Raw genomic sequence first — 57671 nt, 5'->3', positions numbered from 1 at the left:
GGGTTCAGCCCGGCTCGATGACCTCGGGCGTTGGCAGAGCGGCGGGACGCCAAGTAGATCTGTGCCGGCTTACTTCTCGGGTACTATCCCCTGGTATAGCTCGGGCGAACTCGGAGAGAGGCGGCTAGGGGCCTCTGCCGAGCGAATCAACCAAGCCGCCCTAAGTAACTCGTCTGCAAAGATGATCCCGCCGGGCGCCCTGCTTTTGGGGATGTACGACACGGCTGCCCTCAAGTCCGGTATAACTTCTGTTCCTAGCGCCTGCAACCAAGCCATCGCGTTTTCGAAGCTAAACGACCGCGTTGTGACCGACTACGTTTACTACGCCATACAAATCGGAAGAAGCCACTTCATGCGGCTCCAACGCGGAGTACGTCAGAAGAACTTGAATCTTTCAATGATCAGAGCCCTCCGGGTTCCTCTTCCTCCTATCGAACTGCAGCAGGCCTTCGCAACCCGCGTTGCTGCCGTCGAACGTTTGAAGGAAACCCACCGCAAGCATCTGGCGGAACTGGACGCGCTCTTCGCGTCGCTCCAAAGCCGCGCATTCAAGGGCGAACTCTAAGCATTAACTCAGCTCGAAAGAGACCTGTCGCCGTACGGCAACAACTGCTAAAGTCGGCGTACGGCGACATAAGTGGAAGTTGCCGTACGGCGACAGGAGACTCTAGTGCGCACAGTCCGCGAGGCCGGGCCGCTTGTACGTGAATTGCGTGAAGAACGCGCATGGTCGCAGGCAGAGTTGGCCCGGCGAGCCAGCGTCTCACGCACTTTCGTCATCGATCTTGAATCCGGTAAAGCGTCGGTGGAAACGTCCAAGTTCATGGATGTCTTTCAAGCCCTCGGTTTCGAAATCGCCATACGCGACAGCGAAACGGGCGCGGTCCGGTGGTGAGTTCCCGCGCTCTCGATGTTTTTATGGACGGTACGCTGTGCGGCCGCGTTGAACAGTCGCCGTCGGGAAATCTGACCTTCCGCTACGACCCCGAATACCAGGCAGCCCCGAATGGGACACCGTTGTCCTTATCCATGCCGCTGGCCGCCACCCTGCACAAGAAGCGCAGTGTGCTCCCCTTTCTGCAAGGACTCCTCCCAGATAGCGAAGGTGCCCTGCAGACGATTGCCCGACGGTTCCGGGTTTCCCCGTCCAACCCTTTCGCCATCCTCGAACACATCGGTGCCGACGTCGCGGGTGCGCTTCAATTCATGGCGCCCGGCACAGGTTCTTCAGATGGCACTCTTCCCAGAACGGCCGTGAAGGCCGTTTCGGACGCAGAGGTGTCGGAGATGCTGGATCATGTGGTGACTGAATACAAGGACGGCACACCCTACGACGACGCAGCAGGACGTTTCAGCCTAGCTGGGGCACAGCCGAAGATTGCCCTGTATCAACTTCCAAACGGCAAGTGGGCAGTTCCGGAAGACGCGACTCCCACAACGCACATCCTAAAACCCGCGGCAGGCAACTTCAGCCGCCTGGATGTTGTGGAGCAGCTGACCATGAGGGCGGCAGCTTTTCTTGGGCTCGAAGTGGCCAAATCCGAACTGACCCGCATCGGCGACTGGGACGTTTTTGTAACACGCCGTTATGACCGCCAGGAAGTAAATGGAACCTGGCGTCGCCTCCACCAAGAAGACTTTTGCCAGGCGTTAGGTGTTTCTCCAGCCAAGAAATACCAGCACCGTGACGGCGGGCCGGGCGCGAGCGATTTAGCCGCTCTTGTACGATCACTTCCTTTTGAAGCAGACCGCCGTGCAGCAGGAGAAGGGCTGTACCGGGCCTTCGTTTTCAACACCGTGGCGGGTTGCACCGATGCGCATGCCAAAAACTACTCCCTACTCCTCAACGGCAATCGGGCACAGCTATCGCCGCTCTACGACCTCGCCACCTACGCGCCGTATTGGGATGGGGACTCTAGCATCGACTTGGCCATGAGCGTGAAAGGCGAGTACAGGCTCCAGAGAATCAGCAAGCAGATGCTGGCCTCGACAAGCGTCCAATTTGGCGTTGGTGCAGACGCTGCCCGGGACATAATCGAACACTATTGTGGCGGCTTTGTGGAAGCATTCGAAGCTGCCCGCGAAGAGCTGAAATCCCAGCTGGGCTCCCTGCCGAAAATCGCCGATGACACTATTGCAAAAGTACAACGGTTGCCATTGGTCGGGGCCACCGGTCTGAAATGAAGACTAAACAGTCGCAGTGTCGTGATTGACTACTTCCAGGACAACGGAGCAACGGATCGGAGACGGCTGCATGGGGGCAGTTACCAGCAACTTTGGGTTCATGCTGGGCGAGTGGCCCGAGTTGGCCAAACAAGCACGCCGGGCCGAACAATTCGCCCGGGTCGATCCTCGCGCATCCGTGTTCTACGCCCGCTACACCATCGAACGCATAGTTGAGTGGCTTTACCAAGTAGAGCCAGGTTTGGTTACCCCCTACAAAGATGACCTCAATGCCTTACTGAACGAGCCCACGTTCAAGAATCTTGTGGGCGCTCCAATTGCCAACAAGCTCACGATCATCCGCAAAGCCGGCAACAATGCGGTCCATAACTCCGTTGGCCCCACCATCCAAGGTGCTGAGCTCGTGCTTCGCGAACTGCACCACGTTTGCTATTGGCTCGCCAGGAACTACGCCAAAACCGGTAACCAGCTGCCGCCGTCGTTGGTTTTCGACGCCTCGGCCCTGACCCCGAAACCTAAGACTCCGGTCCAGCAGCAGTCGCCCGAAGAACTCCAAGCACTCGAAAGTCAGCTCAAAGCAAAGGACGAGGCGCTCGCACAGGCAGCTGCCGACTCTGCTGACCTCAAGGCCCAGCTGGAGATTCTGCAGGCCGAAGTTGCCGAGGCCAAGAAGCAGAACCAGACGGTCCCCGACCACCATGACTATGACGAGGCCCTGACCCGCAGGCACCTCATCGACCTGGAACTCCACGAGGCGGGCTGGCCGCTCAGCAACACAGAAGACCGCGAATTCAAGGTCGACACCATGCCCACGGCAAGCGGCACGCTCAGTGGCGTCGGCTACGTGGATTACGTGCTGTGGGGCGCTGACGGACTGCCTCTGGCGGTGGTCGAAGCGAAGCGGACCACCAAAGATCCCCATGTTGGAAAGCACCAGGCCAAGCTGTACGCCGACTGCCTGGAGCGTCGATACGGCCGGCGCCCCATCATCTACTACACCTCCGGTTACGAGACTTGGATGTGGGACGACACCATGTACCCGGAACGCGCGGTGCAGGGATTCCACACGAGAGATCAACTGCAACTACTGGTCAACCGCCGACAGAGCCGAAAGCCCCTGGCTGAACAGGCAATCGACAACTCGATCGTCGAACGCCCCTACCAGCACAACGCCATCCGGGCCGTCACGGAAGCTTACGAGAAGGACTTCGAGCGCAAGGCGCTTGTAGTAATGGCGACAGGCACGGGCAAGACGCGCACCGTCGTCGCACTCGCCAAGCTCCTGCAGGAAGCCAACTGGGCCAAACGCGTTCTATTCCTCGCCGACCGGGTTGCCTTGGTCAAGCAAGCGGCAAATGCGTTCAAGGCCCACCTGCCCGGTTCCAGTCCCGTCATTCTCGGCTCGGGCGAAGAAGCAGACAGCCGCATCCACGTGGCGACATATCCGACCATGATGAACCTCATCAACAGGACCGAGGGAAAGCTCGGACAGCGGACCTTTGGCATTGGCCACTACGACCTCATCATCGTCGATGAAGCCCACCGGTCCGTCTACCAAAAGTACAGGACAATTTTCCAGTACTTCGATTCGCTCCTCATCGGGCTGACGGCCACGCCACAGTCAGAGGTGGACCGCAACACCTACAGCCTCTTCGGCATCGAGGACAACGTTCCGACGTTTGCCTATGAACTCAGCGAAGCCATCGAGGCCGGATATCTCGTGCCGCCGCGAGTCGTTCCGGTTCCGCTGAAGTTTCCCGATCAAGGTATTTCGTACGAGGACCTTTCTGAGGCTGCCAAAGAAGAGTGGGACGAGCTCGAGTGGGATGAAGACGGCGAAATCCCGGATTCCGTGGACGCCACCGCGATCAACACTTGGCTCTTCAACGCCGACACAGTGGATAAGGCGTTGGAAGTCCTTATGACCCGCGGCCACAAGGTTGCCGGCGGGGATCGCTTGGGCAAAACCATTATCTTCGCAAAGAACAACAGGCACGCGGAGTACATTGCTGAACGCTTTGACAAGAACTACCCGGCTTACAAGGGCCAGTTTGCTCGCGTCATCACCTATCAGGTGAACTACGCCCAGAATCTCATCGACGAATTCTCGACCACCGAGAGCAACCCCCACATCGCCATTTCAGTAGACATGCTGGACACCGGCGTTGACGTGCCGGACGTCGTCAACCTTGTCTTCTTCAAGATGGTCAGGTCCAAGACCAAGTTCTGGCAAATGGTGGGCCGCGGTACGCGCTTGCGCCCGGAACTGTACGGGCCGGGCGAGGACAAGAAGGACTTCTTCATCTTCGACCTCTGCCGCAATGCCGAATTTTTCAATGCAGGCATGCCCAGCAACGAAGGGTCGCTGGGCAAATCACTTGCGGAGACAACGTTTGCTGCACGCGTCCGGCTCCTCCAAACATTTGCTGACCTTCAATGGGATCCTCAAGCGCCAGTCGTTACCGACCTTCGACAAACCCTGAAACACACAGTTGACCGGCTTCCGCTGGACAACTTCCTCGTCAAGCCAGCGCGCAAATGGGTGGACAGGTTCACCGAGGAAACGGCGTGGACTTCCTTGGCGGCCGAGGACTTCCAGGCTTTGCAAACCGAGATCGCCAAGCTCGCTTCCATTGGCGCGCCCGCGGACACTGAAGAGGCCAAGCGCTTTGACTATCTGATGCTCCAGACAGAATTGGCGTCCCTGCAACAATCGGCGGTTGGGCCGTTCCGGATAAAGATCCAAGCAATAGCCTCCGCCCTGCAAGACCAGCAGAGCATCCCGGCCATCGCCGCCCAACTGCCATTGCTGGAAACAATCCTCCACGACGAAGAATGGGAATCTGTTTCCTTGGAGTGGCTGGAGGAAATCCGTCGGCGGCTCCGGGGATTGGTCCATCTCATCGAAAAGCGGAAACGCAAGGTGGTCTACACAAACTTCCAGGACGAGCTCGGCGTGCTTGAGGAAGTTGAACTGGTGGGTGCAACGAACGGCTTCGTGGACCTCCCCCGTTACAAAGAGAAAATGCGTTCGTACTTGGCACAATACGAGGAGCACGCAACCATCCAACGGCTGCGACGCAACAAGCAACTCACCGAGTTGGACCTCGAAGAGCTAGAACGCATACTCCTGGAAAGCGGCTTGGGTTCGCTCGAAGACTTGAATCGCGCCGCCCACGATGGGCTCGGCCTTTTTGTCCGTTCCCTGGTTGGTTTGGACCGCGAAGCGGTCGAGGAAGCGTTGTCTGAGTTTGTAGCCGGTACAACGCTCACGGCCCAACAGCTGAACTTCCTCAACGTTCTGACCACTCATCTGATGGAAAACGGAAAAGTCAGCCCAAAAGCCTTGTTCAACTCTCCATACAACGAGCTGGCCCCGTCCGGCCCGGATGTGCTGTTCGGCGATGAGAAAATTGGGCAGCTGATCAGCATTCTTCGCTCCATCGAGAACCATGCGAAGGTGAGCTGAACGGCAGTGGCGATTGCCGCCGTCGTTCACCAAAGCGTGAAGCGGTTCTTTCAGCGTTGACAGTGCCTTGTGACCCGTGCCATATTCAAAGCGTGAACCTGTCAGACAGCCGGACAGCTGGACAACCCGAATTCCCGGGTAACGCCGCTGCGCACACCCCGATCTCCCGCATTTCCGCAGCTGAGGCGGTCTTCGCGGCCCTGAGGCGTGCCATCGAAGGCGGCCAGTTCGATATCGGCACCAAGCTGAGCTCCGAAGCGACGCTCGCCGCGCAGTACGGCGTGAGCCGCTCGGTCATCAGGGAGGCGTTGAGGTCCTGCAACACCTTGGGCCTCACCATGACCAAAACCGGCAAGGGCACGTTCATTGTGGCCAACAAGGTCGCCAACGACCTTACCTTGGGACAGTACAGCGCACGCGATCTTAACGAAGCACGTCCCCACATCGAGATCCCCGCCGCCGGGCTGGCGGCCCAACGAAGGACCGACGAGGAACTCGAGCACCTCAAGGACATCGTCCAGGAAATGCTCAACGAGAACGATCCCGAAGCCTGGGTCAACCTGGACGCCACTTTCCACTCCGCCGTCGCCCGTGCAAGCGGAAACCGTGTGTTCGCCAGCGTTGTTTCCGACATTCGCGAGGCCTTGGCCCACCAGTCCGAAACCCTCAACCTCGTGGCTGACCGGCAGCACCGCTCGGATGAGGAACATGTAGCCATCCTCAATGCCATTGAGGCCGGCGATGAAAAAGCCGCAACCAACGCTATGGCCGCCCACCTTCAGGCCGTCAGCGTTGCCCTGGACACGATCCTCAGCAAATGACACACCCAAAGGACACCATGACCGTCCCCGCAGCACCGGCCCACCGAGCCGACGCGCAGACCGCGCCCAACCACGTCCCCCTCGTCGAGGTAACCCGCGACGGGTTGGTGGAGAGCATCCACTACGGGTCTCTAATTGCCCTGAACAAGAACGGCACCACCGCAGTAGAGGCCGGCCAGCCGGACGCGCCGATGTACCCGCGTTCAAGCCTGAAGCCGCTCCAGGCAGTTGCGCTCCTGAAAGCCGGTTTGGATATCCCGGAGAAACTTCTCGCGCTCACCGCGGCAAGCCACTCCGGCGCGGAAATGCACCGCGATGGTGCAGTCGAAATCTTGAAGCTGCACGGCCTCACGGACGCGGCGTTGGCCAACAGCACCGACCTTCCCTACGGAGTCACAGAACGAGAAGAGTGGCTGCGTGCCGGCAACGGCCCCACCCAGATCGCGCAGAACTGCTCAGGCAAGCACGCTTCCATGACCGCCGTTTGCGTCATCAACGGCTGGCCTGTGGACGGGTACTTACACCCCGAGCACCCGTTGCAGGTACTGGTCCGCGACACCATTACCGAACTGACGGGCGAGGAAGCCGCAGCAGTCAGTACTGACGGCTGCGGAACTCCGCTTTTCGCCCACTCACTGCACGGGATGGCCCGGGCCTATGGCCGCCTGGCCGCTGCAGAGGTAAGCACCTACGAGGGCAAGGTGGCGCACGCCATGCGCCGTTACCCGGAGATGGTTGCCGGCGAAGGCCGCGACGTCACAGCCCTGATGCGCGCCGTTCCAGGCCTGCTTGCGAAGGACGGCTTCGAGGGCCTCCAACTGGTGGGCCTCCCCGACGGCACTGGCGTTGCCGTGAAAATTTCCGACGGCGGTGATCGCGCCCGCATGCCCGTCACCGTTGAGGTTCTCCGCCGGTTGGGTGTCGACGGCGGCAGCTTGGACTCTCTTCAAAGCCCACCTGTGCTGGGCGGCGGCCTTCCGGTCGGCGAACTCCGTGCAGCCCGAAATTTCAGCAACTAAACCAAGGACAGCTATGACCACCGTCGATCAGGCGATCCCCCTCCGTTCCGAACACGACCTTCTGGGTGACCGCGATGTTCCCGCGGACGCCTACTGGGGCGTCCACACCCTCCGCGCCATCGAGAACTTCCCCATTACCGGGCAGCCGCTCTCCACGAATAAGCACCTTGTCAGGGGCCTGGCCGCGGTGAAGCAGGCCGCAGCCCGCACCAACCACGAGCTCGGACTCCTGGATGCCGAACGCGCAGGGGCCATTGAGCAGGCCTGCCAGGACATCATGGACGGCATGTTGCAGGACCAGTTCATGGTGGACGTGATCCAGGGCGGCGCTGGCACCAGCTCCAACATGAATGCCAACGAGGTCATAGCCAACCGTGCGCTGGAAATCCTGGGCCACCCCAAGGGTGACTACTCCAAGCTGCACCCGAATGACCACGTCAACCTGAGCCAGTCCACCAACGATGTCTACCCAACAGCGGTGAACCTCGCCACGATCTTCTCGGTCAAGGAACTGCTGCTGGCCCTCGAGGAGCTCGAGGTGGCCTTCGCCGAAAAGGGCCGTGAGTTCCGGACCGTGGTGAAGATGGGACGCACCCAGCTTCAGGATGCGGTCCCCATGACGTTGGGCCAGGAGTTCGGCGGTTACGCCGTCACCATCGGCGAAGACCGGGCCCGCCTGGACGAGTCGCACATGCTCATCCACGAGATCAACCTGGGCGCCACCGCCATCGGCACAGGCTTGAACGCCCCGGCCGGCTACGCGGAGGCTGCATGCCGCCACCTGGCCGAGATTACCGGCCTTCCCCTGCTCACCGCCGCGGATCTGATCGAAGCCACCCAGGACGTGGGCGCGTTCGTCCACTTGTCCGGTGTGCTGAAGCGCGTGGCCGTGAAGCTCTCCAAGATTTGCAACGACCTCCGCCTGCTGTCCTCGGGACCGCGCGCGGGTTTGGGCGAGATCAACCTGCCGGCTGTGCAGTCCGGTTCGTCGATCATGCCCGGCAAGATCAATCCGGTGATCCCGGAAGTGGTCAGCCAGGTGGCGTACGAGGTCATCGGCAACGATGTCACCGTCACCATGGCCGCGGAGGCCGGCCAGCTTCAGCTGAACGCCTTCGAACCGATCATTGTGCACAGCCTGCACAAGAGCATCTCCCACCTGGAAGCAGCGTGCCGCACCCTTACGGCCCGCTGTGTCCGGGGAATCACCGCAAACACCGAACGGCTACGGCTTACCGTGGAGCAGTCGATCGGCCTAGTCACGGCATTGAACCCCCATATCGGTTACGCCTCCGCCACTGCTATTGCGCAGGAGGCACTGGCAACGGGCAAGGGCGTCGCAGAACTCGTTCTGGAACACGGTCTGCTGACCGCGTCCCAGCTTGAGGAACTGCTCAGCCCCGAACGTCTGGCGAACCTGAGCAAATAGGCCCAAACTGGCCAATAACCCCAGCGGCTTCCGCCAGCCGTTCAGCCCGGTGAGGCATACCCCCACGCGGCACTGTCCAGCGAGCCCGGATCCCCGACCGGACACTTCCATGGACACCCCAACAGGACACCCCTAAGGATTCCAATGACCAACCCCATCACGGACCACACGGTCCCGGCCCAAGCGCATGCCAGCGAGAAATCCCTCCACAAGGAGGACAGTGGCTATCACAAGGACCTCAAGCCGCGCCAGATCCAGATGATCGCGATCGGTGGCGCCATCGGCACCGGCCTGTTCCTGGGCGCCGGCGGCAGGCTCAACGCAGCTGGCCCGTCCCTCGTCATCGCCTACGCGGTCTGCGGCTTTTTCGCCTTCCTGATCCTTCGCGCACTCGGTGAGCTCGTTCTGCACCGCCCGTCGTCGGGATCCTTCGTTTCCTACGCCCGCGAATTCTATGGTGAGAAGGCAGCCTTCGTCTCTGGCTGGTTCTACTGGATCAACTGGGCCACCACCACCATTGTGGACATCACCGCGGCCGCGCTTTACATGAACTTCTTCGGCAAGTACATCCCCTGGATGGGCGCCGTTCCGCAGTGGGCGTGGGCTTTGATCGCGTTGGTCGTCGTCCTCAGCCTCAACCTGGTGTCGGTGAAGGTCTTCGGCGAAATGGAGTTCTGGTTCGCGCTGATCAAGGTGGCCGCGCTGGTGGCCTTCCTCCTGGTGGGCACGTACTTCGTCATCTTCGGTACCCCTGTTGATGGCCAGACGGTCGGTTTCAGCCTCATTTCCGATAACGGCGGCGTCTTCCCGAACGGTGTCCTGCCGATGATCATCCTTATGCAGGGTGTGCTGTTCGCGTACGCTTCCATCGAACTCGTGGGTACCGCGGCCGGTGAAACACCCAACCCGGAGAAGATCATGCCCAAGGCCATCAACTCCGTGGTCTTCCGCATCGCAGTCTTCTACGTTGGCTCCGTCATCCTCCTGGCACTGCTCCTCCCGTACACCTCGTACGAGAAGGGCGTCAGCCCCTTCGTGACGTTCTTCGGTTCCATCGGCGTTGAGGGCGTGGACGTCATCATGAACCTCGTGGTCCTCACGGCAGCCCTGTCGTCACTGAACGCCGGCCTCTACTCCACGGGCCGTATCCTTCGCTCCATGTCCGTGGCCGGTTCGGCCCCGAAGTTCGCGCAGCGCATGAATAAGGCAGGCGTCCCCTACGGCGGCATCGCCATCACCGCAGGCGTCTCGCTCCTTGGTGTTCCGCTGAACTACCTGGTCCCGTCCGACGCCTTTGAAATCGTCCTTAACGTCGCGTCCGTGGGCATCATCGTCACCTGGGCCACCATCGTCCTCTGCCAGATGCAACTGAAACGCTGGTCCGACAAGGGTTGGGTGAAGCGCCCGTCCTTCCGCCTATTCGGGGCTCCGTATACCGGTTGGCTGTCGCTGATCTTCCTCGCCGGCGTCCTGGTCATGGTGTTTATCGAGTCACCGCTCACCATGCTGGTCACCGCGATAGCCTGTGGACTCATGGTCTGGGGCTGGTTCCTGTGCCGCAAGCAGATCCACGAGCTTGCCGCCACCCGCGACGGCTACACCGGCAGCGCGCCCGTTATCGCCAATCGCCCCCTCCCGGGCGCCGATAAGTAACAGTCCCACTAAGTAACGCCCGACGGCGGCACCAGGGTTCCGTAACAGCGGAACCCTGGGGCCGCCGTCGTTGGTTAACGCCCCGGTTGGGTGAGCCCCGCGGCGGAAACAGACATCCGATCATTCGTAGCTACTATTGGTCCATGGCTGTCACAGATGAGGCGATCAGCAAGATCAAAGACATGCTGATCCGTGGGGAACTCAAAGCCGGCGATCGACTCCCGCCGGAAAAGGAACTGAGCGAAAGGCTTGGTCTTTCACGGAGTTCACTGCGCGAAGCGGTGAAGGCCCTCGAACTGATCCGCGTGCTGGACGTCCGCCGCGGCGATGGAACCTACGTGACCAGCCTCGACGCCAAACTCCTCAATGAAGCTGTCGCATTCGTGGTCGACCTGCATCAGGACCGTTCCGTTCTTGAACTCTTTGAAGTCCGACGAATCCTTGAACCCGCCACCGCACACTTGGCCGCAGGGAAAATCACCGCCGAAGATCTCAAGAGGCTGCGGGGCAGCATGAATGGCATCGACGAGTACACGGACGTCGAGGAACTCGTGGCCCATGACCTCGAATTCCACAGCATCATCACCGAAGCTGCGGGAAACGACTACCTCGGCAGCCTGCTGGAAGCCCTGTCCAGCAGCACAGTACGGGCGAGGATTTGGCGGGGGCTGACGCAGGAGAAAGCCGTCGCGCACACCCTGTCCGAGCATCGGGCCATTACGGCTGCATTGGAACGCGGCGACGCCGAACTGGTGCGGGCACTGGTTACCGTGCACATCAGCGGCGTGGAGAACTGGTTGCGCCAGGCCCTCTAACCGTCTGGCTCCGGAGTCACGGCCAGCCCGTACGTCCGGATCGCTGTCCCCTCCAGGACCTCGTCCTGTTCCGAAGGACTCAGCGTGGAAACAAGTTCCAGCAGGACATCCAGCGTCCGGCCGTAAGGAACCCCGGCCGTACTGACAGGCCAGTCACCGCCAATCATGAGGCGCCCAGGACCGAACGCCTGCACGGCTTCCTCGAACACGGGCCGCAGGGAATCGTCCGAGTACTCCAGGCCCGGCACGTGAAGGCCGGAGAGTTTGGCCACCGAGTTGGGACATGCTGCGAGCGCCCGGAAGTGGGCGCGCCACAATTCCATGGCTTCGGGATCGCCCAGCGGCGGCTTGCCCAGATGGTCCAACACCACGGTCAGGTCCGGCATGTCCCGGGCCAGCCGTACGGTTGCACCCAGATGCCGCGGGTAAGCGTCCGGGACGTCAAAAGCCAGCCCGCGCTGTGCCACCACGGCCAACGACTCCCGCACGCCGGGAAGGTCCAGGAAGTCAGTCCGTGGATCGTCATGCACCAGGTGCCGGACGCCCCTGAAGACAGGTTGAGCCGCGAACCGGGCCAACTGCTCTGCAGCCTCTGCCGGCGATTCGAGCCGGACCCAGCCCACCACGCCCAGCACCCACGGGTTGCGCGATGCGACCGACAGCATGCTCTCCGTGTCGGCAACGGTATCGTCGGCCTGGATCAGTACGGCACCCCTGACGCCGGCAGCCTCCAATGTCTCCCGCGCCTCGTCTTCGCCGAAACTCCGGAAGAGCGGACCGTGCTGCGGGCCGAGCCACGGGTAGTGGCGCTCACCGCCGGTGACGAAAGTGTCCAAGGTCCACAGATGCAGGTGCGAATCAATCACGGCCAACGGCCTCCAAGGCGCCCCAAAGCTCTTCGGGCACAGGCTCCTCCATCCGCGCGGCGTTCGCGGCCACCTGTTCAGGAGAAGTCGCCCCGGCTGTCACGTTCACCACGGCCGGATGGCGCAGCGGGAACTGGAGCGCCGCCGTCGGAAGTTCCACCCCGAAGTCACGGCAGGTTGCCGCCAGCCGCCGCGCCCGCTCCAGCACTGGCGGTGGCGCTTGATCGTAGTTGTAGTGCGCATCGTCCGGGACGTCGGATCGGGCCAGGAGGCCCGAGTTGTAGACGCCAACATTGACGACGCCGGTGCGGCGCTCCATGCAGCGCTCAAGCAGCGGAACTTTGGGCTGCTCCAGCAGGGTGAAGCGGCCGGCGAGCATGACGAGGTCCAGGTGGGCGGCTTCGACGCATTCGAGGGCCGCCTCGGCCGAGTTGAGGCCAACGCCGATGGCTTTGACTACGCCTTCGGACCTTAGCTTTTCCAATGCCGGCAGGCCCTGGTCGATCCCGGCCCGGAGGTCGTGGACGTCGGCATCGTGGAGGTAGGCGATGTCCATGTGGGTGAGGCCAAGCCGGTCCAGCGAATCCTCGATGCTGCGGCGAATGCCCGCCTCGGAAAAGTCCCACACGCGCCTGGTGGTGGCCGGAACGTCGAAGCCCTCTGGGTCCTGGCCCCCGGCGGCGTTCGGCTCAAGCAGCCGGCCCACCTTGGTGGAGATCACGAAGTCGTCCCTCGGCTTGTCCCGGAGGACCGCACCCAACCGTTGCTCAGAGAGGCCCAGGCCATAGTGCGGGGCGGTATCGAAGTACCGGATGCCGGCGTCCCAGGCAGCAAGAACGGTGGCGAGTGCTTCCCCGTCCGGGATGGCCCGGTACAGGTTACCGATTCCAGCTCCGCCGAAGCCAAGCTTGCCGAGGTTCAGTGGTGTCATGGCAACTCCCATACTTTGTGGATACCCGTATCCTCCCCCGGGTAATCGTCCGGGCGCGCTAAAAGTTCAGCTGTCCTTACCGGCCGTGCGCTAAGCGCGATCGCCCTGCTCAACGGGCGCGCCGGGCTTCAGGAAAAGTTCAAGCACCGGAACCGCGACATCGGGCCGCTGCACAGGGAGCTTGATTGTCAGCGTTCCCGGGGGCTGGCCACCAGGGGTCATGTTCATTGCCTGCTGCTGGGGATCGAGTTCACGGAGGAACACCTCGGAGGCGTCGTTCAGCAACTGCGCGTACTCAACCTTGCCGGCCAGGCCTGGGAGATGGACGTATTCGAACGGCCACGCGAACAGGTGCACGTACAGCCTGTCACCGCGCTGCGTGTAGCGGGCATCGGGCGGAGCCGTGAACTGTGAGGGCCCGGCGCCGTAAATGGCGCGTGAGTGCAGCTTCATCCACTCGCCAATTCCGTGCAGCGAAGCCAACGCCCGGGGGTCGATGTTACCCCTGCCTGTCGGGCCGACGTTCAGGAGCAGGTTGCCGCCCTTGGACACCCCGTCCACGAGCATCCGGATCAGCATGTCGACGGACTTGTAATCGAGGTTGTCGCGGTCGTACCCCCAGCTTCCGTTGAGGGTCTGGCAAGCCTCCCAGGTGACCGGTACGCCGTCGAGCATCATGGGGCCGGCGGGCTGGTACTGCTCCGGCGTGATGAAGTCTCCCGGGATATCTAGCCTGTCATTGACGATAATGCCGGGCTGCAGCTCCCGCACCATGGCGAGCAGGGCCTCGGAGTCCCAGTCCTTCCGGCCTTTGCCACCCCAGAACTCCTCCTGCCCGAGGCCCGCGTAGGAGAAGTCGAAGAACAGGTAATCGATGGTGCCGTAATTGCTCAAGAGCTCACGCACCTGGCCATGCAGGTACTCCCGGTAGCGGGCCATGTCCCGCCCGCTGTTCATGCTTTCGACGTCGGCCGCGTTACGTTGCGGGTGCACGCCGTCGATGGTGAAGTGGGGGTGATGCCAGTCGACGAGCGAGTGGTAGAAACCAACTTTCAGTCCCTCAGCCCTGAGTGCTTCCACGTAAGGTGTGATCAGGTCCCGGCCGGCGGGCGTGTTGGTGGCCTTGTACTCCGTCAGGGCCGAGTCCCACAAACAAAAGCCATCGTGGTGCTTGGTGGTGAGGACCACGTACTTCATTCCCGCGTAGCGGGCGGCACGGGCCCATTCACACGGATCGTAGAGATCGGGATCGAAGCGCCGGAAGTACTGCCCATAAGCTTCGACACTGAGTTCCTCCCGGTTCATCACCCACTCGTGCCGGGCAGGCAGTGCATAGAGCCCCCAATGCACGAACATCCCCAAACGGGCCTCTTCAAACCAAGGTGCGTGCTGGATCAACGGGTTTCCTTCCATACCGGGCGGTTCGGATGCTGCTCCATTCGACTCCTGAAGTAGGTCACGGTTCTTAATCGACCCTAAAGATCTGATGTCTTAGTTGTCAACGGGTCACATTTCCGTATCTTGAGTGCCGACACCACACTAGAGTTCGGATGTTGGTCCCGAACGCACGGAGGAAGCCATGACCTTGAAATTCGCCAGGCTGGGTACGGCCGGAAACGAACAACCGGCCGTCATCGCCCAGGACGCCGACGGCACCGAGAAGTACTTCAGCCTCACGGCCATGACCAACGACATCGACGGCGGTTTCCTCGCCTCAGACGGCATCGCACGCACCCGGGAAGCCCTGGACAAGGGCGAACTTCCCGAAATTTCGGCAGCTGGCCTGCGCGTCGGTGCACCCGTGGCCCGGCCCGGCGCCGTGGTGGCCATCGGCCTGAACTACACCGCCCACGCAGCCGAATCCGGGGCAACCCCGCCCGAGGTGCCCGTGGTGTTCCTCAAGCCGAGCAACACCATAGTCGGCCCTTTCGATGCTGCCCCGATCCCGCCGTCGTCGGAAAAGTACGACTACGAAGTGGAACTGGCGATCGTGATCGGCCGGGAAGCGTCATACCTTTCCTCCCTTGAGGAGGCGGAAAACTGCATCGCAGGCTACGCAGTGGCAAACGACCTCTCCGAGCGCGACTACCAAATCCCGGGCGCAGCCGGACAATGGACCAAGGGCAAATCCCTCCCGGCCTCCACTCCCCTGGGCCCGTGGCTGGTCCCCGCCGCCGACATCGACCCGGACAGCCTGCGCCTCCAGACTGTGGTCAACGGCGAATCCCGCCAGGACTCCAACACCTCGGACATGATCTTCGACCCCGCCACGATCGTCCACCACCTCAGCCAGTACATGGTCCTGGAACCCGGCGACGTCATCATCACGGGCACACCCGAAGGGGTGGCAATGTCTGGCCGGTTCCCCTTCATCCAGCCGGGTGACGTGGTTGAGGTGGAAATTGAGCGCCTGGGACGCCAGCGCCAGGAGTACTTCCGGGCCACCGCCGGCAGCACCCCGGGAGTGCAGTTGCATCCGGTTTCGTAACGCAACGGGCTCGCAACGTCCTGCGGCGACGGTTCGCCTATGCTCAACTCCAAGGCATCAACGGCGATCCACCGAGGAGTTACACGCATGACGAACTGGCGCATCAGGGACTTCCACTCGTCCGATTTGGACGGCATCCTGCACCTCTGGGAGTCGCTCAAGGCTGACGGAGTGGAGCCCGTGTACGCATTGTCGGAGGTCCTCGCCTCGTGCGAAAAGGACCATGCGGTGGTTGCGGTGCAGGGCGAGCAGGTGGTGGGCGCCGCCGTCGGACGTGCCGCGCACGATCAAGGCTGGATCGTTTTCCTCGCCACCCTGACCGAGTTCCGCGGTCGCGGCATCGGCACCTCCCTGCTGTCCGCCGTCGAAAACCGCATGGCCCCGCATGGGCTCAACAAGCTCTCCGCCCTGATGCCGGAAACGGAAACGCGGGTGGAGGCGTTCCTGGGCCGCGGCTTCGTCGTCAAGAAAAACCTGCGCTACTTCGAGCGGACCATCCCGGTGCAACGCCAGGAACTTGGCGCGTTGGGGCTGCTCGGCGGTCGCATCCTGGCCCGTGATCTCTGGGAAAACGTCGCGGGTATGCGGAGGGAAAAGGAACTGCTGGAACGCCGGCTGGTGCTGCCGCTGGCCGAAGCGGACCTCGCCGACGAATACGGCGTCGTACCGCCGCGCGCGGTGGTGCTCTTCGGTCCGCCGGGCACCGGCAAGACCACCTTCGCCAAGGCCATCGCATCGAGGTTGGAGTGGCCGTTCGTGGAGGTCTTCCCCTCCCGGTTGGCCTCCGATCCCAAGGGCCTGGCCGGAGCCTTGCGCGAGACGTTCCTGGAAATTGCCGAGCTCGAACACGCCGTCGTGTTCATCGACGAGGTCGAAGAGATCGCCTCGCAGCGTGCCGGTGATCCGCCGTCGCCGCTGCAGGGCGTCACCAACGAGCTCCTCAAAATCATCCCGGCCTTCCGCGAGCAACCCGGGCGACTCCTGGTGTGCGCCACCAACTTCATCCGCGCCCTGGACACTGCCTTCCTGCGCCACGGCCGCTTCGACTACGTCATTCCAATCGGCCTGCCGGACGTCCACGCCCGCGAAGCCATGTGGCAGCGCTTCATCCCAGCCACGGTGGTGGACTCGGTGGACATTCCATTGTTGGTTTCCCGGACTGAGGGATTCTCGCCCGCGGATATCGAGTTCGCGGCCCGCAGCGCCTCCCAGCGCGCCCTGGAGAAAGCAGTGTACGACGACGGTGCTGCTTCGGTCGGGGCGAACGGACGAAAGGGGCCCGTCACACAGGACTACCTCGACGCGATCGCTGACACCCGCACGACCGTCAGCGCCGAAGTCCACCAGGACTTCCTGGAAGACATCGACGCCCTGGGCCGCGTCTAGGTCCAGCTGCCGCCGAGTTCGTGGGAACGGTAATCTTTGAGCCATGTCCACAAACCCACTTCGCCATGCCCTGTCCAAAATGGGCGGCCGCGATCCCCACGAAAAGCACCGCACAGCCACACCGCTGGAGCTGTTTTTCGATCTGACCTTCGTTATCGCTTTCGGTGTTGCCGGTAACCAGTTCGCGCACGCCGTCGCCGAGGCGCATTTCGGCGCGGGCCTGCTGGGTTTCGGCTTTGCGATGTTCGCGGTGATTTGGGCCTGGATCAACTTCACGTGGTTCGCCAGCGCCTACGACACCGATGACTGGGTTTTCCGGGTGGTCACCATGGTCCAGATGGTGGGTGTCCTCATTCTCGCCATGGGCATCGAGCCGATGTTCCACTCCATCGTGGAGGGCGACCACGTAAACAACGTCGCCATCCTCATCGGCTACATCATCATGCGCGTCGCCTTGATCTTCCAGTGGTTGCGCGCCGCGCGACAGGACCCGGAACGACGGGAAACATGCTTGCGCTACGCCAAGTATCTTGCAGTTGTGCAGATCGGCTGGGTCCTTGCCCTGGTGATCGAAACGGATGTCCTCACCACGTTCCTAATGGCAGCTCCCCTCTTCGTGCTGGAGATGGCAACCCCGTACTTCGCCGAACGCAAGATCCGGACGCCGTGGCATGCGCACCACATCGCCGAAAGGTACGGGCTGTTGGCGATCATTGCCCTGGGGGAGTGCCTGATCGGTGCTATTGAAACGCTGCGGGCCATCGTCGCAACCCACGGATGGTCGGTGGATGCTGCCCTGGTGGGGTTCAGCGGCACGGGGTTGGCGTTCGCCATGTGGTGGATCTACTTCATCCTGCCCGCAGGCCCGGCGCTCCACGTCCAGCGGCATCGCTCATGGGTGTTCGGCTATGGGCACATGCCGGTCTTCGCTGCCATCGCGGCCACCGGCGCAGGACTCCATATTGCTGCCTACTTCATCGACCACGAAGCCCACGTCCCGGCGGCAGGTGCCGTGGCCTCGATCGCCATCCCGATCATCCTCTTCAAGGTTTCACTCACCACGCTGTACAGCATCATGCTCGGCCGTGACCGCGACCTCCTTGTGAGCACGGCCGTGGTGGTCCTCGCCTTGGCAGGAAGCATTGCAATGGCCGCGGCTGGCGCCTCTGTCCCTCTGTGCATGATGGAAATGATGGCGGTCCTGGGCCTGTCCATCGCGTTCGACGAACGACGCGGGCACAAGGGCCGGGCCGCTGCGCTTCGGCGGCTGGAAAACGCCGCGGGCTGACGCGTTGCGAGGCCCGCTCTGCACCCCAAATCGCCTTCATGGCGTGCATAGCGGGCCCCGCAACGGCAGGTCAGCCTATTCGGGAACGATCTCGTCCAGCTCCTGGAGCAGGTGCGGGTTGATCCGCTGCAGGATCAGCTCCACTTCCTCCCGGGGAACGGCCGTGTACAGGACCGGACGGGCATCGGCGTACCGCGTTGTGGGCGGCTTGTCAGGCCACTTTTCCGCGAGCGCCCTGACCCTTTCAGGCAGCGAGTTGTGTGCGTTGTCGGCGATTTTCACCAACGTGGCGTCGTGGTCCTCCGCTACGAAGCGTATGCCGGCGTCGTAATCGTCCGGATCGTCGTGGAAACGGCGCGTGACCCGTTCGATAATGTCCACGGCACGTTCGGAAACCCCCATGTCCAGCAGTGCTTGCCTGGTGATGGGCGTGTCCTCGGCGATGTCGTGAAGGTAGCCGGCGATCTGGATGTCCTCGTCAAAATCCGCGAGCGCGTCGCCAACGGCCAGGACATGCTCGCGATACGGGCGCTTGAGCTTGTCCTTCTGCCGGTTATGGGCCACCTCCGCCAGGACTTGGGCGGTCTCTACGGTGAAGCGTGGTTCGGTCATGTTGGCCTTCGGATGGGTGCGGCGCCGATGATGCTCGGTCCTGTCTTCAGGCTATCTGCTTCCCCGCAGGGACAACACCGGCGGGTCAGTCCTGGACAGCCCGCGCCGCGATGGCAACAGTGACAGCCCTGGGCAGGCGCTGCGCGAAACCGGCCGCGATGCGGTTGGCCCAGCCGGACACCACGCTGCCGGGTGTGCCCTTGCGGTCGAGTGCCTTGAGCGCGGTTCCGACAACCTGCCCGGAGGACTGCATGCGGCCTGCTGCTGCGGACTGGCTTCCCACGACGTCGAAGAATTCCGTGCGCGTTGCCCCGGGGCATAGGGCCAGGACGTTGAGCCCGGAATCCTTGGTCTCGTGGGCAACAGCTTCCGTGAAACTGAGAACGAATGCCTTGGTGGCTCCGTACACTGCCATTCCGGGGATGGGCTGGAACGCGGCAGTGCTGGCCACGTTGACCAGGGCTCCGGTTCCGGAGGTGAGCATACCGGGAAGGAAGGACCGGGTGATGCCGACCAAAGCGGCCACGTTGAGGGATATTTCGGAGGCAATGACATCCGGCACTTCCTCGACGAACGCCGAGTGGGTTCCGAAGCCGGCGTTATTGATCAGCGTGTCCACGGTGATTCCACGGCGGCTGACTTCCTCGAAGAGTTCCTGGCCCACGCCTGGGCGACCCAGGTCCATGGGAAGCACCGTGACCGTGACGCCGTGCTTGGAGCGGAGTTCCTTTGCAAGCTCTTCCATGCGGTCCGCACGCCGGGCGACCAGGACGAGGTTCGCACCCCGGGAAGCAAACTGCTGGGCGAACTCGGCACCGAGTCCTGAGCTGGCGCCTGTGATGAGCGCAGTGGTGCCTGAGTAGGTCATGGCCATGGTGAATCCAATCGGTTGAGGAGTAAGTGAAGTAGTCGCTGTCTACATGGTAGGCAGTGCCTACTTTGTTGTCAATGACTACTTTCATTTAGACTGGACTCATGACCCAGCAGCCCTACCATCACGGAAAGCTCCGCGAGGCCCTGCTGGCGCGCGCCATGGAGTCCATCGAGGAAGTCGGCGTGGATGGCTTGTCCCTGCGCCAGTTGGCGCGGGACGTGAACGTCAGCCACGGTGCCCCGGCCAAGCATTTCCGCGACAAACAGGCCCTGATCGATGCCTTGGCCCTGGCCGGCTTTGAGTTGATGAACAGCCTCATTCGTAACGCCTCGCAATCCAACCTTGAGCTGCGAAGCCGCTTCGTCGGCGTCGGGAAAGCGTACGTGGAGTTCGCCGTAGCCCATCCGGCCCTCCTGACCGTCATGTACTCCAGCAAGCACCATCCGGATTCCAGCGCTGAACTGCGAAGCACGGGCGAACAAGGAATCCATTTGGCCCAGGCCATGATCGTCGAAGGTCAGAAGGCCGGAGAGCTGGCCGAAGGCGACCCCGGGATATTGGCCACCGTGTGCTTCGTCAGCCTGCACGGAGCCGCCGTCCTTGCCGCAGGGAAACACTTGGACGGCACAACCGTGGACGACATCGTGAACGCCACCACGGACACACTGTGGGCCGGAATGGCCGCCGGTGTCCGCGCAGCGCAGTTCACGCCGTAGCTTTCCTACGCGGCGCATCCCTCGATCGCCTGGCGCACGGCTGAACTGAGCAGGAAGTTGCGGCAGCCCACTCCCCCAGGCTCGGCCTGCTGCGGCACGTATCCAAAGCCGAGTTCATACACAGGGTCCGCGAACCCCAAAGATGCGCTGGCGCCGTCGTGCCCGAACGCGAGGTAGCTGCCGAACGGCATCCGGCTGTGCGACTTCATGAAAACTGTGGCAAAGCAGCCGGTCTCCCCGAACACGCGGTCAATGCCGAACACCTGCTCAGCTGTCACTGTACGAATGGTTTCCTCCGTCAGGAGCGGTCCGACGGCGGGCTGGCCGCCACCCGCTGCGGCGTCACCGTCGCCGGCCAAACCAGTCAGCGCGGCAGCATAAATTCTGGCCATACCATCGGCGCTCGCGACACCCGCCGCGGAGCTCAGCCCCGCGGCCCGCACTTCCGGGATGTTCGGCAGGTCCAGAATGTCGCCCACTGCAGAATTCGCCGCCAGGCCGAAGTGGCTGGCAGGATCCACCCACGGCCATGACGGATCCGCGGCCCACCGGAAACGCGCAAACTTGGCGTCGTCGGTTTCCGGCAGACCCAAGTAGAAGTCCGCACCCGCAAGAGACCGGATTCGCTGCTCGAAGACCTGCTGCAGCTTGTAACCAGTGATTCGACGGCACAGCTCTTCCATGAAGATCCCGATGGTGAGCGCGTGGTAACCGAAGGCGGCCCCTGGCTTCCATAGCGGAGCAAGCGCTGCCAGCTTGGCCGCAGCGAGTTCAGAGTTGTTGACCTCCGCCAGAGTCAGTCCGCCTTCCACCCCCAGTAGCCCGGCCTGGTGGGACAGCAGCTGCGCGACGGTGATGGACTCCTTGCCTTGCGCACCAAACTCGGGCCAGTACTTGACCACCTCCGCGTCAAGATCCAGCACGCCATCCTGCACCAGCAACGCGATCACCAATCCAGCCATACCTTTTGAACAGGAGAAGACTCCGGTGACCGAATCAGGCCGGATGTGCGGACCGCCGCTGAGGTCCAGCACCTTAACGCCCCGATGGTAGGCCGCCACCTGCGCGGAATACTCGGGATCCTGGTCAAGAAAACGACCGAAGAGCTCGGCAACTGGTTCGAAACCCGGGGCGATCACTTGAGAGTGCATCCAGACAGCCTACTGGGACTGCGCTTCAGGCTGCGGGAGTTTTCCACACCCACGGCTCCCGGGGCAGCCGTGTGGGGTCGAAAAACGGGAGCGCACCCTGCAATGGACCTGCCGGCAGGCCGAGTGAATCGAGTATCAGGTCGCGAACACGTTCGGCAGGGATTCCGACGGCGGCGAGGTCGCCCAGCGTCACTGCGCCGTCGCGCTTGGCCAGCCTCACGCCGTCGTGGTTTACCACCAGGGGAACGTGGGCATATTCAGGCACCTGCAAACCAAGCAGCGTGGCCAGGTACGCCTGACGGGGGGTGGATGGGAGGAGGTCGTCTCCGCGCACCACTTGGTCGATTCCCTGATCGGCGTCGTCCACCACCACGGCCAGGTTGTAGGCCGTGACGCCATCGTTCCGGCGGAGGACGAAGTCGTCCACCATGCCCACGAATTTCCCGTTCAACTGGTCCTCAACAGCCCATTCCGCAACGTCCGAACGCAGGCGTATGGACGCCGGACGCGACGCCCTGCGGATCTCCCGTTCAGCGTGCGACAGCCGTCGGCACGTCCCCGGATACGCGCCCTGCGGAGCGTGCGGGGCCGAGGGAGCCTCCTGGATTTCCCGGCGCGTGCAGAAGCACTCGTAGGTGCGGCCCTCGGCCGTCAAGCGGGCGATCGCGTCGTCGTAGAGAGTGGTGCGCTCGGTCTGACGCACGACGGCGGCGTCCCACCCCACACCGACAGCCTGCAGATCGCGGAGCTGCTCAGCCTCCGCGCCAGACCGCGCACGGTCAAGGTCCTCGACGCGCAGCAGGAACGTCCGGGCGGTGGATTTCGCGAACAGCCAGGCAAGAACCGCCGTACGAAGGTTACCGACGTGCAGTTCGCCCGAAGGGCTCGGGGCGAAGCGTCCAGCGGAAGTCATGGTCCAAGCCTATGCGGCGGGGCGCGCGGGCCAGGCAACGCAAGAGCCCCTCAGCTACCGCAACGATCCGGTAGCTCAGGGGCTCTTACTTGCTGCCCGCACGAACGGGCGAGTGCAGAATGACAATGCTGTGAACAAGAGTCAATCAGCGGCTGCTTCTTTGCGGGAAGCCTGTACAGGGCTCCGGGTGGTGTTCCGGGTGCCTTGGCGCCGGGCCGGGATCAGCGGTAGCCTCTCCCTGCTTCGTTGCCACCATTTCAGCAGAAGGCATACAGTTGGAGCAACGGACAGTGACTTGATTGGTCGATTTGACCAGTCGGGCCAGGATAAGACGGCAGGAAGTGGTCACTTTGCAGGAACTGGATGCGACAGACCGTCGAATCCTCTCCGCGTTGGACGAAGACCCCCGGGTTCCCATCATGGTGCTTGCCCAAAAATTGCACCTTGCGCGCGGGACCGTTCAGTCCCGGCTGGAACGAATGACCGCATCCGGAGCCCTCCGCGCCAACAGCAGCCGTGTCCTGCCATCGGCCCTTGGCCGCGGGGTGGCGGCAGCGGTCAGTGCCGAACTCGACCAAAGCCATCTGAACGAAGCCATCGCCGCGCTGCGGAAGATCCCCGAAGTCCTGGAATGCCATGCTCCTGCAGGCGACACAGACCTCATCATCAGGGTTGTCGCCAAAAGCCCTGACGATCTCTACCGCGTATCCGAGGAAATCCGGCTATGTCCGGGGATCGTGCGCACCTCCACCAGCATGTTCCTCAGGGAAGTGATTCCGTACAGGACCACTGGCCTGTTGTCGGAGTAGTCACTAAACAGGCGGCCCGATGTTGGTCTTCAGGTTCTTCATGACCAGCGTCGACGTCAGCCGCTCCACCGCTGGCAGCGCTGCGAGTTCATCGTCGTAAAAGCGCTGGTAGGCAGGCAAGTCCGCTGCGATGACTTTCAGCAGATAGTCCGGAGAGCCGAAAAGCCGCTGCGCCTCCACAATGTTGGGGCTTGCTGTGACGCGCTCCTCGAACTCCGCCATGATGGTGCGCTCGACCTGGCGCAGGGTGACGAAGACGATGGCCTCAAATCCCAGGCCCAGAGCCGCGGGATCGATATCCGCACGGTACCCGCGAATCACTCCGGTGGTCTCCAGATCCCGCAACCGGCGATGGCACGGCGCCACGGTCAAGCCCACCTTCGAGGCGAGGGCCGTGGCAGTCATTCTGCCGTCTTCGCGAAGGTGCCGCAAAATACTTCTGTCTATTCCATCGATCACGCAATGATCTTACTCAAGTATCCGGATTTTGAGCGAAATAGGGGAACACTTATGGTCCTGTTTTGCCTAGAGTTTTCCTAGCTCAACAATCTTTGGAGAACCCCGTGAATCCGCAGCTCTTCCTCGCCTTCATCCTCGTGGCGGTCACCTTGGCCTGCACCCCAGGCGTCGACTGGGCGTACTCCATTTCCGCAGGGCTACGCCAGCGCAGCTTCGTCCCGGCAGTCGCCGGATTGTGCAGCGGCTACGTCATCCACACTCTGCTGATGGCGGCAGGTTTGGCAGCACTCTTGGCGGGTGTTCCCGGACTTCTGGGCTGGCTCACCGTCGCGGGGGCCGGTTACCTGTTGTGGCTCGGCGTCTCAACCATCCGCTCATGGCGAGGCGCCAGCTTCAGTGCGGAAGACGGCGTCGTGCATTCCGGCAACCAGCTCCGGACGTTCCTGCAAGGGATGGGCACCAGCGGCATCAACCCCAAAGGCCTGCTGTTCTTCGTGGCGCTGGTGCCGCAGTTCGTGAGCCCCGAAGCAGCGCTTCCCGTCCCCGTACAGTCCGGCTTGCTGGGCCTGACATTCGTGCTCCTTGCGGCAATGGTCTACACCGCTGTGGCTTTGACATCGCGGAAACTGCTGGCGTCACGGCCCGGCGCCGCCAGGGTGGTCACTCTGGTCAGCGGGATCATCATGATCGGACTGGGGGCAGTGCTGTTGTCCGAACAACTGCTTCCGTTGACGCAGGCCTGGGCAAACGCTCCAGCCTAGGCGGCAAGCAACTCGTCGAGCCGCTCATAGCCCTCGATCACGCCGTAGTTCATCCCGGTTGCCAGTGCCATGTCGCGCGCTTCCACCGAGGGGTAGACCTCGTGGGCCTGCATCCGGGTACGGCCGTCCACCTCTTCGAAAGTCGTGGTGCTGATAACCACCTGGTTCGGAGCGCCGTCAAACTCCGACGTCATGATGATCAGTGCGTCAGCTTCCACCGTGTGGAAGACGCCGCGGAAAGAAAACGGGTTGGTGACGTCGCCGTTTTCGTAGCGCCAGCTGCCACCGGTCACCGCGTTGTACTGGGTGATGTTCATGGACGTGCTGCGGGGGCCCAGCCATTTGGCCAGGAGATCCGGATCCACATGGGCCTTGAAAACCGCACTGATCGGTGCATCAAAGTCCCGGACCGTGTCGACGAACGGAACGCCGTCGCTTGCGGGGATGGTGGTTGGATTGCTCATTTCAGTTCCTCTTCCCTATTTCTCCGCGGCCCCCGCGGGACGGTTGTCAGCCAGGAGTTCGTCGAGTAGCCGAAAGCGACGCTCGGCGATCAACCGGTACTGGTCCAGCCAGGCCGTCAGCCGCTCAAGGGCAGCGGAGTCGAGGTGCACGGGGCGGCGCTGCGCGTCGCGTGAACGCGTCACCAACCCTGCCTGCTCGAGGACCTGGATGTGCTTGGAAACCGCTTGTTTAGTAATGGCGAAAGGTTCTGCGAGTTCATTGACTGTGGCGTCACTCCGGGAAAGACGGGCCACAATCGCCCGCCGCACGGGATCGGCCAAGGCCATGAAGGCCCTGTCCAACGCTTCAGGGCCCAGTTCTGCCGGGTCCATACCCCACTCAACCTTTCGTAATCAACCTTCGGCTTTATCAACCTCTAGGTTGAATACAACTTTACGCCTGTGTCCACAGGTACGCAATGGGCGTTACTCGCCGCCGAGCTGCCTAAAATCGTTCTCCCACAAGCGACGCATCTCCGCGTCCTTGCGGATGACTTCCAGCGTCTCCAGTTCCTCAGGAGGAGCAGGCCGTTTGGACCACGGCGTCAAGGTTCGACGCCCCTGGTCCAGCGCCAACAAAGCCCGATCAGTCAGGGCGTCATTCCGCAGCACCAGGCTGGTCTTACGGCGGCGAAGGACTTCCTTCAGGGCAGCCTGCGCGGAGTCCATATCACCCCGCGCGCGTTGCGACCGCGCCCGGATGAGGAGCAACGCTGCCGAGAGATCGTCCGTATTCAACAAACCCTCGGTCCACAACACCACGTCACGGTGGCGACCCAGCGAATAGGCCGCCGTGCAGCGCGCCAACGCAGAAGGCAACGACGGCGGCAAACCCACCACCGCTTCCAAGGCCGACTCCGTCATCCCCATCTCCCTGAGGCAATGGGACAACGACAGGAACACTGACTCCTCGCTGAACAAAACCGGCACCTCAATGCGTTCGGCAACCTCCACCCGGGTGACCACCTGCCCAAGGTAGATGGACGAGAACTGGCTCGCGTCGTCGTCGATCCTTGTTGTTAAGCCGCGCTGCAACAGTTCCGAAGCGCGCAGGTAACCGCCATGCTTGTAGGTCAACAGCCCAGCCATCACAAGGCACAACCCCGCCCACCCCGGATACATCCGGCCAAGGGCGAGGAGCCGCTCGGGCTCCGTGGACGTGAAAACGGCGTCATGCATGGCCTTGGCGGGCCTGGACGACAACACCCTCAGCCGGGGGACGTTTCCAATCACGGAAATCCTCGCCTGATCCCTTCCACTGAGCACCCCGGACAGCACTCCGCCCACGCCATCCGCGAGTCCCCGGACAGGGGTGCGGACATGGCCGTCGCGGAAAGGCGTGAAATCCCGGGTGTCGTGGAAGATCGTGTGCACGCGTCCATGGGGAGCTTGGCTCATAAAACCATGCTAACCGTCGCTGAACCGGGCCCATGCCCCCTGCTATCGGAGGCATTTCAGGAGTATTATGGCGGCGTCGGCAAGGTTTTGCCACACCCCTTGCCGCAGGTCGGCTCTCCATGAGAAGAGCCGGATAACCGCGTGAAAGGGAGGACTGATGACCACCGCTTCGCACCCCGCCGAACACCACCACATGATGGGGTTGACACTTCGCAACACCGCCATGGGCGTTGGCATTGTATTTCTGCTGGTTGGTGTCCTGGGCTTCATCCCGGGAATTACCACCAATTACGGCGCCATGACCTTTGCGGGACATGATTCCGGCGCCATGCTGCTTGGAGTCTTCCAAGTGTCCATACTCCACAACATCGTCCATCTGCTGTTTGGCGCGGCCGGCTTGGCCATGGCAAGGAACGCACGCATGGCCCGCCTGTTCCTCCTCGGCGGCGGCGCCGTGTACATCGTTCTTTGGATCTACGGCCTGGTCATCAACCAGGAAACAGGCGCCAACTTCGTCCCGTTCAACACTGCTGACAACTGGCTGCACCTGATCCTTGGCGTTGCCATGATCGGTTTGGGCGTTTGGCTCGGCCGGGATGCAATGGACGAGGCACCCTCTGCGCGAAGGAGCATGTAGGTCTTCCGCGCGCCATATTAATCAACGACGGCGGCTGCTCCCCCTTAGCGGGACGGCCGCCGTACCGTTGGGCTACCCCCCAACGCTCACTCACATCCCACCGGCTTCCCCCCAACGCTTACTCACATCCCACCGGCTTCCGCCCAACGCTCACTCACACCCACCTAGCGCGGGGCGCGCCCACCCAGGCGGGCAGTGACCTTGGCCGCCGCCCCGGCACACGCCTCCCCCAAGCTGGCCAGGACGTCTTGCGAGACCCGGAACTTGGGGGCAGGGATCAGTACGGAGGCCACAATGTCGCCGCGGTGATCGTAGACCGGGGAAGCCACGCCTACTTCCTCAATTGACGTCTCCCCAAAGTTCACTGACCACCCACGCTGCGCCGATTCCTCTAACCGGCCAAGGTAGGCCTCCATGGCGGCATCATCCAATCCAGGAAGAGTAATCGAACCACTACGCAGCAGTTGACGCACCCGGTCCTTGTTCTCCGCCGCCAGGAACACCTGGACCGAGGAGCTCAGTGCCTCGCTATAGCGCGCTCCCAGCGGGGCAAGGTGCTTGACCTGGTGCCGGCTGGGGATCTGCTCCACGCACATGGACTCGACGCCGTTCCACACCATCAGCGCACTGGTCTCACCTGTGCGTTCAGTCAGTTCGCGCAGAACGGGGTAGGCGACGCGGCGCTCTTCGAGTTCCGCCAGGAGGGGGCCTGCCATGGCGATCATCCCCAGCCCCAAGCGGAACCGGCGCGAATCGGCGTCGCGCTCCACCAGGTTCTCCTGCTCCAAAGTGGCCAGGATCCTTGACACGGTGCTCTTGTGCAGACCGACGCGGCCCGCGATTTCCGTAACCCCCAGAAGCGGTTCGTCGGCGGTAAAGCTCCGGAGCACGGCGATGGCGTTGACAATGACCGAGGTGCTTTTGCTGTCACCATTGCTGTTGCTGTTTTCAGGAGCGTCGCTGGATTCCGTGGGAGTCATGGGTTCACTATATTTCGCTGGTGAAGGGGCGAATGGCCGGTGGACACCACGCCGTGTCCACCGGCCTGGTCACTAGGCTCCGATGATGTTGTGTTCGGGACCGAACGGGAACTTGGTGATGTTCTCCGCGCCGCCCTCACCCACCACCAGGATGTCGTGCTCGCGGTAGCCACCGGCGCCCGGCTGTCCGTCCAGCACCGTGATCATCGGCTCCATGGAAACCACCATGCCCGGTTCCAGCACAGTGTCGATGTCCTCGCGGAGTTCAAGACCGGCTTCGCGTCCGTAGTAGTGGCTGAGCACACCGAACGAGTGGCCGTAGCCGAACGTCCTATTGGCCAGGAGTCCATGGCTGATGTAGATCTCGTTAAGCTCGGCGGCAATGTCCTTGCACACTGCGCCCGGCTTGATGAGTTCCAAACCACGCTTGTGGACTTCTACGTTGATGTTCCACAGCTCCAGTGAGCGGGCATCCGGTTCGCCGTAGAACAGGGTACGTTCCAGTGCGGTGTAGTAGCCGCTGGTCATGGGGAAGCAGTTCAAGGACAGGATGTCGTGTTCCTGGATCTTGCGGGTTGTTGCCCAGTTGTGGGCGCCGTCGGTGTTGATGCCGGACTGGAACCAAACCCACGTATCGCGGATTTCGGAGTCCGGGAAGGTGCGGGCGATCTCGTGGACCATGGCTTCGGTGCCGATCAAGGCAACCTCGTACTCGGTAATGCCGGCCGTGATGGCGTTGCGGACGGCTTCGCCACCGAGATCGCCGATCCGGGCTCCGTGCTTGATGACCGCGATTTCTTCGTCGGACTTGATCATGCGCTGGCGCATGGCAGCCTGGGCAACGTCCACCAGCGTCGTTCCGGAGAACGCGGCTTGGATTTTGTTGCGGTTATCCAGCGGCAGGGAGTCATCTTCAACGCCGATGCGGCGCGGGTTGATGCCGCGGGTCCGCAGGACCTCCTGGATGGCGTGGATGTAGTTGTCACGGCGCCAGTCCGTATACACGAGGTTGTCGCCGTAGCTGCGGCGCCAAGGCATACCGGCGTCGATGTTTGCCGTGATGGTGACGGTGTCATCCTTGGTGACCACCATGCCGTAGGAACGTCCGAAGTAGGTGAAGAGGAAATCGGAGTAGTACTTGATGGAGTGGTAGCTGGTGAGGATGACGGCGTCGAGGTCCTTCTCGGCCATGATTCCCCGGAGGCCGGCGAGGCGACGTTCGAACTCGGCGTCGGAGAAGGTCAGCGAAACTTTTTCGCCGTTGTTCAGGACCTTGGTGCGCTCTAGTTTGGCGACATCGTTGACGGACTCGTTCTGGGTGATGGTCATGATCTTTCCTTTCAATGGGTTGGTTGTTCTAGTCCTGGAGCAGGGGCTTCTTGGAGGACTCCGTGGCAAACAGGACCGCGATGAGGGAAACCAGGGCGGCAGCCACGAGGTACCAACCGGGAGCCAGTTGGTTGTGGGTCATGCCGATAAGAAGGGTGGCCATGAACGGCGCGGTGCCACCGAACAGGGCGTTGGAGAGGTTGAAGCTGACGGCAAATCCGGTGTAGCGGACTTTGGTGGGGAAAAGTTCGGCGAGGAAGCTCGGGAGCGTGCCGTCATTGAGCGTGAGCATTCCACCCAACAGGATCTGCACCAGCACGATCACCAGGAAGTTGCGGGTGTCCAGGAGCATGAACGCCGGCACCGTCAGCAGCACGAACAGAACCGAGGCAGTGATGAGCATCCGCTTCCGGCCGAACTTGTCCGACGCCATGCCGGTCAGGAAGATGAAGCCGATGTAACTGGCCAGGGCGATGGTGGTGGCAAGGAACGACTCCGTTGCGCCAAAGCCCAGCTCCTCCGAGAGATAAGTGGGCATGTAGCTGAGGATCACGTAGAAGCCCACCGCGTTCAGCAACACCGCGCCCGTGGCAATGATGAGTTGCGTCCGGTACGTCCTGAACATGGCGAAAGCGGGGGCCTTGACCGCGTTGTCCTTGGCCGCGAGCTCCCGGAACGCTGGAGTGTCCTCAAGCTTGGTCCGGATATACCGGCCGATCAATCCCATGGGCGCAGCCAACAGGAACGGCAGGCGCCAGCCCCACTCGTTCAGCTGTTCTGTGGTGAGGATTGAACTCAGCAGGGCGGCCAGTAACGATCCCAGCAGCAGGCCCGCTGCGGTACTGGCAGGCACGACGGCGGCATAGAGTCCGCGACGGTTCGCCGGCGCATACTCCACCAGGAAAGCTGACGCCCCGGCGTACTCCCCTGCTGCGGAGAAGCCTTGGATGACGCGCACCAGCAGGAGCAGGATGGGCGCCATCACGCCAATAGTGGCGTAGCCGGGTATAAGTGCGATGCAGAACGTGGCTATTGACATCAGGACGATTGACAGGCTTAGCGCTTGCTTGCGGCCCAGCTTGTCCCCGATGTGGCCCCAGATGAAACCACCCAGGGGTCGGACAAAGAAGCTGATGGCAAAGACGCCGAAAGTTGCGAGCAGGGCCGTCTGGCGGTCCGACTCGGGGAAGAAAACAGAAGAAATGATGCCGGCCAGGTATCCGTACACCGCGTAGTCGAACCACTCGACAAAGTTGCCGATGAAGCTCGCGGTGACCACTCGCCGTCGAGTGTCCTTGCTGACTGTGTTGTTGGGGCTGTGTTTGAGGGTGTGGTTGGGGCCGGAGGCGGAGGAAGTGCCTTGCTCGGCTGCCACAGAGGGTTCATTGCTCATGTGTCCACCAAAATCATTGGGGTTGCATTCAACGCAACGCTGTTGCACCAGAGTATGTGTGTGGTGGATCACGGTCAAGGGGAACTTCTAGATCAGTTTGTGAGTGAATCCAGTTTCAGAGCGCTAAGAGATTGGCGCAAAGGTTGCACTGAACGGTTCCATGTTGCACTTATCGCTCGATCCCACTCCAGGCCCCACGGCTTGGCAACGTCAGATCCGATGCTGCAGCCCGTGTGGACCCGCGGTATGTGAGAGAGCGATCAGCTCAAGCAGGCGGGATGCGAGAGAGCGATCAGCTCAAACAGGCGGGATGTGAGAGAGCGATCAGCCCAAACAGGCGGAACCTGAGAGAGCGATCAGCTCAAGCAGGCGGGATGTGAGAGAGCGTCGGAAGGGGGCGGGGGTATCCGGCAGCGCGCGCCTAAGGGAGGAACGACCGAGCGCGCAGAGGATAGCCCCGCCCTCTTAGCCCCCACCGACACGGGACCTGAGAGAGCGATCGGCTCAAGCCGGCGGGATGTGAGGGAGGGTCAGAGGACCTTGCGGATGGTCTCTTCGAAGCTGACTACGTGGTGCAGGGCGAGGTCGGCGGCGCGGTCTTCGTCGCCGTCGGCAATGGCGGTGAGCAAGTCGGCATGCTCGGAGATGTGCCCTGAGACGGAGGGCATTTTCTCGAGCATGTGGCACCAGATGCGGGTGGCAAGGTTGTCATAGCGAATGAGGACGTCCTCGAGGTGCGCGTTGGCCGAAGCTTTGTAAATGAGCCGGTGCACCTGGATGTCGTAGCGCATGAGTTCCTGCGAGGTGTTGTCCTGCCCTTCAAGCTCCCGGATCGCAGTGGCAACGGAGCGTAGCTCCGCGCGCATCGCAGGGCTGGCCATGCGCGCGGCTTTCCGGGAGGCCAACGGCTCCAGCAGCTCACGGATTTCGGACACTTCAGCCAGCTGGGTGATGTCCACGCCGGTGGCGAACGTTCCGCGCCGGGGATAGGAGACCACCAGGTGATCGCTTTCGAGGCGTTTGATGGCTTCGCGCACAGGGGTGCGCCCAATACCGAGTTCGGTGGCGATTTGTCCGTCATTGATGGGATCGCCGGGTTTGATGTCGAGCATGATGAGCCTGTCGCGCAGCAGCAGGTAGGCGTTCTCGGCGAGGGACGTACCCTGCGGAGCTGATTCCAGTGCTTCCAAAGCTGCGCTCATTGCTCTCTCCCGTTGTCGCAATCCTTGTCTGTTGGATGAGTTACCCAAGACCTGTTGACGACTATGTGATCTCCAACATACTATGGCAACAGTTCTAATATATCAGTTGCCGAACAGACGGCCACTAGACACTCGTCGAAGGAGAACACCATGGTTGAACCGCTGATCCGGCCGCTCGCACAGGCGGACCCGGAGGTCGATCAGGCGATCGCCCGCGAACTCATCCGCCAGCAGTCCACCCTGGAAATGATCGCCTCTGAAAACTTCGCCCCCACGGCCGTCATGGAAGCCCAAGGCTCGGTGCTGACCAACAAGTACGCCGAGGGCTACCCTGGCAAGCGCTACTACGGCGGCTGCGAACACGTCGATGTCATTGAACAACTGGCCATCGACCGCCTGAAGTCCTTGTTTGGCGCGGAATTCGCGAACGTCCAGCCGCACTCAGGCGCCCAGGCCAACGCTTCGGCGATGCACGCACTGATCAACGCGGGCGACACCATCATGGGCCTCAACCTTGCCCACGGTGGCCACCTGACCCACGGCATGCGGATCAACTTCTCCGGCAAGCTCTACAAGGTTGTTCCTTACGGCGTCCGTGAGGACACCCACACCGTAGACATGGCAGAGGTTGAAGCGCTGGCACAGGAGCACAAGCCTCAGTTGATCGTGGCTGGCTGGTCCGCGTACTCCCGCCACCTCGACTTCGCCGAGTTCCGCCGCATCGCCGACTCCGTAGGCGCCTACCTCATGGTGGACATGGCCCACTTCGCCGGTCTCGTCGCGGCCGGCTTGCACCCCAGCCCGGTCCCGCACGCACACATCGTCACCAGCACCACCCACAAGACCCTTGGCGGCCCACGCGGTGGCGTGATCCTGACCAACGACGCCGACATCGCCAAGAAGGTTAACTCGGCAGTCTTCCCCGGCCAGCAGGGCGGCCCGCTGGAACACGTCATCGCTGCCAAGGCCGTTGCTTTCAAGATGGCTGCGGAACCCGAGTTCCAGGAACGCCAGGTCCGCGTCCTTGAAGGCTCCAAGCTCTTGGCCCAGCGCCTCCTGCAAGACGACGTAGCCGCGGCGGGAATTTCCGTGGTCAGCGGCGGAACCGACGTCCACCTGGTGCTCGCTGACCTCCGTCATTCGGTACTCAACGGCCAGCAGGCCGAGGACACGCTGCATCGCATCGGCATCACGGTCAACCGCAACGCCGTCCCGTTCGATCCCCGCCCGCCGATGGTCTCCTCCGGCCTTCGCATCGGCACTCCGGCACTCGCCGCCCGCGGCTTCGCCGCTGACGACTTCGCTGAAGTCGCGGACATTATTGCGACGGCGTTGATCGCCGCAGCAAACAACAGCACCACGGCGGACGGTACACAAGAAGGCGACGACACCTTGGACGAGGCCACCGCCGTCGAACTCCGCAACCGCGTCACCGCCTTGGCGGACAAGTTCCCCCTCTACCCGCACCTGAACAACGGCAATGGCGCCGAACGTGAAGCAGAACTGATTGGAGCAGCCAAGTGAGTGCAGACCACCTCCCCGAACACCCGGACTTCCTCTGGCGCAACCCGGACCCGAAGAAGAGCTACGACGCCGTGATTGTGGGCGGCGGCGGGCACGGCCTGGCCACTGCGTACTTCCTGGCCAAGAACCACGGGATGACGAACATCGCCATCCTGGAAAAGGGCTGGCTGGCCGGTGGAAACATGGCCCGAAACACCACCATCATCCGTTCCAACTACCTCTGGGACGAGAGCGCGGCCATCTACGAGCACGCCCTCAAGCTCTGGGAGATCCTGCCCGAAGAGCTCGAGTATGACTTCCTGTTCAGCCAGCGCGGCGTCATGAACCTTGCCCACACCCTGGGTGATGTCCGCGAAAGCGTTCGCCGTGTGGGTGCCAACCGGCTCAACGGCGTGGACGCAGAATGGCTGGACCCGCAGCAGGTCAAGGAACTCTGCCCCATCCTGAACATCAAAGACAACATCCGCTACCCCGTCATGGGTGCCACGTACCAGCCACGCGCAGGCATCGCCAAGCACGACCACGTGGCGTGGGCCTTCGCACGCAAGTGCGATGAACTCGGCGTGGACATCATCCAGAACTGCGAAGTCACCGGCTTCATCAAGGACGGCAACCGCGTCACTGGAGTCCAGACCACCCGCGGAACCATCAACACCGAAAAGGTGGGCCTCTGCGCCGCCGGCCACAGCTCAGTCCTGGCCGAGATGGCCGGCTTCCGCCTGCCGATCCAGTCGCACCCGCTCCAGGCACTGGTGTCCGAACTGCACGAGCCGGTCCACCCCACAGTCGTCATGTCCAACCACGTCCACGTCTACGTCTCCCAGGCTCACAAGGGCGAACTGGTGATGGGCGCCGGCGTGGACTCCTACAACGGCTACGGACAGCGCGGCTCGTTCCACGTGATCGAAGAGCAGATGGCAGCAGCTGTTGAGCTCTTCCCGATCTTCGCCCGGGCACACGTCCTCCGGACCTGGGGCGGCATTGTGGACACCACACTGGACGCCTCGCCGATCGTGGGGCTGAGCCCCGTGGAGAACATGTTCGTCAACTGTGGTTGGGGAACCGGCGGTTTCAAGGGCACTCCCGCGGCGGGCCTGACCTTCGCGCACACCATTGCTACCGGCGCTCCGCACCAGCTGAACAAGCCGTTTGCACTGGAACGCTTCGAGACCGGCGCCCTGATCGACGAACACGGCGCCGCAGCCGTAGCCCACTAGCCAGCACAGGACAGGAAAGACATGCTCCTCATTTCATGCCCCAACTGCGGGCCACGCGACGAAACCGAATTCCACTACGGCGGCCAGGCCCACATCGCCTACCCCGAAAATCCGAACGACCTCAGCGACCGTGAATGGGCTGAATACCTTTTCTACCGCGAAAACACCAAGGGCACTTTCGCCGAGCGCTGGGTCCACAGCACCGGCTGCCGACAGTGGTTCAACATGCTGCGCGACACCGTGAGCTACGACATCCACTCGATCTACGCGATGGGCCAGCCCCGCCCGGATACGCAATCGGGCCTCGCCCCCGGAGCCGCAACCACCGGCGCCACCGCCCCCACCTCCTCGGAAGGAGTCTAGAAGTGACCAGCAAGAACGCACGTCTCGCCACCGGCGGACGCATCGATCGCAGCATCTCTTGGCGCTTCACCGTGGACGGCCAGGCATTCACCGGCCACCCGGGCGACACCATCGCTTCGGCGTTGCTGGCGAACGGCCACATCAACGCCGGTAACTCCCTCTATGAGGACCGCCCCCGCGGCATCATGGCCGCAGGCGTGGAAGAGTCCAACGCCCTGGTCAAGATCGCACCCCGCTTCCGTGGGCATGTTGCCGAGTCCATGCTTCCCGCCACCGCGGTTTCGCTGGTGGATGGCATGAACATTGAGCTCCTTTCCGGCTTGGGCAAGCTTGATCCCAACGAGGACAAGGCCGAGTACGACAAGAAGTACGTCCACACCGACGTCCTGGTGGTCGGCGGCGGTATCGCCGGTTTGGCTGCAGCCCGCGAAGCCGTCCGCACCGGTGCCCGCGTCATCCTGATCGACGACCAGCCCGAACTCGGCGGTTCGTTGCTCTCCGGTTCCACCGCTGAGGGACTCGCCGAAACCATCGAGGGCCAGCCCACCCTTGAGTGGGTCGCGGACGTAGAGGCAGAGCTGGTTTCTGCCGCTGAATGCACTGTGCTGAACCGCACCACGGCATTCGGATCCTACGACTCCAACTACTTCATCGCAGCCCAGAACCGCACGGACCACCTCAGCGTTCCGGCAGCATCGGGTGTCTCGCGCCAGCGTATTTGGCACATCCGTGCCAAGCAGGTTGTCCTGGCTCCCGGCGCCCACGAACGTCCGTTGGTGTTCGAGAACAACGACCGCCCGGGCATCATGCTCGCCTCGGCGGCCCGCACCTACCTGAACCGTTACGCCGTTGCAGCCGGTTCGCGGGTGGTCATCAGCACCACCAACGATTCCGCCTACGCACTTGCTGCGGACCTGAAGGCAGCAGGCGTGGCGGTTGCCGCCGTCGTCGATGCCCGTCCGCAAATCAGCGCGAAGGCTGCTGCCGCCGTCGAGTCCGGTATCCGGGTCCTCATCGGCAGTGCCGTGGCCGACACGTCCGCGGATGAGAGTGGCCGCCTGAACGGCGTCACCGTCCGCAGCATTAACGACGACGGCGAACTCACCTCGGGCGTCGAACAGTTGGCTGCCGATTTGCTGGCAGTTTCCGGTGGCTGGAGCCCTGTGGTCCACCTCCACAGTCAGCGCCAAGGCAAGCTGCGCTGGGATGACGAGCTCGCAGCGTTCATTCCCGCCAAGCCCGTCCGCGACCAGCAGGTTGTCGGCGCAGGCCGCGGCAGCTACGAACTCCAGGACTGCCTCGCAGAAGGTATCTCGGCGGGAGCTGCAGCCTCCATCGCTGCGGGCTTCGAGTCCGCAACCAAGCCCGTAGAACTGCAGGCGCCGGTTGCAAGCGCTCCGAGCCGCCAGCTCTGGTTGGTCCCCGGGCAGAGCGGCGAGCCCGGCGAGTGGCACCACCACTTCGTGGACTTCCAGCGCGACCAGTCCGTGGCCGACGTCCTTCGTTCCACCGGTGCCGGCATGCGGTCCGTAGAACACGTCAAGCGGTACACCTCCATCAGCACCGCCAATGATCAGGGCAAGACCTCCGGCGTCAACGCAATCGGCGTTATCGCCGCGGCGCTGAAGTTCGGCGGAGCCGAGAACGTTCCGGGCGTGGGCGAGATCGGGACCACGGCCTACCGGGCGCCGTTCACTCCCGTGGCTTTCGCAGCGTTGGCCGGCCGCCAGCGCGGCGAGTTGTTCGACCCCGCCCGCGTCACCTCCATCCACCCGTGGCACGTCGCCCAGGGTGCACTGTTCGAAGATGTTGGACAGTGGAAGCGGCCCTGGTACTACCCGCAGGCCGGGGAAGACATGGACACCGCGGTCCTGCGTGAATGCGCAGCCGTCCGCGATTCCGTGGGCTTCATGGACGCCACCACGCTGGGCAAGATCGAAATCCGTGGCAAGGACGCAGGTGAATTCCTGAACCGGGTGTACACCAACGCGTTCAAGAAACTTGCCCCGGGATCCGCCCGCTACGGCGTCATGTGCACCCTGGATGGCATGATCTTCGACGACGGCGTGACGCTTCGCCTGGACGAGGACCGCTACTTCATGACCACCACCACCGGTGGCGCTGCCAAGGTGCTCGACTGGCTTGAAGAGTGGCACCAGACAGAGTGGCCGGACCTCGATGTGGTCTTCACTTCCGTGACCGAACAGTGGAGCACCATCGCCGTCGTCGGGCCGAAGTCCCGCGCCGTGATCGCGAAGGTCGCACCCCAGCTCGCCGAAAACGGCGGGTTGGATGCTGAAGCCTTCCCGTTCATGACCTTCCGCGAGACCACGCTCGCCTCCGGAGTGCAGGCACGCGTTTGCCGCATCTCCTTCTCCGGCGAGCTGGCCTACGAAATCAACGTCCCTTCCTGGTACGGCCTCAACACCTGGGAAGCCGTTGCCGCCGCAGGTGCCGAGTTCAACATCACCCCGTATGGCACCGAAACCATGCACGTGCTCCGCGCCGAGAAGGGCTACCCGATCGTCGGGCAGGACACCGACGGCACGGTCACCCCGCAGGACGCGGGCATGGACTGGATCGTTTCCAAGGCCAAGGACTTCATCGGCAAGCGCTCCTACCTCCGGGAAGACGCCAGCCGCGAGGACCGCAAGCACCTGGTCAGTGTCCTTCCCGTGGACCACTCGCTGAGGTTGCCGGAAGGCACGCAGTTGGTGGAGAAGGGCATCCCGGTCAACCCGGCCAACGGCCCCGTCCCCATGGAAGGCTTCGTGACTTCCAGTTACCACAGCGCCGCACTGGGCCGTTCCTTCGGCTTGGCACTGATCCAAAACGGCCGCAACCGCATCGGCGAAACCCTGGTGGCTTCGTTGGGAGACCAATTGGTGGACGTGGTTGTTGGCGAAACCGTACTTTTCGATGCTGAAGGGACCCGCAAAGATGGCTGAAACAGCAACACCAGCAGAAACCGTGAACAGCGTCCGGGGTGCCCGCCGCAGCCCGGCCGAGCACCTGGCTGAGGCTTTCACCTCCGGCTCGGTGCCGGGAACGGTGACTCTCACAGAGATTCCGTACCAGGCCATGGTGGGGATCCGGGTTGACCGAACGTCCGACGCCGGTGCCCGCGTTGCGTCCGTCATCGGCAGCTTGCCTGCCGCTTGCGGCGAGGTGACGGGCAAGGATTCCGTCAACACCCTGTGGCTCGGCCCCACCGAGTTCCTGGTGGTGGCCCCCGAGGAGGCCCACGATTCCCTGGGCGGATCGCTGGTCAGGGATCTGACCACCGCCTTGGGCGACGACGCGGGCCAGGTGGTGGACTTGTCCGCCAACCGCACCACGTTCGAGCTCTCCGGGAGCCACGCACGCGCCGTGCTGGAAAAGACCTGCTCGTTGGACCTGCACCCGCGCGTTTTCAAGGCCGGCACGGCGGTCTCCACGGAGCTCGCACACATCCCCGTGATGCTGTGGAAGACCTCGGACGAGTCCTACCGGATCTTTCCCCGGGCCTCCTTTGCCGACTTCCTGGGACGCTGGCTCCTCGACGCCATGCGGGAATACGCCTCCCCTGAGGTCCCCTGATGGCACTGAGCGTGCTTGATCTGTTTTCTGTTGGCATCGGGCCGTCGTCTTCACACACGGTGGGCCCCATGCGCGCGGCAAAGCAGTTCACTGACGGCCTCGAATCGTCCGGCCAGCTTCCGGCCACGGTGCGCGTCCAGGCTGAGCTTTTCGGCTCACTGGGCGCCACCGGCCGGGGCCACGGCTCCGACAAGGCCGTGGTGCTGGGGCTGCAAGGCCACTCGCCCGAAACCGTGGACACCACAACGGCCGACGACCAAGTGGCCGCTGCGGCACTCGATGCCGAACTGCAATTGGGCGGCAACCATCGGGTGGACTTCAACTGGGACGAGGACGTTGTCCTGCACCGCCGTAAGTCCCTGCCGGCCCATCCGAACGGCATGACCTTCCGCGCACTGGACCACACCGGAGCAGTGTTGCTGGAGCGCAGCTACTACTCCATCGGCGGCGGCTTCGTGGTGGACGGGGATGCCTCAGGTACCGACAAAGTGGTAGCCGACGACACCGTCCTCCCCTACCCCTTCAGCACCGCCGATGAACTGCTGGCCATCTGTGTCCGCGAAAACAAGTCCATCTCGGACATCATGCTGGCCAACGAACTCGTATGGCGCTCCGAGGAAGAGCTGCGTGAACGGCTCCTCGGCATCTGGGCCGTCATGCAGGAATGCGTGGACAACGGCTGCTCTGCCGAGGGAATCCTGCCGGGTGGTTTGAAGGTGAGGCGACGGGCGCCGTCGTTGTTCAAGACGCTGGCCGCCACTGACGCCGAGCTGAACGGTAAAGGATCACCGGACCCTCTCCTGGCCATGGAATGGGTCAACTTGTTCGCGCTGGCCGTGAACGAGGAGAACGCTGCGGGCGGGCGTATCGTCACCGCTCCTACCAACGGTGCCGCCGGGATCGTCCCGGCCGTGCTGCACTATTACACCAAGTTTGTTCCGGGAGCCAACGACGACGGTGTCGTGCGCTTCCTGCTGGCGGCAGCCGCCGTCGGAATCCTGTTCAAGATCAACGCGTCCATCTCCGGCGCCGAGGTCGGCTGCCAAGGCGAGGTCGGTTCTGCCTGTTCGATGGCCGCTGCCGGCCTCTGCGAAGTCCTGGGCGGAACGCCGGAACAAGTGGAAAACGCCGCGGAAGTGGGCATCGAGCACAACCTGGGCCTCACCTGCGACCCTGTGGGCGGCCTGGTGCAGATTCCGTGCATCGAACGTAATGCCATCGCCAGCGTCAAGGCGATCAACGCCGCCCGCCTGGCCCTGCACGGCGACGGCAGCCACAAAGTGTCCCTCGACAAAGCCATCAAGACAATGCGCGAGACAGGCGCAGACATGAAATCCAAGTACAAGGAGACCTCCCGTGGGGGCCTCGCCGTCAACGTAGTGGAGTGCTAGCCATGACTGCCATCCAAACTGAAACTGCCACTGTGTCCCCTGCCAGGACAACCGTGGAGCACGTCCTGACCCTCGACTGCCCTGAAGGTCCCGGAATCGTGCACGCGGTGTCCGGCTTCCTGCTGGAACACGGTTGCGACATTATCGACAACAAGCAGTTCGGCGATCGCGCCGAGGGCCACTTCTTCATGCGGGTCCACTTCGCGTCCGACGGCGACGAGTCCACGCTGGAGACCCTGCGTTCATCCTTCTGCCCCGTCGGCGAGAAGTACGGCATGAACTGGCAGCTGGAACGCCAGGGGTACAAGCGCCGTGTGTTGATCATGGTCTCCAAGTTCGGGCACTGCCTGAACGACCTGCTGTTCCGGGCCCGGATCGGAGAGTTGCCCATCGACGTGGTGGGCGTCGTGTCCAACCACACCGATCATCAGGGACTTGCCGAGTGGCACGGAATCCCGTTCTTTCACATCCCAGTCACGGCTGCGACAAAACCCGCCGCCGAGGGGCGCCTGCTGGAGATCATCGACGAATTGGACGTGGAACTCATTGTCCTGGCCCGCTACATGCAGGTTCTCAGCGACGATCTCGCCCGGCAGCTCGACGGCCGGGCCATCAACATTCACCACTCATTCCTGCCTAGCTTCAAGGGAGCCAAGCCCTACCACCAGGCCTATGCACGTGGCGTGAAAACTGTGGGCGCCACAGCCCACTACGTGAACGGCGAGTTGGACGAGGGTCCCATCATCGCCCAGCAGGTAGTGGAAGTGGACCACACGTTCGGGCCCGACGATCTGGTAGCCGCCGGCCGGGACACCGAATGCAAGGCCCTCAGCAACGCCGTTCGCTGGCACTGCGAGGGGCGGATCATCCTGAATGGGAACAGGACGATCGTGTTGAAGTAGGGCTTTGCTTTCCCGATTCGACGGCTTACTGCCATATAGACGGTTTGAGCCGTCGAATGCGCAGCGAGCCGTCGAATTGGCTGTTTAAGGACGCCCGTCCTGAGGGGCTTAGCCGTTCACGGCGTCGATCCACACACCGATGATCCAGGTACTCGCCGCAGCGCAGGCGAGTCCGAACTCCACCAGGATGCCGATGCCGGTCGCCTTGAGCGCGGCACCACTGGATTTCAGGGCGGCGGGGAAGTTGCGGGTCCGCTGGACTTCACTGAGGAGAAGCCCGACGGCGAAGCCCACGAAGAGCCCCACGACGGGAATGACGAACATTCCCACGACTCCCAGGATCACGCCAATCAGCACCGACCTGTTGGGAATGCCGTGTTGCTTGAGCTTGCGTCCGGTCAGCACCGCACTGGCGGCCATACCCGCCACCACGAACACCATCCCGACGGCGAAGATCACCCAGCCCACCGGACCGGCACCTCCCCAGATGGCCCAGGCCAGCAGGCTCGCGCCAATGAGGATACTGCCCGGCAGCACGGGAATGATGGTTCCGGCGACACCCACCGCAATGGCCAGGCCGCAGAGGATGGTCACGATGAGTTCGGCATTCATGGGCCCAGTCTAGGTGCGCCCGGCAGCCCAGCCTGACAACCAAAGAACGACGGCGACGCTCCCCAGCACGGGAGGCGTCGCCGTCGTCGGTCTTGTGTTGGTGAACGCTACTCGGCTACAGCGGCAGCAACTGCCGCGGTGACGGCGGGTGCCACGCGTGCATCCAGCGGGCTCGGCACGATGTAGTCGGCGGAGAGGTCCTCTGCGGCAAGCTCAGCAATGGCGTTGGCAGCGGCGATCTTCATGGCTGGCGTGATGCGGCGGGCGCCAGCGTCCAGTGCCCCACGGAAGATGCCCGGGAAGGCAAGGACGTTGTTGATCTGGTTGGGGAAGTCGCTGCGGCCGGTGGCAACAACGGCAGCGTACTTCTGGGCTACCTCGGGCAGTACTTCCGGATCCGGGTTGGACAGCGCGAACACGATCGACTGATCGTTCATGAGCTTCAGGTGCTCTTCGTCCAGCTTGGAGGAGGAGACGCCAACGAAGACGTCGGCGCCGGTGAGGCCTTCGCCCGGGCCGCCGGTGACCCCACGGGGGTTGGTGCGTGCGGCCATCCGGGCTTTGACACTGCCGGGATCAGCCACGAGGTCGGCACGCTCAGCGTTCACCACACCCTTGGAATCGAGCAGGATGACGTCCTTGATGCCAACCGCCAGCAGGATTTCGGCGATGGCGATGCCTGCGGCACCGGCGCCGGAAACAACCACCTTGAGGCCGGCGAGTTCGCGCTGGGTCACTTTGGCGGCGTTGGTCAACGCTGCGAGGACCACGACGGCGGTGCCGTGCTGGTCATCGTGCATGACGGGGCAATCCAGTGCTTCGATGAGGCGCTCTTCCAGCTCGAAGCAGCGGGGAGCCGAAATGTCCTCGAGGTTGACTGCGCCGAAGCTCGGACGGAGGCGGACCAGGGTCTCGATGATCTCATCGACATTGGTGGTGTTCAGTACCAACGGAATGGAGTCGAGATCGCCAAAGGACTTGAACAGGGCAGACTTGCCCTCCATGACGGGCAGGGAAGCACTGGGCCCAATGTTGCCGAGGCCGAGGACTGCGGTGCCATCGCTGACAACCACAACAAGGCGCTCTGCCCAGGTGTGCGTGCGGGCGAGCTCCGGGTTGGCGTGGATTGCGCGGCTGACCTGCGCAACTCCGGGGGTGTAGGCGATGGAAAGATCGCGCTTGTTATCCAGGGGTACGGTGCTGGAGATGGTCAGTTTGCCGCCCTCATGGGCTGCAAAGATCTCTTCTTCGCTCAGTACCAGGGCGTCGTTGTCAGTAGCAATTGTCTCGATGGACACGTCGTTGTCTCCTCAGGCTAGCCGTGGTCCCACGGCACGATGTCAGGGCAGGAACAGAACTGCTGTGCGGGCCAAGGGTGGCTGGCCCGGCGTTGCTTCTGCAGGTAAGGGGGCTGCTAGCCGCTTCGGTCCTTCCAGCCTAGGGAACGGCGAAGGGTACAAGATTCAATACCAAGAGAGACGATTCAAGAGTAAAACGTTCAACCAGCCGAAAGTGTGAGCCACGTCATGCCATAAAGCGGCTTCTCGGAGGGGATCGGTCTAGACCACCGGGTAGCTTTGCTAATCGCCGGTCAGCAGCGTGCAGGCCTTCTTAAGGTCCTTTTCTGCCTCAAACAGGGACAATCGACGGCACCGGACAGCCTGGACGAGACCACTCACCAGGTGCAGCAGGATGCGGGCCCGCACGGTGTCCTTACCGGTGTCCTTGCTCAGGGAACCAACGACTTCCTCGGACAAGGCATCGATTTCACGCAGCAGCTGCGCCGTATCCTCATCCTTGCCTGCGGGACGGATCAGGCAGTGCTCCACGCCGGGCTGCATCACCCTCAAGTGGAAGATCTCCATCATCAAACCCGCGAGCGCGTGCCCCTTGCCTTCCCGGCGACGGACGCCATCCCTGAGCTCTCTCAGCTGTTGCCGGTAGACGGCGAGCATGAGGTGTGCGGTCGAGGGAAAATACCGGTACAGCGTGCCCAGCGGGACGTCGGCGCGCGCAGCGACGTCGGAGAGGCTCAGGGTATCGAACTGCCGCTGGGCAAAGCCGGCAGCTGTCTTGAGGATGCGGGCATAGCGCAGCTGCTGTCGCGGTGTGGTGGGCGCGGCAGCCATACGGGGCAACCCCGTGGTCAGGTCAAGGGAGTACGGTTCCAGTGAGTTTGATACGGGCATTTCCGGCGATCTCTTGGCAGGCTGACAAGGAAACGGCCGGCTGCGTAAAGACCCGCGGCTGGCCGATCGCATCAATGATACGGGAGCTAAATGACCGTTTCCTGAGAGCTGGCCCAACGCCGCAGCATGCATGCCGCTCCCCCGTATTGTGGCCGCCCCCACATACACTTCTCAACAGGTCTGGTACACGGGAGGAAACACATGCAGGGATTTCGACGTCGGGTGGCAGCAGCTCTGCTGGCCGCCACTGTGGCGGCCATGGCACTTGGCGCAATGCCGGCGTCGGCAGCTCCCAGCGGTCCCGATCCCATACTGACGGGAGACGCGTTCGTCGGGCAGAAGCTGACTACGGAGATCGGCCCCTACACCTTTTACGGCTGCGGCGGCGGGAAGGGCCCGGACTTCACCGTCTATTGGACCCGGGACGGTTTCCTGGTGGCAGGCGAAACGGCTCAAAGCTACACGCTGAAACCGCAAGACACCGGCGCCCGCATGGCAGTGCACGTCACGGCCAGCAAAACCGCCTGCGGAGGCGAGTCGCTGCACAGCAATGAAACCAAACCTGTGGGCGCGGTCAACAGGGCAGCCGGCTTCTCCGGCCGCAGTTTTGAACTCCTTACGCGGACCACCGACGGTTCCCTGCAGCTGTTCGGCCGCCAAGGCAGCGCGTGGGATGCTCCCCGCACGGTGGGCTGGGGCTGGGGTGGCTTCAACCTTGTCCTTTCGCCTGGCGACTTTGACGGCGACGGCAAGTCCGATGTCCTGGCCAGGGACGCAGCCGGGACTTTGTACCTTTACTCCGGAGACGGAACCGGCGGATGGAAGCCCGGCCAGGTGATTGGCAGGGGCTGGAACGTTTTTGACCAGATCGTCAGTCCCGGCGATTTCAACGGTGATGGCACCAACGACATTCTGGCCCGCGAACCGGGCGGCGCCCTGTACCTGTACCCCGGCAATGGCTCCGGGGGCTGGTTGGCGCGTACCGCCGTCGGGCAGGGCTGGCAGGTGATGGACGCCTTGCTGACGCCGGGTGACTTCAACGGCGACGGCTCCGTGGACGTGCTCGCCAGGGACCGCAACGGCTACCTCTACTTTTACGGCGGCAACGGCGCCGGCGGATGGACGCGGTCCTGGCTGATCGGCGTCGGCTGGAATGCCCTGAAGTCGGTGGGCGCTGCGGGCGACTACAACAACGACGGCTTCAACGACGTTTACGGCGTGGACCAACAGGGCCGCCTGGTGGTGTACTTCGGCAACGGCCGGACGGGATGGAAGGACTCCGTGGTTGCCGGGAACGGCTGGGGTAACTTCACAGCGATCTTCTAGGGAAAGCCCAGCCGCGCTAGAATTGTCCTCATAAAGTCTGGGGAGGACACCATGAAGGCTTCAAAGCGCCCGACGTCCGGCGTGCGCCGGATCGTGGCGGGTTTCGCCGCGGCTGTGGTTGCCGCGATGGCCGTATCACCCGCACCCGCCATGGCCACCATGGATCCGGACAATCCCGTGATCCACGGCGCTCCGTATGTGGGCTCCACGCTCACGCTGGAGATTGAGCCGGGCACCTACTCTGGCTGCGGCGCTGCGGCGGGCCCGGACTACCGGGTCTACTGGACACGCGACGGTGTCCTTGCCACCGACCATCCGAACTTCTATCAGTACACCCTTGACGAAAAAGACCGCGGGAAGACCATCGCCGGACACGTGGTGGCCAGCCAGAACGGCTGTGACGCCCAAGAGGTCAGCAGCGAAGAAACCGCACCGATCGCAGCGTCCAACCGTGCCAACGGGTTCACCGGCCGCGGCGCCCACGAGCTCCTGGCCCGCCGGACTGATGGCACCCTCATGCTGTACTCACGCGTCAACAACACCTGGGAATCCCCTAGAACAGTGGGCCCGGGATGGAACAGCTTCACCACTGTCCTCTCCCCCGGAGACTTCACGGGCGACGGCGTCAACGACATCCTGGCAAGGGACGCAGCGGGCAACCTCTTCGTCTACGCAGGCACGGGCAACGGCGGGTTCTACGCAGGCCGGCAGGTCGGCAGTGGCTGGAACGCATTCACCATGATCGTGGCCCCCGGCGACTTCAACGGCGACGGTAACAACGATCTCCTGGCCCGGGACGCCAATGGCCTCCTGTATCTGTACCCCGGCAACGGAAAGGGCGGCTGGCTGCCACGTTCCTTGGCGGGCAGCGGCTGGAATGTGGTCAACAAGATCATCACTCCGGGAGATTTCGACGGCGACAACACAGTGGACCTCCTGGCGCGCGATTCCTCCGGAGCACTTCGCCTCTACCGTGGCAACGGCGACGGCGGCTTTACCACCATGACCGTTGTTGGCCAAGGCTGGGGAGGTATGAGCGCCATAGGCTCTGCAGGGGACATCGACGCCAATGGCAACGTGGACGTCTACGCTGTGGACGGCTCGGGACAACTGGTGGCTTATTACGGCGACGGCGACGGCGGCTGGAACGGTTCCGGCGTCATCGGCTGGGGCTGGGGCGGGTTCACGGCCGTCTTCTAAGCCTATTTCGGTTGATATGCGCACTTGAGGTGCGTCACATTGATACCAATTTCGGTATTTCATTCTCATCTGCTTTTCCCGGGGCCACGTGGCTGTATCCTCATCTCAATTGGCCTCTACAGGCCGCGCTGGCCTGTACTTCTGGGGGAATCTTTGGGGTCTCATCCTGCTGCGCACCTTGGTGCTGCGCGCTCTCATTCTGCGTCCACATCAGCCCGTACTCTGCTGATCGCCGTGGTGGTCGCCCTGACCGCTCTCTTGTTGACCCCGGCGCCTCCGGCGCACGCGGCAGGTCCCGTTCTCTCCGCCTTCGCGCGGACGTCGGCGGCTACTGTGGATGCCGGCGCTCCCGTGATTTTCAGTTTTGCCACCTCTGTGCCCGTGAAGCGGGTGGAAGTCGGGTTGCGGAGCATAGCCGGCAGCCACACCTTGGCATGGGTTGAACCGGCGGGTGCCCAAAAGGGCCTGGTGTCCGGCGTGGCTTCTGCTTCCTCATGGCCATCCGGGGCGATCGAGGTCAGCTACGTCCAGGTAATTACGACGGCGGGCGCCTCCCAGGTCTATTACCGGGGAGGCAGCGTTTATCCACCAGGCACAGGGACCACGCCCTTCGGTGATCCAGCCGCACAGGACTTCAAAGTCAAGAACCCATTGCTCCCCTACGTGGCACCGGTCCCGGTGTCCCTGGTTCCCGCAAAGGCCACGTTCGCTCCCGGACAGACGGCAGGAGTCCAGATCAAGCTATCCCAGCTTGCCCAGGCTGTCAGGCTGGTTTATCGGGATCCGTCCGAGGTAACCACCTTCGAGCTGGCGTGGGGAGGGAACCCCTTGTCCGGGCCGCAAACGGTCACGGCAACAGCAGCGGTTACGGCCGCGCAGGCAGCAGGTGCTTACACTCTGGAACGCGTGGAGGTCACCTACTTCGATGGGCTGGCCAAGGACACCTACCACCGTGACGGATCCTTGGAACGGACATCGGCCGTACCCACAGGCAACGTAGCCCGCGCAGAACTCGCCGGAGGCAACTTCGCAGTCAGCAACCCAGCAAATGTACTGCCGAAACTCACACCAACTGTGGCCCCGGGCATCAATGGAGCATTGGTGTACAACACGGTTCTCGGCATCAATTCGGGGACGTGGCCGGTGGAACCTTCTTTCTCCGACTACCAGTGGTACAGGAATGGCTCTCCCATCGACTACGCCATCCATAACACCTACCAGTCCAATATGACCGTGGACCCAGGAAACATGATCTGGGTGCGCTTCACCGCCCGGGCAGCCGGGTACCTACCCGCCGTCGTCTCCTTGACCCCTGTTGGGCCCATGCCGCGCCGCGCCTGGGTGGGTAATTTGAACATCAACGGCGATGCGTCCGTTGGCGGCCTGCTGAGGCTGGACCATGGGCCCGCAGGGGTTGACCCCGTTGGCGGACAGCCCAGTTACACCTACGTCTGGAAGCGCAACGGAACTCCTATTCCCGGCGCAACCTCCAGGGAATACAAGCCCACGCTGGCGGACAAGGGCGTCATCATCACGGCCGGGGTCACGGCACGCTTCGACGCAGGCACTGTGGTCACCGAAGTGGTGGATCTCAGGGGCCGCATCGCAGACAAGACCCGGGGCAAGGGATTCAACGCGGACGGCACTGGCGACATATTTGCTCGTGACGCCGCCGGCAACCTCTGGCTGTACCCCAGCAATGGAAGCGGCGGCTGGTTGCCGGCACAGAAAATCGGCCAAGGATGGGGCGGCTTCACATCCCTGCTTTCGCCCGGCGACTTCGACGGCGACGGAAACGTGGATGTCATGGCGAGGGACAGTGCCGGAAGACTATTCCTCTACCAGGGCAACGGCCAAGGTGGCTGGCTCCGCTCCTACCAGATTGGCCAAGGGTGGGGCGCCGTGAAGGACATTGTGGCCCCTGGCGACTTCAACGGGGACGGAACGGCTGATCTCATTGTCAGGGATTCGTCCAACACCATGGTGATGTATCCCGGAAACGGTCGGGGCGGCTTCCTCGCTCCATACACGCTCAGCGGCGGCTGGGGTGAGTTCAATGCCTTTGTCTCCCCGTCCACCAGCTCCATATTCGCCCGTGACCGCGACGGCAACCTCAGGAAGTACTCGGGGGCCGGCAACGGATACTTCGCCGACAACGTGTGGACACCTAACGCCTTCAGTGCTTACGCGGGGTATGGCTGGGGAGGCTTCACCCGCATTGGAGCGCCCGGTGACTTCGACAGCGATGGGGTTCCGGAAGTGTTCGGAATATCCCCCGATGGACGGCTCACCATGTTCTACGGGCTGGGCCACATCGCGCTGAAACGCCAAGCCACCATCGGTTGGGGCTGGAACGCCTTCAACACCGTCTTCTAACCCATGCCCAGCCCGCACCGACTTCTCATCCCCGGGGGATCCCTTGACCATAACCAGCCCAGCACAGACTGGTCGTAAACGTACAGCGCATCGACTTCTTGGATTCCTCATGGGGCTGACCATGTCCGCAGCCCTGGTTGCGCCAGGGGCCGTGTTGACGGGCCCGCCGGCTATGGCGGCTGACCAACCCGCGCCGCAGGTCACGGCCATGAAACGCGCTTCGCCGGAAACTGTTACCCCTGGCTCGGCAGTTCAAATCAACTTCACCTTGGCCCAGCGCGCCCAGCGGGTGGTCTTCGTCTTCAAAGACGGATCCCTGGCGACCGAAAACCGCCTTGAATGGACAGGTACGCCCGCTGCTGGTCCACTCACGGCAACCGCATCAACTCCGGTCACCGGCGCTTTCTCCCATGGTCTGCACAAGCTTCAGAGCGTGGTCATTTATTACGGCTCCGACTCCCTGGCGTACTACCGCGGCTCCCCCAATCAACCCACTCTGCCGGTGTCGTGGGAAAGCCTCGACTTCACTGTGAACAACCCCGGTAGTGTCCTGGTTCCCAATTCCAATCTGGTTCCACCCAGACTTGGCATCCGCAAAGAGGCCGGATACTCCTACGCCTCGTTCTCCGTTGATCACGGGACATGGTCGGCGCCGCCGTCATCGTACAGCTACGAGTGGTTCAGGGATGGCGTCCGGCAGAACGCTGACGCCGGGGAGTTCTACGTTCCGGACACTTATGCAGGCACGGGGTCCGGCCTGACCCTGAAGCTCACAGCCATGGCACCGGGACGCCTTCCCGAAACCGTGGAAACCGCACCCTTCTACCTGGTGGATGCAACCGAACCTCATCTGGCTCCCAATGTCTCGGTCCGCACCCCCACCAAAGCAGTGTTCGATGCCTCAACCATCAAAGGACTGCCGGCAGGAGCCAAACCATCGGTGAGCTACCAATGGCTTATGGACAAGGTAAAGCCCATAGCCGGGGCCACCGGCGACACATACGTCCCCAAGCCCTATGAGGTCGGTAAGCAAATCGGCGTCGCGGCGGTGGTCAGCTACGGCGGCAGTGTGGTGGGCATCTTCCGCAGCCCATCGGACCCGACGGTCAGGATGCACTCGCTCCTGCGCGACTTCGATGGCGACTCTCGGCCGGATGTGATCACCAGGAAGCCGAATGGCACGCTGACGCTGTTTTCCGGCGCCCCTGGAGGAGATTTCACGAGCGGAAGCAAGGACATAGGGTGGGGCTGGGCCGGCTTCACGTCCCTCTCATCTCCCGGCGACTTTGACGGTGATGGCTTCATGGACGTCCTGGCCCGGGACACCTCAGGACAGCTGTGGCTGTACCGGGGCAATGGACGCGCCGGCTGGCTGGGCTCCTCAGTGATTGGTACCGGTTGGGGTGTCTTCAGCGAGATCATTCCCGCCAGTGACTTCAACGGTGACGGTACCAGCGACATCCTGGCCCGCGACGCCCAGGGAAGGCTCTTCCTCTACCCCGGCAACGGCCGTGGTGGATGGCTTCCGGCATCGCAAGTCGGGCAGGGGTGGAATATCTTCAACAAGGTGTTTACCCCGGGCGATTTCAGCGGCGACGGGGTCTCCGACATCCTTGCGAGAGGAACCGACGGAAGGCTGAACGCCTACTATCCCGATGGCAAGGGTGGATGGACTTCTTCCCGGGTTCTGGACGGAAACTACGCTTCCAACCGGTACATGGGTCCCTTGGGCGGCTTCAATCCAGGAGAGATTTATAACTACTTCTTCAGTGTGACTGACCAAGGCGTTTTCCGCGGCGAAGAAATGAGCACAGACAGCTACTCGTACCGGCAGTCGTACCAGATCGGCACTGGCTGGGGCTATCTCACCGCCGTCTTCTAGCCACTTGGGGGGAAACTTTGGAGCATGTAAATATCCTGCGATCGTCCGCAACCAGCCGGGTGCGCCGCGTCCTCGCACTACTGACAACATCGGTGATTGCCGGTGCCGGAGCCTTGGCCGCTCCTGTTGCAGCCGGTCCGGCCACCGCCGCGCCGTCATCCACTCCGGCTCATGCGGCTTCCTTCGTGGCAGCCTCGCCCCGGCAGGTATTCATGGGCCAGCCGCAGCTCAAGGGGGACCCCACAGTGGGTGGCGTGCTCAGCGCCGAGTTGGGAGGCTACGCACCCTTTGTGGTTCCAGCGGGCGGAACGCCTGCCTTCAGCTACAAATGGACACGGGACGGCCAAGTAATCCCCGGCGCTACGGGCTCGACCTACCGGGCCACAGCTGCTGACCTCGGCAGGGTGGTCGGCGTTCTTGTCACCGTCTCCTACGACGCGGAATCACGCCTGACACTGCAAGCGGACTATCCGCTGCGAATCGCGGCGAAACCGCGGGCACGGGGCTTCAACGGCGACGACACCCTGGACATTTTTGCGCGTGACGCCGCCGGCCGGCTTCTCCTTTACCCCACGGATGGCAGGGGCAACTGGCGTCCGGCACAAGTTCTCGGCACCGGTTGGAACGTCTTCAACACCCTGTTCTCGCCCGGAGACTTTGATGGTGACGGCACAGTGGACGTTATTGGCCGCGACGCGCAAGGACGACTCTTCCTTTACCAGGGCAACGGCACAGGAGGCTGGAAGAACGCCTTCCAGATCGGCCAGGGCTGGCAGGACTTCAGTGCCATCTCAGGGGCCGGCGACTTCAACGGCGATGGGACCAATGATCTGCTTGTTGTTGATCGCTGGTATCAAGCGATTCTGTACCCGGGCAACGGACGGGGCGGATTCCTGCAGCCCTACGGGGTGGACACCTATTGGATCAACCAGAGTCCTGTATTCGCGATTGGCCACTTCGGAGGGACGAGCAAACTGGGTGTTGTCTCCCGTGACATCTATGGGGACCTGACGCTGCATGAGTCCTCCCGCAACGGATGGTTTGCCGGCAGAGAGCGCATCGGTACAGGGTTTGGCGGTATGACCACCGTGGGTTCAGCCGGCGACTTCAATGGGGACAACAAGATGGACGCTTACAGCATCAATTCCACAGGGCAGTTGACCATGTATTACGGCAACGGTTCCGATTACCTGACCAGCGGGCGACCGGACATCCGGTGGTACGGACAATCCGTCGTTGGTTGGGGCTGGGGTGGCTTCACGGCCGTCTTCTAGGCCTAGTCGACGCTCTTGATCTTCACAACGAACACGGCACCGAGGAGCCCAATGACTGCGGCGGCTATGTACAACGAGACGTAGCCGCCCAAGGAGTCAACAAACAGGAAGGCAATCGCCGGGGCGAGCACTTGGGGCAGGGAATTCGCGATGTTGATGACACCGAGGTCGCGGCCGCGGTCCAACGCCGTTGGGAGGACCTGGGTGATGAGCGCGAAGTCCACCGCAAGGTAGGCTCCGAAACCGATTCCAAGTACCGCCGCGCCTGCAAGTCCCCCAATCCAGGTAGGGGCAAAAGCAAGGATCAGAGACGCTGCAGCGATGATGACTGACGATGCTATGACCAGGGGCTTCCGCCTGCCCATCCGGTCACTCAGCCGTCCGCCCAGCACGCTGGTGATGATGACGGTCACCGCGTAAAGGCCGGTCAGGACCAGCACGCCAAATTCCGGCTCAATACCCTCCGTTTCCTTAAGCCGGACGACATCGCTGAGGAAAAAGAGCAGATACAGCGTGACCATGTGGTTACCGGTGCTGACCAGGAGCCGGGTCAGCCAAGCCCAGGCGAAATCCGGATAGCGTTTGGGCGAAACCCAGAAGCCCCCGACGAACCGCCACAGGCTGAACGGCGGCCGCTCCTGCTGCGGCAGTGGTTGGTCGTCGCTCTTGAACAGGTAAAGCACGACGCCGGCCAACAGCGCCGCGGCGCACACCCAGTAACCGGCCGCAAAGTTTCCAGCTACGACGGCCGCAATGACTGCACCAACGAGGATTCCCACGGTTTGGCCCATGGCAGCCAGCCCGCCGACCGTTCCCCGCTGTGGCACGGGAACGCGGTCCGGTACAGCGGCTGTTATTGCGGCGTACATGGCATTGGCTCCGGCCTGCACCAAGCACCACAACAACGCCATCACGGCAACGTTCGGAGCACCGGCCAGAGCCACAAGGGCGACTGCGCCAAGTATGGCGCCCATGAGGACCCAGGGAACACGGCGTCCAAACCGGGAGGTAGTCCGGTCGCTGAAGGCGCCGAACAAGGGGTTGGCCACCATGGAAACGGCCGCACCGCACCCTGTCACCAGCGCGAGGATCGCTTCCTTCTGACCCTCGTCAAAATGCGCGGCCTGTTGCCCCAGAAGCACCTGCAGGGGACCAAAAAACGCAGCGTTGATACCCAGGTTAACCAGCACTACGCCCGTAACCCAGAGCGGCCGGACCCGATCAACCGGTTCGGCCAGTGCCGTCGTGGCACCGCCGTGGACGGCGGTTGGGTCCGGCACCGGGCCCGGAAGGTCGGACAGGCTCATGGAAGATTCCCCCTCATATCAATCTTTGGATTCAGCCTAGCGTGGCAGGACGACACCGGACCGCCATCCAGCGCTTTATCCACATATGCCCGAAAAGTACGCGGTGGGAGTGTGCGCGGGAGGTTAGTGTGGCCTTGAACCGACGAAGGAGCAGCACTGTGAACGAGCAACCCAATACAGCCGACCTCTACGATGAACGCGGCGAAGAACTTGAGTCCATTGCCCTGCAGTTCCAGGACCTTGGCGGGCACTCCCACTTCAGCGGGCGTGTGCGCACCGTTCGGTGCTTCGAGGACAATGCCCTGGTGAAGACCGTGCTGGGCACGCCAGGAGAGGGAGCCGTCCTGGTAATCGACGGCCAAGGATCCCTGCGAACGGCACTCATGGGCGACATGATCGCTGAAAGCGCCGTAGCCAACGGGTGGGCCGGGGTGGTCATCAACGGTGCTGTGCGCGACAGAATGGCCATCGCCCACTTGCCCTTGGGCGTCAAAGCCCTCGGCAGCAACCCCAGGAAGAGCGCCAAAACCGGCGGGGGCGAGACAGATGTGGATCTTGTCCTCGATGGGGTGCGCATACAGCCCGGCGTGATGATCTACTGCGACCCGGACGGCATCCTGGTGGAGCGCTGACACCGGCCAGCGCGTCACCGACCATCCCTGCCAAGGAAATATTCTCGCTCCGGGAATCAAACAGGCATTAGGATAGTTACTGAAAGCAACTATCCTGCTTAATCCCTTTTCTGCCATCTCTGGAGAAGATATGTCCAAATCCACGCCCGTGCGGGCCGCCGGTGAGGTGCTGACGCATCGTCAGACGCTCACCGTCATGGTGGGACTCATGCTCGGCATGTTCCTGTCCTCACTGGACCAGACCATTGTGTCCACGTCCATCTACACCATCGCCAACGACCTCGATGGTTTGTCACTTCAGGCGTGGGCCACCACGGCGTACCTCATCACTTCCACGGTCAGCACGCCGCTCTATGGCAAGCTCAGCGACATCTTCGGCCGTCGGCCCCTGTACCTCATAGCCATCCTGGTGTTCCTGGCCGGCTCCCTGTACGCGGGATCGGTCCACTCCATGACGGAGCTCGCCATTGCCCGCGGCATCCAGGGGCTTGGCGCCGGCGGCTTGCTGGCACTGGCGTTGACCATCATCGGCGACATCGTTGCGCTGAAGGACAGGGCGAAATACCAGGGCTATTTCATGTCCGTCTTCGGCATTTCCTCGGTTCTTGGCCCCGTGATTGGCGGCGCTTTCGCCGGCTCGGCCAACATCCTGGGCTTCGACGGCTGGCGCTGGGTCTTCTTCATCAACCTGCCTATCGGCCTCGCAGCGCTGGTTGTGGTCTTCATGTACCTGCACCTGCCCGCGCGGCACGTGAAACAGAAGATCGACTACTGGGGCGCTGCCGCCATCACCTTGGCCATCGTTCCGCTGCTGCTGGTGGCTGAGCAGGGCCGCACGTGGGGTTGGTCCTCTGCGGGATCATGGCTTTGCTACGGCCTGGGCGTCATCGGTATTGTGGCGTTCCTGCTGGCCGAGAAGCGTGCCGGCGACTACGCGTTGATTCCGTTGCGCCTCTTCAAGAACACCACCTTCGGCTTGTCCTCGCTGTTGAACTTCATCATCGGTATCGGCATGTTCGGCGCGATTGCCATGCTGCCCATGTACTTACAGCTGGTGAAGGGCCTCACCCCCACCGAGGCTGGCCTGATGATGATCACCTTCACCGTAGGCATCCTCTTCGGTTCCATCTCCGCCGGACGGACCATCTCCTCATCCGGCGTCTACAGGATCTTCCCCATCATGGGAACGGCAGTCCTGGCAGCCGCGGCAACCGTCATGGGCTTCGTACTCGGAGTCGACACGGGCCTCTGGGTTCCCGGATTGATTGCTGTGTTCTTCGGCGTCGGCCTGGGCTTCTGCATGCAGCCGCTCACGCTCGCCATGCAGGTCTCCGTCCCACCCAAGGACATGGGCGTGGGTACTTCCACGGCTGCGTTCTTCCGCTCGATGGGTGGCGCAGTGGGCACGGCCGTGTTCATCTCGATGCTGTTCAGCACGGCAGCTGACAAGATCGCTGATGGCATGAAGACAGCCGCCTCCAGCCCGGATTACCAAGCCGTCATGCGGGATCCGGCCGTCGCCTCCGACCCCGCGAATGCCAAGCTTTTTGATTTCTTCAAAAACGGCGCCAATAACGACTCACTGAATGACACCAGCTGGCTGCATTCGGCCAACAGCACGCTCACCCGGCCCATCACCGAGGGTTTTGCCCAAGCCATTGATGTGGTCATGCTGACCGCGGCTGGGCTCATGATCATCGCATTCCTGATCAGCTTCGCATTGCCCAACAAGAAGCTCACGGATCCCAAGGCTGCGGCCAAGGATTCTGTTCCGGCGCACTAACACCGGAACACGCTCTTTACGGCAAGAAGAACGGCAGGCAGTCCACGGACTGCCTGCCGTTCTTTGTCATGGCAAGACCGGTCAGTGCACAGTCGACGTCAGTTGGCGGCGCGAACAAGCTGAAGGGCCCGTTCAACATCGCCCCGCAGGTCACGGTCGCCCATCTCGGACGGCAACGTGAATCCGGCCTCCAACATGGCGCGCAGCTTCGGGCTGCTGAACTCGTCGGCTCTCCGCTTTTGCAGTCTCATGGCCCGCGCAGCACAAACCAGTTCGACGGCGGTGATGGTCGCCAGGGCTTCCGCCGTGGACTCCAGCTGAGCCGAGGCCAGGCTCGCGAAGCTTGCGTCTTCCTCAGAGCCTAAGGACAGCACGACGGTCTGCAGACTTGTTGGCTGCGCATTGGCGCGGATCTTTCCCGCTGCAGCCGCTGCAACGTACTCCAGCATCATGACGCCGGACTGACCCGTTGCATCTTCAGCCAGGAAGGGGTGCATGCCCGTGTAGTTGGGGTCGCAAAGGAGATCAATCCTTCGCAAGTGAGTTGCGCACGCGGCACCCACAGCCACCTGCAGGGCATCGATGCGCCTGGCGAGGTTGGTCATCTGGAAGAGCCCATGATGGGCCACATCGTTGCTGCCCTCGGCCGGGGAGCCATGAACCATAGGGTTCTCGTTGCCTGCGGTAACCAGACGGCGCAGCAAAGAACCCAGCGCCGCCAATTCCTCCCATTGGGAACCGAAAATTTGCGGCAGGGTCCGCAGGCAGTACGGGTCCTGGATTCGAGCCGGTGTGCCACTGCCCTGGACCAGCCCATGGAACGCGTTGGCTGCCTGTGCCACAGCCGGGGTGTCCGCCGCCGCTGCCACCGCCGGGCTCAGCGCCTCTGCATTGCCGGACATCGCTACGAAGGACATCGCGGCCACGGAGGCAGCGTTGTCCAGGAGCCTGGACAACTCCTGATGAACCAGTACCGCCCGGGCAATGGTCAATGCGCTGGAGCTGATGAAGGGGAGGGCATCGGCCGTAGCCCAGCGGTCCACAAGGCGTGGCACTTCTCCCCCACCCAAAGGCTCGCGTTCACCGAGCATCGTCAGGGCCGTACCGGCCAAAGCTTGTAAATCGGCCGTCCCGATGCCGCCGAACTCCCGGATTTCGGGAACGACATCAGCGTTGATCAGCTCAGCAAGCGCCTCGGCAATTGCTGGATTGATCCCTGAGGCGCCAGCGGCCAATTGGGAGAGCCGGACAACCAACATGGCTCGGACGGTGCGCCGTTCCAGCGGCTTCCCGGCATCCACGGCATGGCTGCGCAGGAGCTTGAGCCCGTGGCTGTCTCCACCATCAACCTCAGCCAGCGACACCGTCCGGTTCGCCCCAACACCCGTGGAGCGACCATAGACGGGTCGTCGCAAAGCAGTGGCCTCCGCGGACCGTCGCGACTCTTCCATGCGTGCCAAGGCTTCCGGAGAAAGCGCAACCTGTTCGCCGTCCGCTACGGAGACGATGTCCCGGAAATCCAACCGCTGGCCATCAATCACGATCATGGATCGGTCCTTTCATTCGCGGTCAAAGGTGGAGCAGCAACAGACCGGCGGTGGTGGTCAGGTTGTTTCGCGACGACCACCACCACGGCCGGCTAATCCGTTTCCGGGGCAAACCGGACAGGGTTCCAATCTGTGACAGCGCGGGCAGGAGCCTGCTGCCGTGAAGCCGGCTGCATCGTGGGCACGGCTTCAGTTTGCCGCGTCTCCGAATCGGAGCACACCCGCGATGTTTGAGGCCTAGTGGACAAGGTCATTTGCTTGCTTCCGAGGAGACGACCTGGTTCATGGGGATGCGGACGCCGCGTTCGTTGGCGACGTCGATGGCGCGGTCGTAACCGGCGTCGACGTGGCGGATGACGCCCATACCGGGGTCGTTGGTCAGGAGCCGTTCGAGCTTCTCCGCGGCGAGGTCTGTGCCGTCCGCGACGGAGACCTGCCCGGCGTGGAGTGACCGTCCGATGCCGACGCCGCCACCGTGATG

Annotated in this window: 50 protein-coding genes and 1 pseudogene (1 of these 51 running past the window's edge); 30 read left to right on the top strand and 21 right to left on the bottom strand. The window is 62.7% G+C overall.

Going from position 1 to position 57671, the window contains the following annotated elements:
• The 9 genes from J2Y68_RS21725 to J2Y68_RS21685 form a co-directional block, all read left to right on the top strand.
• On the top strand, positions 1–565 hold the end of the coding sequence (locus J2Y68_RS21725; protein ID WP_309996982.1) for a restriction endonuclease subunit S. Its footprint begins 575 nt before the window's first position; only the last 565 of its 1140 coding nucleotides appear in the window; its start codon lies beyond the left edge, outside the window; its stop codon occupies positions 563–565.
• Between the two features lie 105 nt (positions 566–670).
• Positions 671–895 (top strand): helix-turn-helix domain-containing protein, encoded by a 225-nt coding sequence (locus tag J2Y68_RS21720; protein ID WP_167510528.1) that lies wholly within the window; start codon positions 671–673, stop codon positions 893–895.
• A 23-nt stretch (positions 896–918) separates the two neighbouring features.
• A complete protein-coding gene (locus J2Y68_RS21715) occupies positions 919–2184 on the top strand; it encodes a HipA domain-containing protein (protein ID WP_309996979.1) in 1266 nt (421 codons plus the stop codon).
• Between the two features lie 70 nt (positions 2185–2254).
• Positions 2255–5653 (top strand): DEAD/DEAH box helicase family protein, encoded by a 3399-nt coding sequence (locus J2Y68_RS21710; RefSeq protein WP_309996977.1) that lies wholly within the window; start codon positions 2255–2257, stop codon positions 5651–5653.
• Positions 5654–5745: 92 nt separating this feature from the next.
• On the top strand, positions 5746–6474 hold the full coding sequence (locus J2Y68_RS21705; protein WP_309996974.1) for a FadR/GntR family transcriptional regulator: 729 nt from the start codon (positions 5746–5748) through the stop codon (positions 6472–6474).
• On the top strand, positions 6471–7493 hold the full coding sequence (locus tag J2Y68_RS21700) for an asparaginase (RefSeq protein ID WP_309996971.1): 1023 nt from the start codon (positions 6471–6473) through the stop codon (positions 7491–7493). The genes J2Y68_RS21705 and J2Y68_RS21700 overlap by 4 nt, the downstream gene beginning before the upstream one ends.
• A 13-nt stretch (positions 7494–7506) precedes the next feature.
• Positions 7507–8922, top strand: a complete 1416-nt coding sequence (locus J2Y68_RS21695) for an aspartate ammonia-lyase (protein WP_309996969.1) — start codon at positions 7507–7509, stop codon at positions 8920–8922.
• A gap of 144 nt (positions 8923–9066) precedes the next feature.
• Positions 9067–10575: an amino acid permease gene (locus J2Y68_RS21690; RefSeq protein ID WP_309996967.1), complete on the top strand. Its 1509-nt coding sequence runs from the start codon at positions 9067–9069 to the stop codon at positions 10573–10575.
• A 143-nt stretch (positions 10576–10718) separates the two neighbouring features.
• On the top strand, positions 10719–11390 hold the full coding sequence (locus J2Y68_RS21685) for a FadR/GntR family transcriptional regulator (RefSeq protein ID WP_309996965.1): 672 nt from the start codon (positions 10719–10721) through the stop codon (positions 11388–11390).
• Here J2Y68_RS21685 and J2Y68_RS21680 read toward each other — a convergent pair.
• From J2Y68_RS21680 to J2Y68_RS21670, 3 genes are all read right to left on the bottom strand, one after another.
• The gene (locus J2Y68_RS21680; RefSeq protein ID WP_309996962.1) at positions 11387–12256 is read right to left on the bottom strand and encodes an amidohydrolase family protein; all 870 of its coding nucleotides are present in this window, start codon (positions 12254–12256) and stop codon (positions 11387–11389) included. The two genes, J2Y68_RS21685 and J2Y68_RS21680, sit on opposite strands and share 4 nt — an antisense overlap.
• Positions 12249–13187, bottom strand: coding sequence for an aldo/keto reductase (locus tag J2Y68_RS21675; protein WP_309996960.1), 939 nt, complete (start codon positions 13185–13187; stop codon positions 12249–12251). Before J2Y68_RS21675 ends, J2Y68_RS21680 begins: the two co-directional genes overlap by 8 nt.
• 90 nt (positions 13188–13277) lie before the next feature.
• Positions 13278–14585, bottom strand: coding sequence for an alpha-L-fucosidase (locus J2Y68_RS21670; protein WP_309996957.1), 1308 nt, complete (start codon positions 14583–14585; stop codon positions 13278–13280).
• 181 nt (positions 14586–14766) lie between these two features.
• Here J2Y68_RS21670 and J2Y68_RS21665 point away from each other — a divergent pair, with 181 nt between their 5' ends.
• The 3 genes from J2Y68_RS21665 (at position 14767) to J2Y68_RS21655 (ending at position 18349) form a co-directional block, all read left to right on the top strand.
• Positions 14767–15675 (top strand): fumarylacetoacetate hydrolase family protein, encoded by a 909-nt coding sequence (locus tag J2Y68_RS21665; RefSeq protein WP_309996955.1) that lies wholly within the window; start codon positions 14767–14769, stop codon positions 15673–15675.
• An 87-nt stretch (positions 15676–15762) separates the two neighbouring features.
• Entirely contained in the window at positions 15763–17061 is a 1299-nt protein-coding gene (locus tag J2Y68_RS21660) for an ATP-binding protein (protein WP_309996952.1), read from the top strand.
• Between the two features lie 43 nt (positions 17062–17104).
• A complete protein-coding gene (locus tag J2Y68_RS21655; protein ID WP_309996950.1) occupies positions 17105–18349 on the top strand; it encodes a low temperature requirement protein A in 1245 nt (414 codons plus the stop codon).
• Positions 18350–18424: 75 nt separating this feature from the next.
• Here J2Y68_RS21655 and J2Y68_RS21650 read toward each other — a convergent pair whose 3' ends face one another.
• Together J2Y68_RS21650 and J2Y68_RS21645 are read right to left on the bottom strand one after the other, a co-directional pair.
• Positions 18425–18961 carry a phosphohydrolase gene (locus J2Y68_RS21650; RefSeq protein ID WP_211710680.1) on the bottom strand — a complete coding sequence of 179 codons (537 nt, stop codon included), beginning with the start codon at positions 18959–18961 and terminating at the stop codon, positions 18425–18427.
• A gap of 85 nt (positions 18962–19046) precedes the next feature.
• The gene (locus tag J2Y68_RS21645) at positions 19047–19835 is read right to left on the bottom strand and encodes an SDR family NAD(P)-dependent oxidoreductase (RefSeq protein ID WP_309996947.1); all 789 of its coding nucleotides are present in this window, start codon (positions 19833–19835) and stop codon (positions 19047–19049) included.
• A 101-nt stretch (positions 19836–19936) separates the two neighbouring features.
• On the opposite strand from J2Y68_RS21645, the gene J2Y68_RS21640 reads away from it, so the two are divergent.
• Positions 19937–20551: a TetR/AcrR family transcriptional regulator gene (locus tag J2Y68_RS21640; RefSeq protein WP_309996945.1), complete on the top strand. Its 615-nt coding sequence runs from the start codon at positions 19937–19939 to the stop codon at positions 20549–20551.
• Between the two features lie 5 nt (positions 20552–20556).
• Here J2Y68_RS21640 and J2Y68_RS21635 read toward each other — a convergent pair whose 3' ends face one another.
• Together J2Y68_RS21635 and gluQRS are read right to left on the bottom strand one after the other, a co-directional pair.
• Positions 20557–21702: a serine hydrolase domain-containing protein gene (locus tag J2Y68_RS21635; RefSeq protein ID WP_309996942.1), complete on the bottom strand. Its 1146-nt coding sequence runs from the start codon at positions 21700–21702 to the stop codon at positions 20557–20559.
• Between the two features lie 25 nt (positions 21703–21727).
• On the bottom strand, positions 21728–22615 hold the full coding sequence (gene gluQRS, locus J2Y68_RS21630; RefSeq protein ID WP_309996940.1) for a tRNA glutamyl-Q(34) synthetase GluQRS: 888 nt from the start codon (positions 22613–22615) through the stop codon (positions 21728–21730).
• 350 nt (positions 22616–22965) lie between these two features.
• Here gluQRS and J2Y68_RS21625 point away from each other — a divergent pair, with 350 nt between their 5' ends.
• On the top strand, positions 22966–23424 hold the full coding sequence (locus J2Y68_RS21625; RefSeq protein ID WP_309997080.1) for an Lrp/AsnC family transcriptional regulator: 459 nt from the start codon (positions 22966–22968) through the stop codon (positions 23422–23424).
• Positions 23425–23427: 3 nt separating this feature from the next.
• On the opposite strand, the gene J2Y68_RS21620 is transcribed toward J2Y68_RS21625, so the two are convergent.
• Positions 23428–23883, bottom strand: a complete 456-nt coding sequence (locus J2Y68_RS21620; protein WP_309996938.1) for an Lrp/AsnC family transcriptional regulator — start codon at positions 23881–23883, stop codon at positions 23428–23430.
• Positions 23884–23987: 104 nt separating this feature from the next.
• Between J2Y68_RS21620 and J2Y68_RS21615 the strand changes: the two genes are divergently transcribed.
• The gene (locus tag J2Y68_RS21615; RefSeq protein WP_309996936.1) at positions 23988–24644 is read left to right on the top strand and encodes a LysE family translocator; all 657 of its coding nucleotides are present in this window, start codon (positions 23988–23990) and stop codon (positions 24642–24644) included.
• On the opposite strand, the gene J2Y68_RS21610 is transcribed toward J2Y68_RS21615, so the two are convergent.
• The 3 genes from J2Y68_RS21610 to J2Y68_RS21600 form a co-directional block, all read right to left on the bottom strand.
• Positions 24641–25108: an SRPBCC family protein gene (locus tag J2Y68_RS21610; protein WP_309996934.1), complete on the bottom strand. Its 468-nt coding sequence runs from the start codon at positions 25106–25108 to the stop codon at positions 24641–24643. The genes J2Y68_RS21615 and J2Y68_RS21610 overlap by 4 nt on opposite strands.
• Positions 25109–25123: 15 nt before the next feature.
• The gene (locus J2Y68_RS21605; protein ID WP_309996933.1) at positions 25124–25480 is read right to left on the bottom strand and encodes an ArsR/SmtB family transcription factor; all 357 of its coding nucleotides are present in this window, start codon (positions 25478–25480) and stop codon (positions 25124–25126) included.
• A gap of 93 nt (positions 25481–25573) precedes the next feature.
• The gene (locus J2Y68_RS21600) at positions 25574–26545 is read right to left on the bottom strand and encodes a hypothetical protein (protein WP_309996931.1); all 972 of its coding nucleotides are present in this window, start codon (positions 26543–26545) and stop codon (positions 25574–25576) included.
• Positions 26546–26702: 157 nt separating this feature from the next.
• Here J2Y68_RS21600 and J2Y68_RS21595 point away from each other — a divergent pair, with 157 nt between their 5' ends.
• Complete coding sequence (locus tag J2Y68_RS21595) at positions 26703–27182, top strand: DUF4383 domain-containing protein (RefSeq protein ID WP_309996929.1); 480 nt, start codon at positions 26703–26705, stop codon at positions 27180–27182.
• Positions 27183–27346: 164 nt separating this feature from the next.
• Here J2Y68_RS21595 and J2Y68_RS21590 read toward each other — a convergent pair whose 3' ends face one another.
• The 4 genes from J2Y68_RS21590 to J2Y68_RS21575 all read right to left on the bottom strand — a co-directional run bounded on the left by J2Y68_RS21590 (position 27347) and on the right by J2Y68_RS21575 (position 32086).
• Positions 27347–28162 (bottom strand): IclR family transcriptional regulator, encoded by an 816-nt coding sequence (locus J2Y68_RS21590; RefSeq protein WP_309996927.1) that lies wholly within the window; start codon positions 28160–28162, stop codon positions 27347–27349.
• 72 nt (positions 28163–28234) lie between these two features.
• Positions 28235–29491, bottom strand: a complete 1257-nt coding sequence (locus J2Y68_RS21585; RefSeq protein ID WP_309996924.1) for an aminopeptidase P family protein — start codon at positions 29489–29491, stop codon at positions 28235–28237.
• Between the two features lie 28 nt (positions 29492–29519).
• Positions 29520–30884, bottom strand: coding sequence for an MFS transporter (locus J2Y68_RS21580; RefSeq protein WP_309996922.1), 1365 nt, complete (start codon positions 30882–30884; stop codon positions 29520–29522).
• A gap of 530 nt (positions 30885–31414) precedes the next feature.
• On the bottom strand, positions 31415–32086 hold the full coding sequence (locus tag J2Y68_RS21575; RefSeq protein ID WP_309996920.1) for a GntR family transcriptional regulator: 672 nt from the start codon (positions 32084–32086) through the stop codon (positions 31415–31417).
• Positions 32087–32236: 150 nt separating this feature from the next.
• On the opposite strand from J2Y68_RS21575, the gene glyA reads away from it, so the two are divergent.
• From glyA to purU, 7 genes are read left to right on the top strand one after another with little or no spacing between them, the layout of a single operon-like run.
• A complete protein-coding gene (gene glyA / locus J2Y68_RS21570) occupies positions 32237–33610 on the top strand; it encodes a serine hydroxymethyltransferase (protein ID WP_309996918.1) in 1374 nt (457 codons plus the stop codon).
• The gene (locus tag J2Y68_RS21565) at positions 33607–34827 is read left to right on the top strand and encodes a sarcosine oxidase subunit beta family protein (protein WP_309996916.1); all 1221 of its coding nucleotides are present in this window, start codon (positions 33607–33609) and stop codon (positions 34825–34827) included. The genes glyA and J2Y68_RS21565 overlap by 4 nt, the downstream gene beginning before the upstream one ends.
• A 21-nt stretch (positions 34828–34848) precedes the next feature.
• The gene (locus J2Y68_RS21560) at positions 34849–35190 is read left to right on the top strand and encodes a sarcosine oxidase subunit delta (protein ID WP_309996914.1); all 342 of its coding nucleotides are present in this window, start codon (positions 34849–34851) and stop codon (positions 35188–35190) included.
• Between the two features lie 2 nt (positions 35191–35192).
• A complete protein-coding gene (locus J2Y68_RS21555) occupies positions 35193–38138 on the top strand; it encodes a sarcosine oxidase subunit alpha family protein (RefSeq protein ID WP_309996912.1) in 2946 nt (981 codons plus the stop codon).
• On the top strand, positions 38131–38769 hold the full coding sequence (locus J2Y68_RS21550) for a sarcosine oxidase subunit gamma (protein ID WP_309996910.1): 639 nt from the start codon (positions 38131–38133) through the stop codon (positions 38767–38769). The genes J2Y68_RS21555 and J2Y68_RS21550 overlap by 8 nt, the downstream gene beginning before the upstream one ends.
• Positions 38769–40160 (top strand): L-serine ammonia-lyase, encoded by a 1392-nt coding sequence (locus tag J2Y68_RS21545; RefSeq protein ID WP_309996909.1) that lies wholly within the window; start codon positions 38769–38771, stop codon positions 40158–40160. The genes J2Y68_RS21550 and J2Y68_RS21545 overlap by 1 nt, the downstream gene beginning before the upstream one ends.
• A 2-nt stretch (positions 40161–40162) precedes the next feature.
• Positions 40163–41062 (top strand): formyltetrahydrofolate deformylase, encoded by a 900-nt coding sequence (purU, locus tag J2Y68_RS21540; RefSeq protein ID WP_309996907.1) that lies wholly within the window; start codon positions 40163–40165, stop codon positions 41060–41062.
• A 108-nt stretch (positions 41063–41170) separates the two neighbouring features.
• On the opposite strand, the gene J2Y68_RS21535 is transcribed toward purU, so the two are convergent.
• The 3 genes from J2Y68_RS21535 to J2Y68_RS21525 all read right to left on the bottom strand — a co-directional run bounded on the left by J2Y68_RS21535 (position 41171) and on the right by J2Y68_RS21525 (position 43863).
• Entirely contained in the window at positions 41171–41674 is a 504-nt protein-coding gene (locus J2Y68_RS21535; RefSeq protein ID WP_309996905.1) for a DUF456 domain-containing protein, read from the bottom strand.
• Positions 41675–41781: 107 nt separating this feature from the next.
• On the bottom strand, positions 41782–42972 hold the full coding sequence (locus J2Y68_RS21530) for an NAD(P)-dependent malic enzyme (protein ID WP_309996903.1): 1191 nt from the start codon (positions 42970–42972) through the stop codon (positions 41782–41784).
• A 282-nt stretch (positions 42973–43254) separates the two neighbouring features.
• On the bottom strand, positions 43255–43863 hold the full coding sequence (locus J2Y68_RS21525) for a TetR/AcrR family transcriptional regulator (protein ID WP_309996901.1): 609 nt from the start codon (positions 43861–43863) through the stop codon (positions 43255–43257).
• Between the two features lie 201 nt (positions 43864–44064).
• Here J2Y68_RS21525 and J2Y68_RS21520 point away from each other — a divergent pair, with 201 nt between their 5' ends.
• The 5 genes from J2Y68_RS21520 to J2Y68_RS21500 all read left to right on the top strand — a co-directional run bounded on the left by J2Y68_RS21520 (position 44065) and on the right by J2Y68_RS21500 (position 51921).
• Positions 44065–45189, top strand: coding sequence for an FG-GAP repeat domain-containing protein (locus J2Y68_RS21520; protein ID WP_309996898.1), 1125 nt, complete (start codon positions 44065–44067; stop codon positions 45187–45189).
• 51 nt (positions 45190–45240) lie between these two features.
• Complete coding sequence (locus tag J2Y68_RS21515; protein WP_309996896.1) at positions 45241–46389, top strand: FG-GAP repeat domain-containing protein; 1149 nt, start codon at positions 45241–45243, stop codon at positions 46387–46389.
• A 234-nt stretch (positions 46390–46623) separates the two neighbouring features.
• Positions 46624–48765 carry an FG-GAP-like repeat-containing protein gene (locus J2Y68_RS21510; protein WP_309996894.1) on the top strand — a complete coding sequence of 714 codons (2142 nt, stop codon included), beginning with the start codon at positions 46624–46626 and terminating at the stop codon, positions 48763–48765.
• A 109-nt stretch (positions 48766–48874) separates the two neighbouring features.
• Entirely contained in the window at positions 48875–50647 is a 1773-nt protein-coding gene (locus tag J2Y68_RS21505) for an FG-GAP repeat domain-containing protein (protein WP_309996891.1), read from the top strand.
• A 17-nt stretch (positions 50648–50664) separates the two neighbouring features.
• Complete coding sequence (locus J2Y68_RS21500; protein ID WP_309996887.1) at positions 50665–51921, top strand: FG-GAP-like repeat-containing protein; 1257 nt, start codon at positions 50665–50667, stop codon at positions 51919–51921.
• 2 nt (positions 51922–51923) lie between these two features.
• On the opposite strand, the gene J2Y68_RS21495 is transcribed toward J2Y68_RS21500, so the two are convergent.
• The gene (locus J2Y68_RS21495) at positions 51924–53228 is read right to left on the bottom strand and encodes an MFS transporter (RefSeq protein ID WP_309996884.1); all 1305 of its coding nucleotides are present in this window, start codon (positions 53226–53228) and stop codon (positions 51924–51926) included.
• 158 nt (positions 53229–53386) lie between these two features.
• Here J2Y68_RS21495 and rraA point away from each other — a divergent pair, with 158 nt between their 5' ends.
• Both rraA and J2Y68_RS21485 read left to right on the top strand, forming a co-directional pair.
• Entirely contained in the window at positions 53387–53860 is a 474-nt protein-coding gene (gene rraA / locus J2Y68_RS21490) for a ribonuclease E activity regulator RraA (RefSeq protein ID WP_309996881.1), read from the top strand.
• 130 nt (positions 53861–53990) lie between these two features.
• On the top strand, positions 53991–55643 hold the full coding sequence (locus J2Y68_RS21485; RefSeq protein ID WP_309996879.1) for an MDR family MFS transporter: 1653 nt from the start codon (positions 53991–53993) through the stop codon (positions 55641–55643).
• 98 nt (positions 55644–55741) lie between these two features.
• Here the strand turns inward: J2Y68_RS21485 and J2Y68_RS21480 are convergent, their stop codons facing one another.
• Together J2Y68_RS21480 and J2Y68_RS21475 are read right to left on the bottom strand one after the other, a co-directional pair.
• On the bottom strand, positions 55742–57190 hold the full coding sequence (locus J2Y68_RS21480) for an aromatic amino acid lyase (protein WP_309996876.1): 1449 nt from the start codon (positions 57188–57190) through the stop codon (positions 55742–55744).
• 250 nt (positions 57191–57440) lie between these two features.
• Positions 57441–57671, bottom strand: a pseudogene (locus tag J2Y68_RS21475) (urocanate hydratase); the annotation flags it as partial.

It is taken from the genome of Paenarthrobacter nitroguajacolicus (genome assembly GCF_031455195.1).
Taxonomy (GTDB): Bacteria; Actinomycetota; Actinomycetes; order Actinomycetales; family Micrococcaceae; genus Arthrobacter; species Arthrobacter nitroguajacolicus_D.
The sequence above is the reverse complement of the archived record's forward strand: the minus strand, read 5'-3'. Positions and strand labels throughout refer to the sequence as shown.

Coding starts and splice junctions, on each gene's coding strand:
- J2Y68_RS21715 (WP_309996979.1), top strand. CDS start 919: ATGGACGGTACGCTGTGCGGCCGCGTTGAACAGTCGCCGTCGGGAAAT.
- J2Y68_RS21710 (WP_309996977.1), top strand. CDS start 2,255: ATGGGGGCAGTTACCAGCAACTTTGGGTTCATGCTGGGCGAGTGGCCC.
- J2Y68_RS21700 (WP_309996971.1), top strand. CDS start 6,471: ATGACACACCCAAAGGACACCATGACCGTCCCCGCAGCACCGGCCCAC.
- J2Y68_RS21695 (WP_309996969.1), top strand. CDS start 7,507: ATGACCACCGTCGATCAGGCGATCCCCCTCCGTTCCGAACACGACCTT.
- J2Y68_RS21690 (WP_309996967.1), top strand. CDS start 9,067: ATGACCAACCCCATCACGGACCACACGGTCCCGGCCCAAGCGCATGCC.
- J2Y68_RS21685 (WP_309996965.1), top strand. CDS start 10,719: ATGGCTGTCACAGATGAGGCGATCAGCAAGATCAAAGACATGCTGATC.
- J2Y68_RS21675 (WP_309996960.1), bottom strand. CDS start 13,187: ATGACACCACTGAACCTCGGCAAGCTTGGCTTCGGCGGAGCTGGAATC.
- J2Y68_RS21665 (WP_309996955.1), top strand. CDS start 14,767: ATGACCTTGAAATTCGCCAGGCTGGGTACGGCCGGAAACGAACAACCG.
- J2Y68_RS21660 (WP_309996952.1), top strand. CDS start 15,763: ATGACGAACTGGCGCATCAGGGACTTCCACTCGTCCGATTTGGACGGC.
- J2Y68_RS21655 (WP_309996950.1), top strand. CDS start 17,105: ATGTCCACAAACCCACTTCGCCATGCCCTGTCCAAAATGGGCGGCCGC.
- J2Y68_RS21650 (WP_211710680.1), bottom strand. CDS start 18,961: ATGACCGAACCACGCTTCACCGTAGAGACCGCCCAAGTCCTGGCGGAG.
- J2Y68_RS21645 (WP_309996947.1), bottom strand. CDS start 19,835: ATGGCCATGACCTACTCAGGCACCACTGCGCTCATCACAGGCGCCAGC.
- J2Y68_RS21640 (WP_309996945.1), top strand. CDS start 19,937: ATGACCCAGCAGCCCTACCATCACGGAAAGCTCCGCGAGGCCCTGCTG.
- J2Y68_RS21635 (WP_309996942.1), bottom strand. CDS start 21,702: ATGCACTCTCAAGTGATCGCCCCGGGTTTCGAACCAGTTGCCGAGCTC.
- gluQRS (WP_309996940.1), bottom strand. CDS start 22,615: ATGACTTCCGCTGGACGCTTCGCCCCGAGCCCTTCGGGCGAACTGCAC.
- J2Y68_RS21610 (WP_309996934.1), bottom strand. CDS start 25,108: ATGAGCAATCCAACCACCATCCCCGCAAGCGACGGCGTTCCGTTCGTC.
- J2Y68_RS21605 (WP_309996933.1), bottom strand. CDS start 25,480: ATGGACCCGGCAGAACTGGGCCCTGAAGCGTTGGACAGGGCCTTCATG.
- J2Y68_RS21600 (WP_309996931.1), bottom strand. CDS start 26,545: ATGAGCCAAGCTCCCCATGGACGCGTGCACACGATCTTCCACGACACC.
- J2Y68_RS21595 (WP_309996929.1), top strand. CDS start 26,703: ATGACCACCGCTTCGCACCCCGCCGAACACCACCACATGATGGGGTTG.
- J2Y68_RS21590 (WP_309996927.1), bottom strand. CDS start 28,162: ATGACTCCCACGGAATCCAGCGACGCTCCTGAAAACAGCAACAGCAAT.
- J2Y68_RS21585 (WP_309996924.1), bottom strand. CDS start 29,491: ATGACCATCACCCAGAACGAGTCCGTCAACGATGTCGCCAAACTAGAG.
- J2Y68_RS21580 (WP_309996922.1), bottom strand. CDS start 30,884: ATGAGCAATGAACCCTCTGTGGCAGCCGAGCAAGGCACTTCCTCCGCC.
- J2Y68_RS21575 (WP_309996920.1), bottom strand. CDS start 32,086: ATGAGCGCAGCTTTGGAAGCACTGGAATCAGCTCCGCAGGGTACGTCC.
- glyA (WP_309996918.1), top strand. CDS start 32,237: ATGGTTGAACCGCTGATCCGGCCGCTCGCACAGGCGGACCCGGAGGTC.
- J2Y68_RS21560 (WP_309996914.1), top strand. CDS start 34,849: ATGCTCCTCATTTCATGCCCCAACTGCGGGCCACGCGACGAAACCGAA.
- J2Y68_RS21550 (WP_309996910.1), top strand. CDS start 38,131: ATGGCTGAAACAGCAACACCAGCAGAAACCGTGAACAGCGTCCGGGGT.
- J2Y68_RS21545 (WP_309996909.1), top strand. CDS start 38,769: ATGGCACTGAGCGTGCTTGATCTGTTTTCTGTTGGCATCGGGCCGTCG.
- purU (WP_309996907.1), top strand. CDS start 40,163: ATGACTGCCATCCAAACTGAAACTGCCACTGTGTCCCCTGCCAGGACA.
- J2Y68_RS21535 (WP_309996905.1), bottom strand. CDS start 41,674: ATGAATGCCGAACTCATCGTGACCATCCTCTGCGGCCTGGCCATTGCG.
- J2Y68_RS21525 (WP_309996901.1), bottom strand. CDS start 43,863: ATGCCCGTATCAAACTCACTGGAACCGTACTCCCTTGACCTGACCACG.
- J2Y68_RS21520 (WP_309996898.1), top strand. CDS start 44,065: ATGCAGGGATTTCGACGTCGGGTGGCAGCAGCTCTGCTGGCCGCCACT.
- J2Y68_RS21515 (WP_309996896.1), top strand. CDS start 45,241: ATGAAGGCTTCAAAGCGCCCGACGTCCGGCGTGCGCCGGATCGTGGCG.
- J2Y68_RS21505 (WP_309996891.1), top strand. CDS start 48,875: ATGGGGCTGACCATGTCCGCAGCCCTGGTTGCGCCAGGGGCCGTGTTG.
- J2Y68_RS21495 (WP_309996884.1), bottom strand. CDS start 53,228: ATGAGCCTGTCCGACCTTCCGGGCCCGGTGCCGGACCCAACCGCCGTC.
- J2Y68_RS21485 (WP_309996879.1), top strand. CDS start 53,991: ATGTCCAAATCCACGCCCGTGCGGGCCGCCGGTGAGGTGCTGACGCAT.
- J2Y68_RS21480 (WP_309996876.1), bottom strand. CDS start 57,190: ATGATCGTGATTGATGGCCAGCGGTTGGATTTCCGGGACATCGTCTCC.